45 protein-coding genes and 1 rRNA gene are annotated in these 47,298 nt (G+C 70.3%); 16 read left to right on the top strand and 30 right to left on the bottom strand.

What is annotated here, in order from left to right:
- Positions 1 to 85 (top strand): 5S ribosomal RNA (gene rrf / locus NW895_RS04690); the annotation flags it as partial.
- Between the two features lie 47 nt (positions 86 to 132).
- Here rrf and NW895_RS04685 read toward each other — a convergent pair.
- The 4 genes from NW895_RS04685 to NW895_RS04670 are packed head-to-tail and all read right to left on the bottom strand — an operon-like array spanning position 133 to position 3,782.
- Positions 133 to 804 (bottom strand): response regulator transcription factor, encoded by a 672-nt coding sequence (locus NW895_RS04685; protein WP_289933888.1) that lies wholly within the window; start codon positions 802 to 804, stop codon positions 133 to 135.
- On the bottom strand, positions 801 to 2,045 hold the full coding sequence (locus tag NW895_RS04680) for a histidine kinase (RefSeq protein ID WP_289933887.1): 1,245 nt from the start codon (positions 2,043 to 2,045) through the stop codon (positions 801 to 803). The genes NW895_RS04685 and NW895_RS04680 overlap by 4 nt, the downstream gene beginning before the upstream one ends.
- Before the next feature lie 37 nt (positions 2,046 to 2,082).
- Entirely contained in the window at positions 2,083 to 2,865 is a 783-nt protein-coding gene (locus NW895_RS04675; protein ID WP_289933885.1) for an ABC transporter permease, read from the bottom strand.
- Positions 2,862 to 3,782: an ABC transporter ATP-binding protein gene (locus NW895_RS04670; protein ID WP_289933883.1), complete on the bottom strand. Its 921-nt coding sequence runs from the start codon at positions 3,780 to 3,782 to the stop codon at positions 2,862 to 2,864. Before NW895_RS04670 ends, NW895_RS04675 begins: the two co-directional genes overlap by 4 nt.
- Before the next feature lie 94 nt (positions 3,783 to 3,876).
- Between NW895_RS04670 and NW895_RS04665 the strand changes: the two genes are divergently transcribed.
- A complete protein-coding gene (locus NW895_RS04665) occupies positions 3,877 to 4,416 on the top strand; it encodes a GNAT family N-acetyltransferase (RefSeq protein WP_289933882.1) in 540 nt (179 codons plus the stop codon).
- 3 nt (positions 4,417 to 4,419) lie between these two features.
- On the opposite strand, the gene NW895_RS04660 is transcribed toward NW895_RS04665, so the two are convergent.
- From NW895_RS04660 to NW895_RS04630, 7 genes are all read right to left on the bottom strand, one after another.
- Positions 4,420 to 5,883 (bottom strand): type IV secretory system conjugative DNA transfer family protein, encoded by a 1,464-nt coding sequence (locus tag NW895_RS04660; RefSeq protein WP_289933880.1) that lies wholly within the window; start codon positions 5,881 to 5,883, stop codon positions 4,420 to 4,422.
- Positions 5,884 to 5,892: 9 nt separating this feature from the next.
- A complete protein-coding gene (locus tag NW895_RS04655; RefSeq protein ID WP_289933879.1) occupies positions 5,893 to 7,302 on the bottom strand; it encodes an ATP-binding protein in 1,410 nt (469 codons plus the stop codon).
- Positions 7,303 to 7,315: 13 nt separating this feature from the next.
- A complete protein-coding gene (locus tag NW895_RS04650; protein ID WP_289933876.1) occupies positions 7,316 to 8,872 on the bottom strand; it encodes an SCO6880 family protein in 1,557 nt (518 codons plus the stop codon).
- The gene (locus NW895_RS04645; RefSeq protein ID WP_289933874.1) at positions 8,869 to 10,209 is read right to left on the bottom strand and encodes a hypothetical protein; all 1,341 of its coding nucleotides are present in this window, start codon (positions 10,207 to 10,209) and stop codon (positions 8,869 to 8,871) included. The genes NW895_RS04650 and NW895_RS04645 overlap by 4 nt, the downstream gene beginning before the upstream one ends.
- Entirely contained in the window at positions 10,199 to 11,032 is an 834-nt protein-coding gene (locus NW895_RS04640; protein WP_289933871.1) for a hypothetical protein, read from the bottom strand. Before NW895_RS04640 ends, NW895_RS04645 begins: the two co-directional genes overlap by 11 nt.
- 187 nt (positions 11,033 to 11,219) lie before the next feature.
- Positions 11,220 to 11,528, bottom strand: coding sequence for a hypothetical protein (locus NW895_RS04635; protein WP_266399602.1), 309 nt, complete (start codon positions 11,526 to 11,528; stop codon positions 11,220 to 11,222).
- Positions 11,529 to 11,973: 445 nt separating this feature from the next.
- Entirely contained in the window at positions 11,974 to 13,293 is a 1,320-nt protein-coding gene (locus tag NW895_RS04630; RefSeq protein WP_289933866.1) for a S53 family peptidase, read from the bottom strand.
- Between the two features lie 232 nt (positions 13,294 to 13,525).
- Here NW895_RS04630 and NW895_RS04625 point away from each other — a divergent pair, with 232 nt between their 5' ends.
- The 3 genes from NW895_RS04625 (at position 13,526) to NW895_RS04615 (ending at position 16,311) form a co-directional block, all read left to right on the top strand.
- Positions 13,526 to 14,278: a trypsin-like peptidase domain-containing protein gene (locus tag NW895_RS04625; protein ID WP_289933865.1), complete on the top strand. Its 753-nt coding sequence runs from the start codon at positions 13,526 to 13,528 to the stop codon at positions 14,276 to 14,278.
- 95 nt (positions 14,279 to 14,373) lie between these two features.
- Positions 14,374 to 15,381: a bifunctional lytic transglycosylase/C40 family peptidase gene (locus NW895_RS04620; RefSeq protein WP_289933863.1), complete on the top strand. Its 1,008-nt coding sequence runs from the start codon at positions 14,374 to 14,376 to the stop codon at positions 15,379 to 15,381.
- Positions 15,382 to 15,603: 222 nt separating this feature from the next.
- Positions 15,604 to 16,311: a phosphatase PAP2 family protein gene (locus NW895_RS04615; RefSeq protein ID WP_289933860.1), complete on the top strand. Its 708-nt coding sequence runs from the start codon at positions 15,604 to 15,606 to the stop codon at positions 16,309 to 16,311.
- A gap of 33 nt (positions 16,312 to 16,344) precedes the next feature.
- Here NW895_RS04615 and NW895_RS04610 read toward each other — a convergent pair whose 3' ends face one another.
- Positions 16,345 to 17,880 carry an FAD-binding oxidoreductase gene (locus NW895_RS04610; RefSeq protein WP_289933859.1) on the bottom strand — a complete coding sequence of 512 codons (1,536 nt, stop codon included), beginning with the start codon at positions 17,878 to 17,880 and terminating at the stop codon, positions 16,345 to 16,347.
- Positions 17,881 to 18,510: 630 nt separating this feature from the next.
- Between NW895_RS04610 and NW895_RS04605 the strand changes: the two genes are divergently transcribed.
- The gene (locus NW895_RS04605; RefSeq protein WP_289933858.1) at positions 18,511 to 19,353 is read left to right on the top strand and encodes a hypothetical protein; all 843 of its coding nucleotides are present in this window, start codon (positions 18,511 to 18,513) and stop codon (positions 19,351 to 19,353) included.
- A gap of 117 nt (positions 19,354 to 19,470) precedes the next feature.
- Entirely contained in the window at positions 19,471 to 19,641 is a 171-nt protein-coding gene (locus tag NW895_RS04600; protein ID WP_289933959.1) for a hypothetical protein, read from the top strand.
- Between the two features lie 23 nt (positions 19,642 to 19,664).
- Here NW895_RS04600 and NW895_RS04595 read toward each other — a convergent pair whose 3' ends face one another.
- Positions 19,665 to 20,033 carry a metal-sensitive transcriptional regulator gene (locus NW895_RS04595; protein ID WP_289933857.1) on the bottom strand — a complete coding sequence of 123 codons (369 nt, stop codon included), beginning with the start codon at positions 20,031 to 20,033 and terminating at the stop codon, positions 19,665 to 19,667.
- 238 nt (positions 20,034 to 20,271) lie between these two features.
- Between NW895_RS04595 and NW895_RS04590 the strand changes: the two genes are divergently transcribed.
- A complete protein-coding gene (locus NW895_RS04590; RefSeq protein WP_289933855.1) occupies positions 20,272 to 20,892 on the top strand; it encodes a DUF47 family protein in 621 nt (206 codons plus the stop codon).
- A gap of 9 nt (positions 20,893 to 20,901) precedes the next feature.
- Positions 20,902 to 21,900: an inorganic phosphate transporter gene (locus tag NW895_RS04585; protein ID WP_289933853.1), complete on the top strand. Its 999-nt coding sequence runs from the start codon at positions 20,902 to 20,904 to the stop codon at positions 21,898 to 21,900.
- Positions 21,901 to 22,819: 919 nt separating this feature from the next.
- Here the strand turns inward: NW895_RS04585 and pstB are convergent.
- The 12 genes from pstB to NW895_RS04525 form a co-directional block, all read right to left on the bottom strand.
- Positions 22,820 to 23,596, bottom strand: coding sequence for a phosphate ABC transporter ATP-binding protein PstB (pstB, locus tag NW895_RS04580; protein ID WP_289933851.1), 777 nt, complete (start codon positions 23,594 to 23,596; stop codon positions 22,820 to 22,822).
- Between the two features lie 44 nt (positions 23,597 to 23,640).
- Positions 23,641 to 24,702 carry a phosphate ABC transporter permease PstA gene (pstA, locus tag NW895_RS04575; protein ID WP_289933850.1) on the bottom strand — a complete coding sequence of 354 codons (1,062 nt, stop codon included), beginning with the start codon at positions 24,700 to 24,702 and terminating at the stop codon, positions 23,641 to 23,643.
- Complete coding sequence (pstC, locus tag NW895_RS04570) at positions 24,699 to 25,703, bottom strand: phosphate ABC transporter permease subunit PstC (protein ID WP_289933848.1); 1,005 nt, start codon at positions 25,701 to 25,703, stop codon at positions 24,699 to 24,701. Before pstC ends, pstA begins: the two co-directional genes overlap by 4 nt.
- A 125-nt stretch (positions 25,704 to 25,828) precedes the next feature.
- Positions 25,829 to 26,956 (bottom strand): phosphate ABC transporter substrate-binding protein PstS, encoded by a 1,128-nt coding sequence (gene pstS / locus NW895_RS04565; RefSeq protein WP_289933846.1) that lies wholly within the window; start codon positions 26,954 to 26,956, stop codon positions 25,829 to 25,831.
- 217 nt (positions 26,957 to 27,173) lie between these two features.
- Positions 27,174 to 27,596: an NUDIX hydrolase gene (locus NW895_RS04560; protein ID WP_289933842.1), complete on the bottom strand. Its 423-nt coding sequence runs from the start codon at positions 27,594 to 27,596 to the stop codon at positions 27,174 to 27,176.
- 32 nt (positions 27,597 to 27,628) lie between these two features.
- Positions 27,629 to 28,699 (bottom strand): CHAD domain-containing protein, encoded by a 1,071-nt coding sequence (locus NW895_RS04555; RefSeq protein WP_289933841.1) that lies wholly within the window; start codon positions 28,697 to 28,699, stop codon positions 27,629 to 27,631.
- Positions 28,680 to 31,046, bottom strand: a complete 2,367-nt coding sequence (locus NW895_RS04550) for an RNA degradosome polyphosphate kinase (protein WP_289933838.1) — start codon at positions 31,044 to 31,046, stop codon at positions 28,680 to 28,682. Before NW895_RS04550 ends, NW895_RS04555 begins: the two co-directional genes overlap by 20 nt.
- Before the next feature lie 106 nt (positions 31,047 to 31,152).
- Positions 31,153 to 32,010: a hypothetical protein gene (locus NW895_RS04545; protein ID WP_289933835.1), complete on the bottom strand. Its 858-nt coding sequence runs from the start codon at positions 32,008 to 32,010 to the stop codon at positions 31,153 to 31,155.
- Entirely contained in the window at positions 32,007 to 33,026 is a 1,020-nt protein-coding gene (locus NW895_RS04540; RefSeq protein WP_289933834.1) for an ABC transporter permease, read from the bottom strand. The genes NW895_RS04545 and NW895_RS04540 overlap by 4 nt, the downstream gene beginning before the upstream one ends.
- The gene (locus tag NW895_RS04535) at positions 33,023 to 33,904 is read right to left on the bottom strand and encodes an ABC transporter ATP-binding protein (protein ID WP_289933833.1); all 882 of its coding nucleotides are present in this window, start codon (positions 33,902 to 33,904) and stop codon (positions 33,023 to 33,025) included. Before NW895_RS04535 ends, NW895_RS04540 begins: the two co-directional genes overlap by 4 nt.
- Positions 33,901 to 34,293: a GntR family transcriptional regulator gene (locus tag NW895_RS04530; protein WP_289933832.1), complete on the bottom strand. Its 393-nt coding sequence runs from the start codon at positions 34,291 to 34,293 to the stop codon at positions 33,901 to 33,903. Before NW895_RS04530 ends, NW895_RS04535 begins: the two co-directional genes overlap by 4 nt.
- 150 nt (positions 34,294 to 34,443) lie before the next feature.
- Positions 34,444 to 34,659, bottom strand: a complete 216-nt coding sequence (locus NW895_RS04525; protein WP_289933831.1) for a hypothetical protein — start codon at positions 34,657 to 34,659, stop codon at positions 34,444 to 34,446.
- Positions 34,660 to 34,800: 141 nt separating this feature from the next.
- On the opposite strand from NW895_RS04525, the gene NW895_RS04520 reads away from it, so the two are divergent.
- Positions 34,801 to 35,391: a TetR family transcriptional regulator C-terminal domain-containing protein gene (locus NW895_RS04520; RefSeq protein ID WP_289933830.1), complete on the top strand. Its 591-nt coding sequence runs from the start codon at positions 34,801 to 34,803 to the stop codon at positions 35,389 to 35,391.
- 87 nt (positions 35,392 to 35,478) lie between these two features.
- Here NW895_RS04520 and NW895_RS04515 read toward each other — a convergent pair whose 3' ends face one another.
- The gene (locus tag NW895_RS04515) at positions 35,479 to 37,293 is read right to left on the bottom strand and encodes a bifunctional metallophosphatase/5'-nucleotidase (RefSeq protein WP_289933829.1); all 1,815 of its coding nucleotides are present in this window, start codon (positions 37,291 to 37,293) and stop codon (positions 35,479 to 35,481) included.
- A 171-nt stretch (positions 37,294 to 37,464) separates the two neighbouring features.
- On the opposite strand from NW895_RS04515, the gene mshD reads away from it, so the two are divergent.
- The gene (mshD, locus tag NW895_RS04510; RefSeq protein WP_289933826.1) at positions 37,465 to 38,391 is read left to right on the top strand and encodes a mycothiol synthase; all 927 of its coding nucleotides are present in this window, start codon (positions 37,465 to 37,467) and stop codon (positions 38,389 to 38,391) included.
- 74 nt (positions 38,392 to 38,465) lie between these two features.
- On the top strand, positions 38,466 to 39,686 hold the full coding sequence (locus NW895_RS04505; protein ID WP_289933825.1) for a DUF2993 domain-containing protein: 1,221 nt from the start codon (positions 38,466 to 38,468) through the stop codon (positions 39,684 to 39,686).
- Between the two features lie 38 nt (positions 39,687 to 39,724).
- On the opposite strand, the gene NW895_RS04500 is transcribed toward NW895_RS04505, so the two are convergent.
- The 3 genes from NW895_RS04500 to NW895_RS04490 form a co-directional block, all read right to left on the bottom strand.
- Positions 39,725 to 41,770 carry a pectinesterase family protein gene (locus tag NW895_RS04500; RefSeq protein ID WP_289933823.1) on the bottom strand — a complete coding sequence of 682 codons (2,046 nt, stop codon included), beginning with the start codon at positions 41,768 to 41,770 and terminating at the stop codon, positions 39,725 to 39,727.
- 82 nt (positions 41,771 to 41,852) lie between these two features.
- Entirely contained in the window at positions 41,853 to 42,722 is an 870-nt protein-coding gene (locus NW895_RS04495; RefSeq protein WP_289933822.1) for a hypothetical protein, read from the bottom strand.
- Between the two features lie 197 nt (positions 42,723 to 42,919).
- Entirely contained in the window at positions 42,920 to 43,660 is a 741-nt protein-coding gene (locus NW895_RS04490; RefSeq protein ID WP_289933821.1) for a helix-turn-helix domain-containing protein, read from the bottom strand.
- A gap of 222 nt (positions 43,661 to 43,882) precedes the next feature.
- On the opposite strand from NW895_RS04490, the gene NW895_RS04485 reads away from it, so the two are divergent.
- Both NW895_RS04485 and NW895_RS04480 read left to right on the top strand, forming a co-directional pair.
- A complete protein-coding gene (locus NW895_RS04485) occupies positions 43,883 to 44,554 on the top strand; it encodes a DUF4097 family beta strand repeat-containing protein (RefSeq protein WP_289933820.1) in 672 nt (223 codons plus the stop codon).
- 23 nt (positions 44,555 to 44,577) lie between these two features.
- Positions 44,578 to 45,690 carry a serine hydrolase domain-containing protein gene (locus NW895_RS04480; RefSeq protein ID WP_289933819.1) on the top strand — a complete coding sequence of 371 codons (1,113 nt, stop codon included), beginning with the start codon at positions 44,578 to 44,580 and terminating at the stop codon, positions 45,688 to 45,690.
- A gap of 60 nt (positions 45,691 to 45,750) precedes the next feature.
- Here the strand turns inward: NW895_RS04480 and NW895_RS04475 are convergent, their stop codons facing one another.
- On the bottom strand, positions 45,751 to 46,011 hold the full coding sequence (locus NW895_RS04475) for a hypothetical protein (RefSeq protein WP_289933818.1): 261 nt from the start codon (positions 46,009 to 46,011) through the stop codon (positions 45,751 to 45,753).
- 213 nt (positions 46,012 to 46,224) lie between these two features.
- Between NW895_RS04475 and NW895_RS04470 the strand changes: the two genes are divergently transcribed.
- Together NW895_RS04470 and NW895_RS04465 are read left to right on the top strand one after the other, a co-directional pair.
- Positions 46,225 to 47,049, top strand: coding sequence for a helix-turn-helix transcriptional regulator (locus NW895_RS04470; protein ID WP_289933817.1), 825 nt, complete (start codon positions 46,225 to 46,227; stop codon positions 47,047 to 47,049).
- Positions 47,046 to 47,243 (top strand): DUF397 domain-containing protein, encoded by a 198-nt coding sequence (locus tag NW895_RS04465; protein ID WP_289933816.1) that lies wholly within the window; start codon positions 47,046 to 47,048, stop codon positions 47,241 to 47,243. The genes NW895_RS04470 and NW895_RS04465 overlap by 4 nt, the downstream gene beginning before the upstream one ends.
- The last annotated feature ends 55 nt before the right edge of the window (positions 47,244 to 47,298 follow it).

Below are 47,298 nucleotides of genomic sequence, written 5' to 3'. Positions count from 1 at the left end.
TTACATTCCGAACCCGGAAGCTAAGCCTTACAGCGCCGATGGTACTGCAGGGGGGACCCTGTGGGAGAGTAGGACGCCGCCGAACAAATATTGAGAAAGGCCCACACCGTAAGGTGTGGGCCTTTCTGCTTTTCAGGACGGCTGTACCAGCTTCGTGTCGTACGCCAGGATCACCGCCTGGATGCGGTCACGGGAGCCGGTCTTGGCGAGGACGCGGCCCACGTGGGTTTTCACCGTCGATTCGGCCAGGTGGAGGCGGGTGGCTATCTCTGTGTTCGTCCAGCCCTTGCCGATGACCGTGAGGATTTCCCGTTCGCGGTCGGTGAGGGAGGCCAGGCGGGGGTCTTCCGGAACCGTCGCCTCGGTCGAGGCTCCGGTCGGCAGGTGGTGGACATACGCGTCGAGGAGACGGCGGGTGAGGCTGGGGGCCACCACCGCGTCGCCGGTCGCCACCGCGCGGATGCCGGCGAGGAGTTCCTCGGGCTGGGCGTCCTTGACCAGGAAACCGGAGGCGCCTGCGCGGAGGCCGGCGTAGGCGTACTCGTCGAGGTCGAAGGTGGTCATGATCAGGACCCTGGTGCGGTCGCCCGCGGCGGCGATGCGGCGGGTGGCCTCGATGCCGTCGAGGCCGGGCATGCGGACGTCCATCAGGACCACGTCCGGGTGGAGCTCGGTCGCCATACGGACGGCTTCGCTGCCGCCCGCCGCCTCGCCCAGGACCGTCATGTCGTCCTGGCTCTCCAGGAGCATCCGGAAGCCGAAGCGCTGGAGGGGCTGGTCATCGGCGATGAGGACGGTGGTCACTGCGGGGGTTCCTCCGGGAGGTGTAAACGGACGCGCCAGCCCTGCTCCGGGTGCGGGCGGGGACCTGCCTCAAGTGTGCCGCCGTACAGGGCGGTTCGTTCGCGCATTCCGGGGAGACCGCGGCCGTCGGACAGGGAAGCGGGCGGGGTGCCGTGGCCGGTGTCGGTGATCGTGAGGGTGACGGCGCCTCCGGGCTCGTGCGAGAGGTCTATCTCCGCGGTGGCGTCGGGGCCGGCGTGCTTCAGCGTGTTGGTGAGGGCTTCCTGGACGACTCGGTACACGGTGAGCTGGCGGCCCGGGGAGAGGGCGGGGCGACCGTGGACGGTGGTGCGGACGGGAAGGCCGGCGGAGCGGACGCCGTTGATGAGCTGGTCGAGGTCGGTGAGGGTGGGCTGAGGCGTCAGTTCGGCCTGGTTCTCGTTCTTCTCCTCGCGCAGGATGTCCAGGAGGCGGCGTAGTTCGCCCATGGCCTGGCGGCTGGTGGTGGCGATGGCGTCGAGGGCCTGCGCGGCGCGTTCGGGGGACTTGGTGGCCGCGTACCTGCCGCCGTCGGCCAGGCCCGTGATGACGGAGAGGTTGTGGCCGATGATGTCGTGCATCTCGCGGGCGATGCGGGCGCGTTCGGCGGCGGCGGCGAGCTGGGCCTGCTGGTCGCGTTCGATCTCCAGGCGGCGGGCGCGGTCTTCGAGGGCTTCGGTGTAGTTGCGGCGGGTGCGCACGGTGATGCCGATGAGTGCCGCGACGGCGAGGGACAGCACTCGCGAGCCGATCTGCTGGTCCCAGGTGCCCTCCCCGTAGCGGGCCACTGTCACGAGCACCGGGGCGACCACCAGGGCCGCCGCCCACCACAGCGTCCGCAGCGGCCGGCGCAGGGCTATGTGGAAGACGACGAGCAGCTGGAGCAGGGCAGCCTGGAGGGCGGCGCCCGTCCACGCGTTGACCAGGGCCACCGGTGCCATGGCGATGAGAGTGGCCCGGGGGTGGCTGCGCCGCCAGAGGAGGGGGACCGAGAAGCCGAGGCTCAGTGCGAGCAGGAGCCAGCCGGGGACGTCCACGTTGTGGGCGATGTTGCGCCAGCCGTCGCCGACGTAGTCGATCAGGGCGGCCGTCACCCAGAAACCGGTCAGGTGCAGGTCCCACAGGAGCGGGTGGCGCCGGTCGAGGGCGCGCACCCGCTTGGTGATGCGCTGGACGTGCTCGGTGAGGGGCTCGGCCGCCCGGTCTTCGGTCACGGGGTCCATCGTCCGGTCTTCGCGGGATGCTGAGAACACCGTGGTGTCATACGTCCCGTCGCCTCAGGGTCGCCGCGGCCAGCGCCAGCGTCGCCGCCGTCCACAGGAGCAGGGCCAGCAGGGCCGTGCCGGGTGACGCCTGGCCCGGCTGGGGCTGGGCGGTGGTGAGAGCCGTCAGGGCGTTGCCGGGGAAGTAGCGGACGGCGTCGTCGACGATGTCGTACGGGAGCATGGCCAGCACTTCCGGGAGGATCATCACGAGGCCGATGAACACGCCTACGGCGATGGGGATCGAGCGGGCGAGGGCGCCGATGGCGAGGGCTGTTACGGCGAGGAGGGTGAGGCCGGCCGCGTTGCCGGCGAGGGCGCGCAGGACGCCGGGGTCGCCTAGGGCGGCGGACTGGTCGGTGCCGTCCAGGAAGGACTGGGCCAGCGGGAAGGTGAGGAGGTTGGTCCACAGGCACAGGGCGAAGGAGACGGCGGCCAGCACTGCCGCCTTGGACCACAGGACGGGCAGGCGGCGGGGGACCGCTGTCATGGTGGCGCGGACCTGGCCTGTCGAGTACTCGCCGGCGGTGGCCAGGATGCCGAGGACGCCGAGGTTGACCGTGGCGAACTGGGTGCCGAGGAGGACGAACACGACCGTGTCCAGTTGCCCCTCGCCGCTGCCGTCGTAGGACGCGGCGAGGCCCAGGCCCATGGCGAGGGTCAGGACGCTCGTCGCGATGAGAGTGATCCAGGTGGAGCGCAGGGTCCAGAGCTTGTGCCATTCGGAGCGCAGGACGCGAGTGGGGGTGACGCGGTAGGGGACGGCCGTGGTGCTGGTCATGCTGCTGCTCCTTCGAGGGTCGCGGCGTACTCCACGGCGTCGTGGGTGAGGTCCATGAACGCCTGCTCCAGTGAGGTGGTGCGGGGGGTGAGTTCGAAGAGCGGGATGCCGTGGGCGGCGGCGGTGCGGCCGATGTGTTCGGCGTCGGTGCCGCGGATGTCGAGGGTTCCGGGGGTGTCGGAGGTGATGTCGATGCCGGGTGCGGAGAGCTGGCGTACGAGGGCGGTGGCCTCGGGGGTGACGACCCGGACCGTGCCCGCGCCGGACTGGCGTACGAAGTCGGTGACCGTGGTGTCGGCGAGGAGGCGGCCGCGGCCGATGATGACCAGGTGTTCGGCGGTCAGGGCCATCTCGCTCATGAGGTGGGAGGAGACGAAGACCGTGCGGCCCTCGGCGGCCAGGGACTTCAGGAGGTTGCGGATCCACAGCACGCCCTCGGGGTCGAGGCCGTTGACCGGCTCGTCGAGGATGAGGGTGGCCGGGTCGCCGAGGAGGGCGGCGGCGATGCCGAGGCGTTGGCCCATGCCGAGGGAGAAGCCCTTGACCCTGCGATGGGCGACCTCGGTCAGGCCGGTCAGCTCCAGGACGTGGTCGACGCGGCTGCGGGGAATGCCGTGGGTGTGGGCGAGGGCGCGCAGATGGTGGTGGGCGGTGCGGCCGGGGTGGACCGAGCGTGCCTCCAGGAGGGCGCCGACCTCGGTGAGGGGTGCGGGGTGGGCGGCGTAGGCGCGGCCGCCGACGGTCGCGTGGCCGCGGGTGGGGGCGTCGAGGCCGAGGATCATGCGCATGGTGGTGGACTTGCCGGCGCCGTTCGGGCCGAGGAAGCCGGTGACGGCGCCCGGGCGGACGGTGAAGGACAGGTCGGTGACGACGGTCTTGTCGCCGTAGCGTTTGGTGAGGTCCTGTGCCGTAATCATGCTTCGATGCTCGCGGCGGGCGGGGCGGCGGTCGTCGGACCGGCGGCAGTATTCGGGGTGAGGGGTGTCGTACCCGGGTACTACGGTGGCTCGTATGAGCTACGTGATCCGGTCCGTCCGTGCTGATGAGTGGGCCGCGGTGAAGGAGTTGCGGCTTGCGGCGCTGCGGGACCCGGTGGCGCATCTGGCCTTTGCCGAGACGTACGAGGAGGCCGCGCGCGAGCCGGATTCCTTCTGGCAGGAACGGGCGGCGGGGGCCGCCGAAGGCGCGGAGCGGGCCCAGCAGATCATCGCTCAGGGGCCGGACGGGCAGTGGGTGGGGACGGTGACCGTGCTGGTGGAGGAGCCCGGCACGACGGACTGGCTCGGGCTTCCGGTGGAGCGGAAGCAGGGGCACGTGGTGGGGGCGTTCGTCCGGCCCGAGGAGCGGGGCAGCGGGCTGACCGAGGTGCTGTTCGATGCCGCCCTGGAGTGGTCGTGGGGGCGTGGGCTGGAGCGGGTGCGGCTCATCGTGCACGAGGAGAACGGGCGGGCGCTGCGGTTCTACCGCCGGGTGGGCTTCGAACCGAGCGGGGTGACCGTGCCGGTGGGGGACTCCGGGGAGCGGGAGTTGGAGTTCGTGATCGAGCGGTGAGGGCTACACCGGCAGTTCGTCGTGCGGCCAGCGGGCGCGGCCCTGTTCGCGGGACCGGAGCAGGGCCAGGGTCGGCATGCCCCGGTCCGCTCCGGTGGCCAGCAGCTCCGGGAGCTGGGGAAGCGGAGCCACGGCGGCGATGTCGTCCAGGACGAGGGTGAGTGGTGGGTCGAGGCGACCGGAGGATGACCGTTCGGCCATGCGCCGGCCGCGCTCGACCACGCTTGAGACCAGGGCCGTCAGGAGGGGCATGGCGCCCGGATTCGTCCTGGGGTCCTCGATGGATTCCCCCACCACATAAAGCGTGCCCCCTTCGTGGACGAAGGAATCCAAGGTGAGGGCATCGGTTCGGTTGGGGGTGCAGGCCTCGCGGATGTTGACGGTGAAGAGGGAGGCCAGGGCCCGGCTGGTCAGCTCCTGCGCGATGTCCCGGCGTTCCGGGTGGCCGGTGAGGGCGCCTTCGAGTTCGCCTGCCGAGCCGGGGGCCGCCTTGGGGTTCGTACGGAGGGTGCGTACGGCGTCCTGGATCTGGGTGCCCTGGCACCAGCGGTGGACGTGGCGGATGGTGCGGCCGTCGATGGCTGCGGCGTGCAGGTAGCTGCGGAGCAGGGTTTCGGCGGTGTCGCCGACGGCTTGGTCGATCTTGGCGGTGGGGCGTACGGGGGTCAGGAGGGCGGCGGCTCTCGCTGCTGCCGTTTCTCTGTCCTCGCAGCCTGCCGTGGGGGACCAGTGGAGGCGGGCCGGGGTGTCGCAGAGGTGGGTGGGGTCGTAGAGGAGGGTCGGGCCGAGTTTGGCGCGGGCGTCCTTGGTGTCGGACCACAGGGTGGGGTTCGAGGTGACGACCAGGGCGGGGCCGTCCGCGTCGCGTACGGCCTGGGTTGCGGTTGCCCGGCGGTCTTCCCTCGTGGCCACGATGATCTTCTCCCACCCGGCCGGCCGGTCGCTGTCGGTGCCGCCGAACAGAGGGGCGGGAGGCTGGGGCTGTGGTGCCGTCGGCTGTGGGGGTGCGGGGAGTGGCTCGGTTCGTGGTGCCGGTACCTCGTGGTGGGCCGGGGCCGGTTCCGGGAGAGGCGCCGGTGTCGGTGCCGTCTGCTCCGTCCGCCGTCTCAGTCGTACGGCCCTCCAGCGCGCGACCGTTCCCATCACGAACACCGTGAGGACGAACAGGACCATCAGCTGGCCGATGAACAGTCCCCAGAACAGCCCGTACCCCGACAGTGAGTCCGTCGGGGCGTCCGGCCAGGCGCCCGTGATGTCGTGGGGCTTGGCCATGAGGTGGCGCATGGCCAGGGGGGTGTGGGTGAAGGTGACGCCGGCGGGCCAGGAGCCGTGGGAGAACCAGCCGGCGAGGCCGGTGGCCGTCCACACCAGCAGGGTCATGCCGAGGAGGAAGGCGAGTATGCCGATCAGGAGGCCGTCGGGGATGCCGCCGCCCTGTCTGTTCCGCTCGTGCTGGTCCGGTCTCACGCCGCCCCCTTACGCCACCGTCGACTCGGAGTCGCCGAGGTGCTGTTCCACGAAGGCCGCCGCCCGTTCCTCCGCCTCCAGTTCGGCGGCGCGCAGGGCGTCGTCGGGCAGGTCGGCGGAGGACTCGGTCATCGCGCGGTCGGTGAAGACCAGCGGGCGTTCCGTCTCCGTGACCAGGTGTTTGACGACCTGGACGTTGCCGTTGACGTCCCAGACGGCGATGCCGGGGGTGAGGGTCGGGATGATCTCCACGGCCCAGCGGGGCAGGCCGAGCACTTTGCCCGTCGCCCTCGCCTCGTCGGCTTTCTGGGCGTAGATCGTCCTCGTCGAGGCCATCTTCAGGATGGCCGCGGCCTCCTTCGCCGCCGCGCCGTCCACGACGTCGGACAGGTGGTGGACCACCGCCACGAAGGACAGACCGAGTCGGCGGCCGAACTTCAGCAGCCGCTGGAACAGCTGTGCGACGAACGGGCTGTTGATGATGTGCCAGGCCTCCTCGACGAGGAAGATGCGCTTCTTCCGGTCGGGGCGGATCCAGGTGTGCTCCAGCCACACGCCGACGATCGCCATCAGGATCGGCATGGCGATGGAGTTGCGGTCGATGTGCGAGAGGTCGAAGACGATCAGCGGGGCGTCGAGGTCGATGCCGACCGTGGTCGGGCCGTCGAACATGCCCCGCAGGTCACCGTCGACCAGCCGGTCCAGCACCAGCGCCACGTCCAGGCCCCACGCGCGTACGTCGTCCAGGTCGACGTTCATCGCCTCGGCCGACTCCGGTTCCGGGTGCCGTAGCTGCTCGACGATGTCGGACAGCACGGGCTGGCGGTCGACGATGGACTCGTTGACGTAGGCGTGCGCGACCTTCAGGGCGAAGCCGGAGCGCTCGTCGAGGCCGTGGCCCATGGCGACCTCGATGATGGTGCGGAGCAGCGCTAGCTGGCCGGTCGTGGTGATCGCCGGGTCGAGGGGGTTGAGCCGGATGCCGTGGTCCAGGGCGGCCATCGGGTCCAGCCGGATGGGAGTTATCCCCAGCTCCTGCGCGATCAGGTTCCATTCGCCGACGCCGTCCTCGCCCTGGGCGTCCAGGACGACGACCTGACGGTCGCGGAAGCGCAGCTGGCGCAGGACGTACGTCTTCTCCAGCGCCGACTTGCCGTTGCCGGACTCGCCGAGGACCAGCCAGTGGGGGGCGGGGAGCTGCTGGCCGTACAGCTGGAAGGGGTCGTAGATGTAGCCCTTTCCGGAGTAGACCTCGCGGCCGATGATGACGCCCGAGTCGCCGAGGCCGGGGGCGGCGGTCGGCAGGTAGACCGCCTGGGCCTGGCCCGTGGACGTGCGCACGGGGAGCCGGGTCGTCTCGACCTTCCCGAAGAGGAAGGACGTGAAGGCTTCGGTGAGGACGGACAGCGGATCCCGCATCAGGACTCAGCCCCTACCTTCGAATGCCGGTGGCGAACGGGAGAGTGTTCACGAAGGCGCGGTGGTGCTCGCGGTCGCACCACTCCAGTTTCAGATACGACTTTCCGGCCGAGGCCCTTATGGTCCGCTTGTCCCGGGCCAGGGCCTCCGGTGAGCGGGAGGAGACGGTGATGTACCCGACCAGGTTGACGCCCGCCGCGCCGCTGGCCAGGTCCTCGCCGCGCTGGTCGAGGCGGTTGTGGGCGGCGATGTCGCGGGGGTCGACGGTCCGGTTCATCTTGGCGGCGCGGGAGGCCTCGGCCTCGTCGTTGGTCTTCTCGGTCAGCATGCGTTCGATGGCTACCTCGGTGGGTTCGAGATCCATCGTCACGGCGACCGTTCGGATGACGTCCGGGGTGTGGACGAGGAGAGGCGCGAGGAAGTTCACGCCCACCGGGGTCATCGGCCACTCCTTGACCCAGGCGGTGGCGTGGCACCAGGGGGCGCGGGTGGAGGACTCCCGGGTCTTGGCCTGGAGGTAGGTGGGCTCCATGGCGTCCAGCTCGGCCGGCCAGGCATTACGTTTCGTCATCGCCTGGATGTGGTCGATCGGGTGGTCCGGGTCGTACATGGAGTGGATGAGCGAGGCGAGCCGGCCCTGGCCCAGCGGCTGGCGTACGCGGATGTCCGCCTCCTGGAGGCGGGAGCAGATGTCGGTGAGCTCACGGGCCATGACGACGGCGAGACCGGCGTCCCGGTCGACCTTGCCGCCGTGGGGCCGGGCCGCGCGGGCCATGGCGTGGGCCTCGGCGGCCAGCTCGCGCGTGTAGTGCATGCAGGCGACGAGGTAGGCGCGGTGCTGCTCGCTGCTGGTCGACACCATGGACAGCAGCTGGTCGTACGACTGCTGCAGCCAGGGCAGCGCCTTGTCGTCCCCGCGGACGGCGACGTCCTTGGCGTGGGCGTCCGGGTCGGCGGGGAGGGTGCGGGCGAGCATCTGAAGGCGCGTCACGAAGCCGTCGCCGTTCGCCACGTGCTTGAGCAGGGTGCCGAACCGGTCGACGAGGGCTTCCTGGTCCTCGGAGTCGCGCAGGCCGACGCCGGGGCCCTCGATCTCGATGGCGGCGGTGACGGTCTTGCGGTCGGCGTGCAGCAGGACGGCGATCTCGTCGGGCCCGAAGGGGGCGGACAGCCAGGTGATGCGGCCGATGCCGGGCGGGGGGCCGACCTCGACCTCACGGCCGTCGAGCCGGGTCCCGGCCTCCATGGCGGTGGAGCGGTAGGTGGCGCCCTGCTTCAGGGTCCGCTTGTAGCTGCGGTTGATCTCGAACCACTTGTAGAAGGTGCGGCGCTTGTACGGCACGTAGACCGCGGCGAGTGCGAGCATCGGGAAGCCCGTCAGCAGCACGATGCGCAGGGACAGGACGGGGACGAGGAGTCCGCACATCATGCCGAGGAACGCGCCCGCGATGATCAGCGCGATCTCGCCGGTTTCACGGTTCCGGCCGATGATCGCGTTCGGCCGGGCGCGGCCGATCAGATATGTACGGCGGGGCGTGACCGGATGGGACACGTGGGACTCGGTCGTCAACGCCCTTCACCTCCCGTGCGGTTGGTACTGCTGTTGCGGGTGTTGCTGGCGTGGGGGGTGTTCACCGGGCTGCTCGAACGGGGTGCGGGTGCGGCGGACGGGACGGATCCGCCGCCGCCGTTCGGGGTGCGCGTGCTGTGCGCGGCGACGCCACCGGAGGCGGGGTTGGTCGGGCGCGGGGCGGACGAGGAGGTGCCGCCGCCGTCGCCCTGGTGGGCGCGGGAGCTGTGGGTCTTGATGCCCTGGGCGACGAGGGTCGCGGGGGAGCTGATCACGGCGGCGGCCTTGCCTTCGGCGCCCTGCATGAGGCGGTTGTTGCGGGAGCCGGCGATCTCGTCGCCGAAGCCGGGGACGAAGCGGTAGATCATCGCGGACGCGAAGATGGCGAGCAGGATGATGGCGAGGCCGGAGACGACCGCGGAGAAGGCGTCGGGGCCGTCGTCGGCGGACAGGGCGCCGGCGAGGCCGAGCACGATGACGATGACGGGCTTGACCAGGATCACGGCGATCATGATCCCCGCCCAGCGGCGGACGTGGCCCCACAGGTTCTTGTCGACCAGGCCGGCGTAGACGACGGTGCCGAGCAGGGCGCCGACGTAGAGCAGGGCGGCCCTGATGACGAGCTCCAGCCACAGCACGCCTGCGGCGAGGATGCTGACCAGGGAGACGACGATCAGCATGATGGGGCCGCCGCCGATGTCCTCGCCCTTGTCGAGGGCGGCGGAGAAGGTGCCGAAGAAGGCGTCGGTCTGGTCGCCGGTGGCCTTGGCGAGGACCTCGGTGACGCCGTCGGTGGCCGACACGACCGTGTACAGGATCAGCGGCGTGAAGGCCGAGGCCAGGACGGTGAGCCAGAGGAACCCGATGGCTTCGGACAGGGCGGTGGTGAGGGGGACCCCTCGGACGGCCCGCTTGGCGACGGCCAGCAGCCAGAGGAGGAGGGTGAGGATCGTCGACGCCGCGAAGACCACGGCGTACTGCTGCAGGAACTTCGGGTTCGTGAAGTCGACGTTCGCGGTGTCCTTGACGGCCCCGCTGAGCTTGTCGACGGTCCAGGAGGCGGCGTCGGCGCAGCCCTTGGCCAGGGAGGAGAGGGGGTCGAGGGTGGAGGTGGGGTCGAGGGAGGTGGTGCCTGAGGAGCCGCCGGAGCTGCCGCCTTGGCCGCGTTCGCAGTAGTCCTTGGCGGGGCCGCGGATGAGGTCGCAGGGATCACTGCTGTCCGTCGGCGTGGGCGTTGGGGTGGGGGCGGCGAAGGCGCGGGTGGCCAGCAGCACTGTGGTGGCCTGCATGGCGGCGACAGTGGCCGTTACCTTGAGGAAGCGGCGGTTAGCGCGCATAGGTGAACCCTCCGTACTCCTCGACAGCCTTCGTCATGTCGTCGGCGGTGGAGGCCCTCTGGTCGCGCCCGACCGGCACCGGCCCGTCCTTCTGCTGGAAGTCGGTGACCTTCCAGTCGTTGTTGGTCCACTTCAACTCGTACGTGGTGGTGTACCAGCTCTCGGTCACCGGATTGGTCGAGCCCTCTCCGGACAGGCCGAAGAGCGACGTGTACCAGACCTCGACGGTGGCGCTGTCCGCACTGGAGGCCGTGGCCTTGGTGCCCACCGGAATCACCCGGGAGACGAAGGTCTGGCCGGCTGGTGCCTTGCCGTCCTTGGTGAGACCGATGTTGCTCAGGAACTTCTCGCTCGCGTAGGCGCTGTCCAGATCTGCCTGGCGGGCGGCGGCGGCATCGGGGGCGTAGACGGTGTTGACGATCTCGTGCCGTCTGGCCTTGTCGAACATCTCGGCCGACCCGAGTGCGACCGCATAATTGGCCGCCGCACTCTCCGCCCCCTGCTGATCATGCGCGAACCCCGACGCGATCCCGCCCGACTTCGCCTGGACCGGTCGCTCCCCCGAGGGGGCCGTCGCGGCTGTGTCCGGCTTGTCGGTGCTGCCCCCCGCGGATGCGGAATCGTCTCCTCCACGGTTCGCGAAGGCGATCGCGGCGATGAGGAGGACCACCACGCCGACCACCGTGACCAGGCTCCGCGACGACGACCGGCCGGCCCGGCGCGCGCCGCCGTACACGTCGCCGTGCCCCTCGGGCAGCCGCGTCCGTGTCTGACCCGTGCCGCCGTAACCGCCGGAGGCCTCGTGCTCGTCCCCGAGACTCATGCCGCGTACGCCCCCTCGACGTCGTGCGGAAACACCTCGTACCGAATGCCGTAGCAGTACGACGGTAGCCGTGCTGGTTCCCGCGCGGGCGCGGTGTGGTGACTCGACATCAGGGAAACGCAACCTCAGCCGGTGGGCACGACGGGCGGGTGGGACGGAAGCGGGCCGGGCGTGCCGGTGGGGCCGCCTACACGGCCATGCCGTACACGATGGTGAAGAGCGTGCCGAGCGAGCCGATGATGAAGACGCCCGTCAGGCCCGCGATGATGAGGCCCTTGCCCTGTTCCGCGCTGAAGGTGTCCCGCAGGGCCGTCGCGCCGATGCGCTGCTTGGCGGCGCCCCAGATGGCGATGGCGAGGCAGAGGAGGATGGCGACCGCCATCACCACCTCGATCATCACCTTGGCTTCGTTGCCCAGGCTGCCGAAGGGGCCCCAGTCCGGAGCGATCCCGCCGATGATGGTGTTGATATCTCCCTTGTCGGCCGCAAAGAGCATCTAAGTCACCGCCCCTGGTTGGGTAGTTCCACACCCTCTGCGGTCGTGCAGAGGTCAGGCCTCATTGTCGCCGACAATGCCGCTGTCGTATGTCGACTTGGCGTCATTGATTGGCGGGTTTCGTACGAACACTTTGCCACCGGTCCGCGCCGGCCGCTCGCCGGGGGCGTGAGGGTGTGGACGAAGGACCGTATGGTCACTCTGTGTATCACGGCAGGTCATGCCGGGCAATGAGGCCGGAGCGGAACCTGTCGTGTGGTTCCGTCGTTGGGTCTTTTCACTACCTATGAGTGTTTTTGACGGTCAGTCGGGTGAACGGTTCGCGTCGGTGTTCCCCGGGTGAAGGCTACCGGGCGTGGCGAACGGGCCGCGGCGGGGTGCCGCGGCCCGTGGGTGAGGGGGAGATGACGCGGAGTCAGGGTGTCAACCCATCAGATTCGGCCGTTCAGCCGGTGAAGGCGCCGACTCCCTCCGGGGTGCCCAGGCCGGTCGGGCCGTCGTAGCCGGATCGGGCGGTGCAGAAGTAGCTGGTGGTGCAGGTGCCGTTGCTGCCGGAGGTCACGTCGTTCAGCGCCGAGGTGTTCGCGTAGGGGAACGCGGCCGGATAGGAGCCGCTGGACGGGGTGCCGGCGAGGGCGTACACGGCGGCGATGATGGGTGCGGAGGCGCTGGTGCCGCCGAAGGTGTACCAGCCGGCGGTGACGCCGTAGGAGTCGTAGACCGAGACGCCGGTCGCCGGGTCGGCGACGGCCGAGACGTCGGCGATCATGCGCTTGGAGCAGCCGGTGTCGGTCTGCCAGGAGGGCTTGGTGTCGTAGGCCGAGCAGCCGGAGCCGGTGCCTTCGGTGCTGCTGGTGTTCCAGACGGTCTCGGTCCAGCCGCGGGTGGTGGAGGAGGGGGACAGGGCCGTGCCGCCGACGGAGGTGACGTACCGGGAGGCGGCCGGGTACTCGGCGCCGTAGCCGGAGTCGCCGGCGCTGACGGTGATGGCGACGCCCGGGTGGTTGAAGTACGAGGAGTCGTACGAGGTGTCGGCGGAGGACTCCGAGCCGCCGTAGCTGTTGGAGACGAACGTGGCGCCGAGGGCGACGGCCCTGTTCACGGCCGTTCCGAGGTTGCCCATCGTCGCGGACTTGGCCTCGACCAGCAGGATGTGGCACTGCGGGCAGACGGCGCTGGCCATGTCGAGGTCGAGGGAGATCTCCTCGGCCCAGCCGCTGTCGGCGGGGGGCAGGGCGGTCGTGGAGCCCGTCTGGCTGACCTTCTTGAAGCAGCCGTTGGAGGTCGTGCAGGAGGGCAGGCCGTAGTACGAGCGGTACTTCGCGAGGTCGGCCTCGGCGTTCGGGTCGTCGTAGGCGTCGACGATCGCGAGGGTCTCGCCGGAGCCCCTGGAGGCGGCGGCGGAGGTCAGGCCGTAGGCGCTCTGGAGGTCGCTCGGGCCGTAGCCGGAGGGGGTGGAGGCGTCGGCGGCCTTCGGGGTGATGCCGTCGACCGCGGCCTCGTGCTTCTGGAAGGCCGTCAGGCCGCCGGTGACGCGGAGGGAGTGGCAGGCCAGCTCGCCCTTCTTCTTGGGCGTGGCGCAGGGGGTGGCCGTCCAGGTGACCTTGGAGGAGGTGGCTTTTACGGTGGTGGCTTCCGGGGTGGCGCTCGCGTGGGCCGCGGTTCCGAAGCCGGCGAGGAGGAGCGCGGCGGTGGTGGTGGCGGCCGAGGTGATGCGGCGCCATCTGCGGCGGGTGGAGGGGGAATCCGGGGGTGTCGTACGCAAGGTGAAGCCTCCTGCTGGTGGTGGACAGAGGCCTGCGGGTGGGGGTCCACCGGTGCGGTTCCCGGTGGGGGCGGCGGCCCGCGACGACCATCCCTTGTTGCGTACGTGACAACAAGATGGGTTGTGGATTCCTGACTTCCGCCTTACTGAGCCTTTGGCCCGAGGTGGCGCGGGTTTGGGGTCAGCCATGCAGCTGACGTTTTTCTCACCTTCCTGGGTCACAGTGGCCCCGATGACGCACACCCGCCGCCCCACCGCCCTGTCCGTCGCCACCGTCCTCCTCGCCTTCACCTCCGCCTCCTTCGCGGCCGCCGACGACGGCTCGGGCCCCTTGGGCGTCCCGACGACGGCGGCGGCGACCGCGCGGACCGCGCGGATCGGTGCCCTCTTCCCCGCCGACCGGAGCACGCGCCTCGCCGGTGGGCACTTCTGCACCGCGTCCGTGGTGCACGGCCCGTACCACAACCTCGTCGTCACCGCGGCGCACTGCCTGGACGAGGCCGGGGACCTGGTGTTCGTGCCCGGCTACCGCGACGGCCGGGCGCCGTACGGGGTGTGGAGGGTCGAACGGCGGTTCCTGCCCCAGGGGTGGGCCAAGGGGCAGGACGAGGACAGTGACGTGGCGTTCGCGGTCGTCGAGCCACGGAGTGGGAAGGGGGTCGAGGACGTCGTGGGCGGCAACCGGTTCACCGCCGGTACGGCGACGGGGGCCACGGCCGTCACCGTCACCGGGTATCCCGACTCCCGCGAGACGCCCGTCAGCTGCACCAACAGGCCGACCGCGCACAGCTCCACCCAGCAGCGCATCGACTGCCCGGGACTCAGCGGGGGCACCAGCGGCAGTCCGTGGGTGAACGGGGACGGGCAGGTCGTCGGGGTCCTCGGCGGACACGACCAAGGGGGCACCACCCCGGACGTCTCCTACAGCGTCGTCCTCGGCGCGGAGGCCGCGGACCTGTACCGCGAGGCGGCCGCCGATCCCTGACCTTGCTCCTGTGCTCCCCTCGTGCATGCTCCCCGCGACGGGACACCGCCTCTACACTGACGTTCGGTTACGTACTCCCGGACGGTGAGGGGCGGTTGACGGTGCGTAAGGCATGGATCGCGGTGACCGTTGCCATCGGCTCCGCGCTCGCCTTCGTGATGCTCCTCGTCGTCGGCGTCTACGTCGTCGCCGGAAACCTCGTCAACAGCGTGGGCGGAGCGGGCAAGGCGCTCGCCAAGGGCTCGGTGCCCGCCGCGTACCAGGACCTCGTGCAGAAGTGGGGCAACCTGTGCCCCGCCATCAACCCGGCGCTGCTCGCCGCCCAGCTCTACCAGGAGAGCGGGTTCAACCCCGACGCCAAGAGCCCGGCGGCGGCCCAGGGGATAGCGCAGTTCATCCCCGGCACCTGGGCCACGCACGGCATCGACGGCGACGGGGACGGCGACCGTGACGTGTGGGACCCGAAGGACGCGATCCCGTCGGCGGCGTCGTACGACTGCAAACTCGCCTCGTACGTGAAGGACGTACCCGGGAATCTGACCGAAAACATGCTCGCCTCCTACAACGCGGGGGCCTACGCGGTGATCAAGTACGGGGGCGTGCCGCCGTACAAGGAGACGCAGAACTACGTCAAGACGATCACCACGCTGGAGGAGAGCTTCGCCGCGCCCGTCGGCCGGGTCGACCCCTCCGAGCAGGCCGCAGGCGCCATCGCCTACGCGCAGAAGAAGCTCGGCACGCCCTACCTCTGGGGCGGCACCGGCACCGCTGAACAGGGCGGACGTTTCGACTGCTCGGGACTGACCCAGGCCGCGTACGCGAGCGTCGGCATCAAGCTGCCGCGTGTCGCCAACGACCAGTACAACGCGGGACCGCACCCCGCGCGGGACGAGCTGCTCCCGGGCGATCTGGTGTTCTTCTCGGACGACCTGACCAACTCCCGTGCCATCCGGCATGTCGGGATTTATGTCGGCGGCGGGTACATGATCGACGCACCCCGTACGGGCGCGGTGATCCGGTTCGACCCGATCGACACCCCCGACTACTTCGGGGCCACCCGGGTCACCGAAGATGGCGCGAAAGCACTCCCCACCACGGTGTGAACCGAACGTGAACCCACCCCCTGAGCTGCGGAGATGAGTCTCTCTTCGATAACGTCTGGGTGATCATTCGGTGGAGTGTGGAACGTATCAACGGGGACCGTGCGTTCCTGTTGGCGTAGCCGAGCGGCGCGCACAGCGGAAGCGGATCTACAAACCACGGGGGTGGCAGGAGCGGCGTACGCAAGGGTGCGCCGGGACAGACGACGAAGGGGCCGCAGCACCATGGCTGGACTCGCCGGATCCGGGTCGAACCCCGACGTCGACCTGCTCTACGACATCAATGGCCTGGCCAAGGACGCACCGCACTGGCTCGACCGGGTCATGGAGTACGTCGGTGAGTACGGTCTGCTGCTCGCCATGGTGCTGCTGGTGCTGTGGTGCTGGTGGTCCGTGCGCAAGCGGGGCGGGGAGGACGCCGCCTCGTCCGTGGCCGCGCTGGTGTGGGCGCCGCTCGCGGCGGGGATCGCGGTGCTGGTCAACGTGCCGATACGCGGGTTCGTCGAGCGGCCCCGGCCCTTCCTGGACCACGAGGGGCTGGACGTCCTGGTCTCCGGCAAGACCGACTACTCCTTCGTGAGCGACCACGCGACGATCACCATGGCGATGGGCGTCGCGCTCTTCGTCGCCAACCGGAAGTTCGGGATCGCCGGGATCCTGCTGGCGCTGCTTGAGGGTTTCTGCCGGGTCTACATGGGCGTGCACTACCCGACGGACGTCGTGGGCGGGTTCGCGCTCGGTACGGCGGTGGCGCTGCTGCTGTCGCCGCTCGCCATGGCCCTGCTGACGCCGGTGGCGAAGGCCGTCGAGCGGTCGCCGCGGGCGGGATGGCTGGTCAGGGGGCGGGGAAGAGCGTACGCGGGACAGGACGCCGTGATTCCGGGGGCGCGGAAGGAGACGGCGGGGGCTGAGGAGCGGGACCTGGCCGCGTAGGGCTCCGCCAGGACTCCGCCTGGGCACCGCCGCTCACAGGGCCTGGGGGTAGGTGAAGAACCTGCCCGGGTCGTACTGATTCTTCAGCTTGGCCAGGCGGGTCGCCGCGTCCCCGTAGTAGGCCTTGCGCCAGTCCGTCAGGGTCGGGTCCGTGTAGTTCTGGTAGGCGGCGCCCGAGGCGTGGGGGCGCATGGCCTTGTGGGCGGACGTCAGCCAGGACTGGGCCGTGGCGCCGCTCGTGCCCGCCCGCCAGGAGGCGATGTACTGGGCCAGCATGCGGGAACGGCGGTGCACGAAGGCCGTGGCCGTCGGGGAGACCCGGTTGACCGCGCCGCCCAGGGCCGTGAGCTGGACGCTGCCCGAGCCGCCGCGCACCGAGCGGATCTGGGACAGCAGGGTGCTGATGCCCGCAGCCGAGAGCGAGCGGTCGAAGAAGTCCGACCGTGCCGCGTACGTCTCACGGCCCAGCGCGCCCTGCGGGGAGCGGCCCGGGGTGGAGCCGGGCAGATGGCACTGGGCGTCCGTCGCGAAGGAGGAGCAGCCGGCGTAGACCTCCATCGACTCCTCGTACGAGCGGCGGCGCAGCGAGACGTTGCTCGCCGGGGCGCCGACGCGGTCGGCGAGGCGGTCGACGGCGTTCTGCAGTTCGCCGTAGGTGCCGAGGGAGAAGGCGGCGACGGAGACCGTAGGGGTGGTGCCGGTGTGGGCCGCCAGGTGCAGCGCCGACCAGATCTCGTCGGGCTGGGCCGGTCCCCACTCCTGCCAGGCCTTCACGACCGCGGCGGCCCTCGCCCACGGCCAGGTGAGGTACGCGGAGACGCCCTGCGGTGCGGGGTGGGTCCGGAACCGCAGCTCGGTCACGACGCCGAAGTTGCCGTTGCCGGCGCCGCGCAGGGCCCAGAAGAGGTCCTTGTTCTCACGGGCGTCGGCGGTCAGCTGCTTGCCGTCCGCCGTGATCAGGGTGGCCTGGGTGAGGCTGTCGCAGGTCAGGCCGTAGGCGCGGGAGACGACGCCGTGGCCGCCGCCGAGGGTGAGTCCGGAGACGCCGACGGTGGGGCAGGAGCCGGCGGGGATGGTCACGCCCTTCGCGGCGAGGGCGCGGTAGACGTCGATGAGCTTGGCGCCGGCTCCGACGACCGCGGTGCCGCCGCTGGTGCGTACGCGGTTGAGCTTGGAGACGTCGATGATCAGGCGGCCGGTGCCGGATGACCAGCCGGCGTAGGAGTGGCCGCCGTTGCGGATCGCCACGCGGATGTGGTGGGCGCGGGCGTACGAGAGGGCGGTGCGGATGTCGTCCGGGTGGGCGACGTAGGCGACGGCGGCGGGCTTGAGCGAGTCGAAGCGGGTGTTGTAGAGCTGCCGGGCCGCGGGCCAGGCCGCGTCGCCGGGGCGTATGAGGGGGCCGTCGAGGTCGCGGGCGAGGGCCGTCCAGTTGGCGGAGGCGGTGGCGCCGGTGGCTTGGAACGGCGTGTGGGAGGTGGACGTGGCGGTGTCGTTGCCGTTGCAGGCGGATGCCGCGGTTGCGGCCAGTGCGGCCGCTCCGCCTGCGATGAATGTACGCCGGTCCATGTGCGCCTCCCGTGTCTTCGTGGAACGAGACGGGGTGGTGGGCGTCGGGGTTCCACCATCGTGCACGGGGTTGGGGTGGGCGGCGGGGTGGTGTGCGCGGGATCACGCCGTTGGGGGGGCGGCCGGGGGTGGGTCACGTGGTCCGGCGTCGGTGACGTGCCGGCGTTGCGGTGGCCGGGGGGTGGGCCGCGCAGCCCGGCGCGACGGGGTGCCTCCCCCAAGCTCTCCGAGCAGGGGGGACCCCCAGCGCCCACCCGTGCCGCCCAGCGGCACGATTGCCCGCAGCTACGCCGGTCGGCGCTGCGCGCACCCCCCGCAGGGCGTCCACCGCCGCTCAGCCCCCGGTATGGGACTCCGCGTCCGCTCGGGCCAGGCTTCTCGCTCTTCGGGCCGGGCCGCGCCAGCCGCAGGTGCAGCGGGCCAGGCAGAAGCGGCCCTGTTCGATTGTCGACGTGCGGTGTTCCGGAAGGTCCCGGGAACGGTCTGGTCCGTCCTGCTGCGCCACGGCGACAACGTTAGCGAGGACAGGTAAAGGGTGCGTATGAGAACGCGTGACGGGGTCAGCTACCCGTCGTTAACCGGAACAACAGGGGGCCCGAAACAAACGTAGCGGCTGGGGGTAGGCAGGCGATGGCGAGGCAGCGGCGGCACAGGCGGGCGGGCGGAACGATCGTCGTGGCCGGGGTCGTGGTCTGTGTCTGTGTCGGTGGCAGCGGCTGTTCCAGCAGAGGCGCGGCCGCCGAGGACTCCCGCGCGGGGCGTCCCGTCCAGGTGCTGCACCAGGCCGCCGACCGCCTGGTGGACGCCGGGAGCTCCAAGGCCAGTACGTCGATGGAGATGGCCACCGGAGGAACGCGGGTGACCATCCGCGGCGAGGGGGTCTACGACTACCGGGACCGGCTCGGACGGCTGAAGGTGCTGCTGCCGCAGGACCCCGCGGGGACCCGCGCGCAACGGCCCATCACCGAACTCCTCGCCCCCGGTGCCCTCTTCATGAAGAACCGGGGCGCCGGCGTGCCCGCCGACAAGTGGGTCCGGGTGGACACGGCGACCCTGTCCGACGGGAACCTGGTGACCGGCGGGGCCACCGACCCGTTCGCCGCCGCCGAGGTCCTGCGCGGGACGCGGAACGCGACGTACGTGGGACGGACCGAGCTCGCGGGGACCGAGGTGCGGCACTACCGGGGAACCGCCGATCTCGCCCAGGCCGCGAAGGACGCCTCGGCCGCCAACCGGAAGCCGCTGGAGGCGGCGGCGAAAGGGTTCGCCACCGCCGAGGTGCCGTTCGACGCCTACCTCGACGACCAGGGGCGCATCCGCAAGGTCCGGCACCGGTTCAGCTTTGTCAACGGACAGCAGGCGGGCACCGTGGCGGTGGCCTCGACGACGCTCCTGTACGACTTCGGCGCCCCGGTGCACGTACGGTTGCCGGACGACGACGACATCTACGCGGGCAAGATCGCCGAGGGATGAGCGACGGGAGTGCGCACGCATGACGGGCGTCAAGAACTAGCCCGTCCGTGCCATGCGCGGTGTGTATGCCGCTCCCTACTCTAGGAAGTCGGTGACGGCAGAGATGAGGTGATGCACGTGGCTCCGGTCGGCGGTACGGCAGTTCAGGACCACGTGGCCCTCGCCGAGATCGAGCTGTGCGGAGAGCTGATCATCGCGGCCTCGGCCGCCCGTGAGCGGCTCAGCCTGGAGAGCATCGACGAGGTGCTGAAGGTGGCCGAGGAGCGAGAACGCGCCACGGGCCGGTGATGAGCTTCACCGGCCGGTGAGCGTCATGTACGCAGCAGGCGGCCGATGGCCTTCGTCGCCTCCTCCACCTTCGCGTCGATCTCGGCACCGCCCTTGCGGGCCGCGTCCGCGACGCAGTGGCGCAGATGCTCCTCCAGCAGCTGCAGGGCGAAGGACTGCAGCGCCTTGGTCGAGGCGGAGACCTGGGTCAGTATGTCGATGCAGTAGACGTCCTCGTCGACCATGCGCTGCAGACCGCGGATCTGGCCCTCGATGCGGCGCAGGCGCTTGAGGTGCTCGTCCTTCTGCTTGTGGTACCCGTGCACGCCGCGGTCGTGGTCGGTCACCACGTCCGTGCCGTCCGTCTCCACGGCGGCGGAGGGCGCCCCGGCACCGGCCTCTGTGGTCGTCATCGCGTCCTCCTGGTGAACAGTCAGCCGACATATACCCCTAGTGGGTATATCGTACCGAACTTTGTTGGGTATACGGGTCTTGGCCGATGTCTTGCGCACTGGCCGAACCTGTACGTCGGGCTGCCCCCGTGCTCATCATCTTGACTGATGGGTGACACTGGGGACGGCCCGTTAGCCGTGGCCGGATGATGTGCCTAGCATCAGCCTGACCGAAACCGAAGGACCCCGAGGACCCCACGTGCGCTTTCGTCTGACCCCCAGGGAGACGAGCTTCTACGACATGTTCGCCGCATCCGCGGACAACATCGTCACGGGCTCGAAGCTCCTCATGGAACTGCTCGGGGCGGACTCTTCCGCCCGGGCCGAGATCGCAGAGCGTATGCGGGCCGCGGAACACGCAGGTGACGACGCCACGCACGCGATCTTCCACCAGTTGAACTCCTCGTTCATCACGCCGTTCGACCGCGAGGACATCTACGCCCTCGCGTCGTCCCTCGACGACATCATGGACTTCATGGAGGAGGCCGTCGACCTGGTCGTCCTCTACAACGTCGAGGAACTGCCCAAGGGCGTCGAGCAGCAGATCGAGGTGCTGGCGCGGGCGGCGGAGCTGACGGCCGAGGCGATGCCGAACCTCCGCACGATGGACAACCTCACCGAGTACTGGATCGAGGTCAACCGGCTGGAGAACCAGGCCGACCAGATACACCGCAAGCTGCTCGCGCACCTCTTCAACGGCAAGTACGACGCCATAGAGGTCCTCAAGCTCAAGCAGATCGTGGATGTGCTGGAGGAGGCGGCGGACGCGTTCGAACACGTGGCGAACACGGTGGAGACCATCGCCGTCAAGGAGTCCTGAGGCCCGTCCATGGACACCTTCGCTCTGGTCGTGACCATTCTGGTCGCGCTCTTCTTCACGTACACCAACGGCTTCCACGATTCGGCGAACGCGATCGCGACGTCCGTGTCGACGCGGGCGCTGACGCCGCGCGCGGCGCTGGCGATGGCCGCGGTGATGAATCTCGCCGGCGCGTTCCTGGGTTCCGGGGTCGCCAAGACCGTCAGTGAGGGGCTGATCCAGACACCCGAGGGCTCGAAGGGGATGGGGATCCTCTTCGCGGCGCTCGTGGGTGCGATCACCTGGAACCTCATCACCTGGTACTTCGGCCTTCCGTCCTCCTCCTCGCACGCGCTGTTCGGCGGCATGGTGGGGGCGGCGCTGGCCGGGGGGACGACGGTGTACTGGCACGGGGTGCTGGACAAGATCGTCATTCCGATGTTCGTCTCGCCGGTGGTGGGCCTGGTGGCCGGCTACCTGGTGATGACCGTGATCCTGTGGATCTTCCGGCGGGCCAATCCGCACAAGGCCAAGCGGGGCTTCCGCATAGCGCAGACCGTGTCGGCGGCCGGGATGGCCCTCGGGCACGGTCTGCAGGACGCGCAGAAGACGATGGGCATCGTGGTGATGGCTCTGGTCATCGCCGACGTCGAGGACTACGGCGATCCGATTCCGGTGTGGGTGAAGATCGCCTGTGCGGTGATGCTGTCGCTGGGGACGTACGCCGGTGGGTGGCGGATCATGCGGACGCTGGGGCGGAAGATCATCGAGCTGGACCCGCCGCAGGGGTTCGCGGCCGAGACGACCGGGGCTTCGATCATGTTCACGACGGCGTTCCTGTTCAAGGCGCCGATCTCGACGACGCATGTCATCACCTCGGCGATCATGGGAGTCGGGGCGACGAAGCGGGTGAACGCCGTGCGCTGGGGAGTTGCGAAGAACATCATCCTCGGCTGGTTCATCACGATGCCGATGGCGGCGTTCGTGGCCGCGTGTGCGTTCGGGGTCGTGAACCTGGCGTTCCTGTAGGCACCGAGGGCTGTTTCGCCCCCGCCGCCCCTACCCTTCCCGTCCCCGGGGGCTGCGCCCCCAGACCCCCGCTCGCACCTGGCCGACGTGAGCGCCATTACATGCCGGTCACGGTAGCCACTGGGTCCGGGGCGTTCGGCCTCCCCGCCCCCTACCCTTCCCGTCCCCGGGGGCTGCGCCCCAGGCCCCCGCTCGCACCTGGCCGGCGTCAGCGCGTACCGCCACGGACCCGCACCCGCCCACGGCGTGAAGGGGACGTGTCGGGGGGTGTCCGCCCGCAGCGGCCGGCGTCCGTCGCCGTTACGTCACCGGTTCGCGGCAACCGCCGGACCGAGGACGGACACCCCCCGGCGCGGCCCCGCCCCACCCACCGGACCCAAGGCGCTACGCGCACCCCCACGAGCCGCCACCGCTACGGCGCACGCGGGCCCATCTCGCTTGGGGGTCGCCGCAGGCCTGGCGCACGTGCCCCCACCTCGTCGACGGGGGCGCCGCAGGCATGGGACACGCGCCGCCACCTGGTCCACGGGGACCACCGCAGGAAGCCCCAAGCAGCCCACCTCGCCCGCAGCGACCGCCCCAGGCACGGGACACGCGCTCCCACCTCATCCACGGGGACCACCGCAGGCATGGCACACGCGGCCCCCCCCGCCCGCAGCACCGCCGTAGGCATGCCGCACGCGGCCCCCCGCAGCGGGGACCGACACAGGCACGGCGTGTGCGCCTCCACGGATGCCCGCCCCCTCAGCCGTCCAGCCCCCACCGGCACAGCAGCCGCAAGCACCCCCCACCCCCACCCGCCCAACCGTCGGAGACAACGGCACGGGCCCGCCCCCCAGGAGTCGGGGGGGCGGGCCCTTCTGCGTCCTCGCGGTGGCACCGCCATGCAGCACCGCGAGGCGTTTGGCGGGGGCTCGGCTCAGCCGAAGCGGCCCGAGATGTAGTCCTCGGTCGCCTGGACCGACGGGTTGGAGAAGATGCGCTCCGTGTCGTCGATCTCGATCAGCTTGCCGGGCTGGCCGACCGCGGCGAGGTTGAAGAACGCCGTGCGGTCGGAGACACGCGCCGCCTGCTGCATGTTGTGCGTCACTATGACGATCGTGAAGCGTTCCTTCAGCTCACCGATCAGGTCCTCGATCGCCAGCGTGGAGATGGGGTCCAACGCCGAGCAGGGCTCGTCCATCAGGAGGACCTTCGGCTCGACGGCGATGGCGCGCGCGATGCACAGCCGCTGCTGCTGACCACCGGAGAGGCCCGAGCCGGGCTTCTGCAGGCGGTCCTTGACCTCGTTCCAGAGGTTCGCGCCCCTGAGCGACTTCTCCACGATGTCGCTCAGCTCCGACTTCTTGTAGCTGCCGTTCAGCCGCAGCCCCGCCGCCACGTTGTCGAAGATCGACATCGTGGGGAACGGGTTCGGGCGCTGGAAGACCATGCCGATCTCACGGCGGACCGACACCGGGTCGACCCCCGCGCCGTACAGGTCCTCGTCGTCCAGCATCACCTTGCCCTCGACACGCCCGCCGGCCGTCACCTCGTGCATGCGGTTCAGCGTGCGCAGGAACGTCGACTTGCCGCAGCCGGAGGGGCCGATGAACGCCGTCACCGAGCGGGGCTCGACGGTCATCGAGATGTCCTCGATCGCCTTGTGGGAGCCGTAGTAGGCGGTGAGCCCGCTTACGTCGATTCGCTTGGCCATGTCTACTTCACTTCCAGACAGTCAGATCAGTCGCTGTGGCCGCGTCAGCGACCGGTCTTCGGGGCCTTCCAGCGGGCGATGCCGCGGGCCACCAGGTTGAGGATCATCACGAAGGCGATCAGGGTGAGCGAGGCCGCCCAGGCACGGTCGTACGCCGCACCGGAACCCGCGCTGTTCGCGTACTGCTGGTAGATGTACAGCGGCAGCGAGGACTGCGCGCCCTCGAACGGGTTGGCGTTGATGAACGGGTTGCCGAAGACGAGCAGCAGCACGGGGGCGGTCTCGCCGGCGATACGGGCGATGGCCAGCATGATGCCCGTCGTGATGCCGCCGATCGAGGTCGGCAGGACCACCTTCAGGATGGTGCGCCACTTGGGGACACCCAGCGCCAGGGAGGCTTCGCGCAGCTCGTTCGGGACGAGCTTGAGCATCTCCTCCGTGGAGCGCACGACCACCGGCATCATCAGGATCGCCAGGGCGAGGGAGCCGGCGAAGCCGAAGGGCTGCAGGTCGAACATCAGCATGAGGCTGAGGATGAACAGACCCGCGACGATCGACGGGATACCGGTCATGACGTCGACGAAGAAGGTGACGGACCGGGCGAGGTTGCCGCGCCCGTACTCCACCAGGTAGATCGCGGTGAGCACGCCGATCGGCGCGGCGATCACCGTGGCGAGACCGACCTGCTCCAGGCTGCCGAGGATGGCGTGGTAGATGCCGCCGCCCGGCTCGGTGTCGGCGACGACGCCCATGGAGTGGGTGAGGAAGTAGACGTCGAGGACCTTCACGCCGCGCTGCACGGTCTCCCACACCAGCGAGGCCAGCGGCACCACGGCGAGCAGGAAGGCGACCCAGACGAGGGAGGTCGCGATACGGTCCTTGGCCTGGCGCTTGCCCTCGACGCTCGCGGCGATGACGTACGTACCGAAGACGTAGAGGAGCCCGGCGATCAGGCCCCACTGGACGCGGCTGTCCAGGCCGGCGGCGACGCCGATGCCGATCGCGACGGCGACGGACCCGGCCGCGATGGCCCACGGCGACCACTTGGGCAGACGGGCGCCGCGCAGGGTGCTGGGGCCCTTCGGGGTGACGGTTGCGGTGCTCATGCGTTGGCCCCCGAGTACTCCTTGCGGCGGGCGATGATCGCGCGGGCCGCGCCGTTGACCAGCAGGGTGATGACGAACAGGACCAGGCCGGAGGCGATCAGCGCGTCACGGCCGAACTCGGTGGCCTCGCTGAACTTGCTCGCGATGTTCTGGGCGAAGGTGCCGCCGCCCGGGTCGAGCAGGCTGGCCTGGATGTCGAAGGTCGGGGAGAGCACGGTGGCGACGGCCATCGTCTCGCCGAGCGCGCGGCCGAGACCGAGCATCGAGGCGGAGATCACGCCGGAGCGGCCGAAGGGCAGCACCGCCATGCGGATCACTTCCCAGCGGGTGGCGCCGAGGGCGAGGGCCGCCTCCTCGTGCATCTGCGGGACCTGGCGGAACACCTCACGGCTCACGTTGGTGATGATCGGCAGGATCATGATCGCGAGCAGGACGCCGACGGTCAGCATGGAGCGGGGTGCGCCGCCCTGCCAGGAGAAGATGCCGGTCCAGCCGAAGTAGTCGTTCAGCCAGCCGAACAGGCCGTTCATCTCCGGTACGAGGACCAGGGCGCCCCACAGGCCGTAGACGATGGACGGCACGGCGGCGAGCAGGTCGATGACGTACGCGATGGGGCCCCTGAGCCTGCGCGGGGCGTAGTGCGTGAGGAACAGCGCGATCGCGACGGCGATCGGGACCGCGATGACCATGGCGATGATCGAGGAGACCACCGTGCCGAAGGCGAGTACGGCGATGCCGAACTTCGGCGGGACCTGCCCGGTGCTCCACTCGAAGGTGGTCAGGAAGTTGCCGTCGTCCTTGCTGATGGCGAGGGAGGCTCGGTAGGTGAGGAAGACCGCGATCGCGGCCATGATCACCAGCAGCAGAATGCCGGACCCGCGGGAGAGCCCGAGGAAGATGCGGTCTCCGGGCCGGGTGGCGCCGCGGGCCGCGCGCTTGTGCTCGGTCGGTGACGGCTGCGGGGCGGGGGGAGGTGCGTCGGTTATCTGTTTCGTATCCATCGGGTTCTCCGGTCTGCGGAACCGCACTCGCTGTGCGGCTCTGGAGCCGTACGCGGTACGGCTCCTGGCGGCGGTGCACCGGACGGTGCGGCCCGGTCCCTGGAGGGGATCGGGCCGCACTCGGGTCAGCTCAGGCCCTCGATGGTGGTGCGGACCTTGGCGATGATCTCGTCGGGGATGGGGGCGTAGTCGTTCTCCGTGAGGATCTTCTGGCCGTCCTCGCTGGCGATGTAGCGCAGGAAGGCCTTGGTGGCGGGCAGGGAGTCCGCCTTGTTGCCCTTGTCGCAGACGATCTCGTAGGTGACCAGGACCATCGGGTAGGCGCCCTCGGCCTTGGTCCCGTAGTTCAGCTCCAGCGCGAGGTCCTTGCCGGTGCCGACGACCTTGGCCTCGGAGATGGCCTTGGTGGCGTTGTCGATGGTGGCCTTGACCGGCGAAGCGGCGCCCGTGTCGAGGTCGACGGTCTTGATGCCGTCCTTGGCGTAGGACAGCTCGAAGTAGCCGATCGCGCCGGAGGTTTGCTTCACCTGCTGGGCGACGCCGGAGGAGCCGGACGCGGACTGGCCGCCCTTGGCCTGCCAGGCCTTGCCGCCCTCGTACGGGAAGTCCTTCTTCGCCGTGGCGATCAGGTACTTGGTGAAGTTGTCCGTGGTGCCGGACTCGTCGGAGCGGTGGAACGCCTGGATCTTCAGGTCGGGGAGCTTGGCGTCCGGGTTCAGCTTCTGGATCGCCGGGTCGTTCCACTTGGTGATCTTGCTGTCGAAGATCTTGGCGAGGGTGGAGGCGTCCAGGACGAGGTTGTCCACACCCGGGACGTTGTAACCGACGGCGATCGGGCCGCCGACCATCGGCAGGTCGATGCCCTGGCCGCCCTTGCAGACCGACTTGGAGGCGGTGACCTCTTCGGGCTTCAGCGCGGAGTCCGAACCGGCGAAGGCGACCTGGCCCTGCGTGAAGGCGGTGACGCCGGCGCCGGAGCCGCCGCCCTTGTAGTTGATCTGGACGCCGGAGCAGGCGGCGGTGAACTGCTTGACCCAGGCGTCGATCGCGTTCTTCTGCGCGGAGGAGCCGTCGGCGAGCAGCTGGCCCTTGGCGTCGTCGCACTTGATGTTGCCGGCCGCCTGGGTGCCCGAGGAGGCGTTCCCGCTGCCGCCGCCGGTGTCGTCGGAGCCGCACGCCGTGAGGGCCAGGGCGCCGGAGACGGCGAGAGCACCGAGAGCGAGGGCCCGCCGGTTCATGCGCTGAAGCTTCACTTGAGTTCCTTCCAGGAGCCGCCGTCCTGATCGGCGGCGTGCGAAGTCTGGGTTATGCGGACGCGTACGCACGGTTCGCCCCGCATCTCGTAAGGCCGAAATTAGGCAGATCAGGTGAAGGCGCCGATTGGCCTAAATGAACGAGGGGTGAACCCCTGTGGACGGTGCGGTGAGGTAACGGAACGCTTACGTCGAGGACACGGAGTGATTCCGACGACTATGTCAGGTGGAGGGTGGCCCGTAGGGCGTCGATGAGGGCCGCGTCCCTCTCGTGGGTGAGGCGGTCACGGGCGACCTCGGGATCAAGCCACAGGACGCGGTCCACTTCGGCCGTTGGCGTGAACGCGCAGGAGACGGCCTCGGCCGCCCAGTAACGGACCCGTTTGGGGCGGCCGCTCGCCATGTAGTGCTGGGTGGGCAGTTCGGCGCCCGGCACGGCGGTGCAGCCGGTTTCCTCGGCCACCTCGCGCAGGGCGCCTGCCCGCGGATCCTCGCCGCGCTTCACCTTGCCCTTCGGCCAGGACCAGTCGTCGTACTTCGGCCGGTGGACGAGGCAGACCTCCGGCTCGCCGGTCACGGGCGAGCGGCGCCACAGGACGCAGCCGGCCGCCTGGACCGTGGTGTCCTTCGGGGAGTTCACCCGTGCTCACCGCCTTCTTCGATGCGGGGCGTCTACGACGTGGTGACGGCTTCCTTCTGCCAGCAGCGCTGGAACGCGTACCGGGCCGCCTCCACCTCGTGCCGCTGGTCGGCGTGGAGCACGCCGAGCGCGTAGGCCGTCGCGGGGGCGATGCGCGGTGTACGGGCGGCCTGGGCGGCCGCGGCCGCGGCCTCGGAGGCGTCGCGGTGCCGGTCGAGGGCCTCGCCGGCGGCCGGGAGACGGACGTCCACGGCCGCGCTGTCGCCGAGGACGACCTCGCGGGCGTAGCGGTGCAGGCGCAGCAGCAGGCGGACCTGGTGCCAGGGGGCGTCCTGCGGGTGCGGGGCGGGGTCGGGGGAGAGGCCGTGGATCAGCGCCTCCGCGTTGTACGGGCTGCCCGCGGTGACCAGGGGCAGAGCGGCGACCGCGTCCGTGAGCCGTTCCTCCGCTGCCGCGGCGAGGGGGCGGAGGTCGGCGTCGGCCGCGGCAGGGGTGAGGGGGACCTCGCTGGCCAGTAAGGCGACCTTGTCCGCGATGGCGTGGAAGCGGCTGCTGCCCAGTGCCTGCAGGGCGGTGGAGTGGGCTCGGGTGCGGGCGAGGGTGAGCTGGCGGTCGAGCAGGGCGCCCGCTTTGGCGGCGCCGACGGTGAGGTTGCCGCGTTCCGGGGTGGCCGGGTGGGTGCCCGCGGCCGTGCCTGGTGAGCGGCCGTCGGTCGCGCCCGTCGGCTGACGGGGGAACACCGGTGCACCCGACAACCTGTGCAGCGCCTGCAGCAGCCGCTCCAGCCGGGCCGCGCACGCGTGCTCCATCGCCAACGTGCCCGACACCCAGGCCAGTTCGGGCCGCATTCCCTCGGCCCAGTCGGCGTCCAGCAAGGGCTGGAAGGTGTGCAGGCTGCCGCTGATGCGGCGGGCGGAGCGGCGCAGCGCGCGGGCCGCGTCGACGGCCCCCTCGGCGCCGTTCCCCGCGGTACCGCTCTCCCGGTGCGAGCGGAGTGCGCGGAGGAACTCCGTGGCCTGCGCCCGCAGGTAGTCGGCGAGGGCGTCAGCCGTGGGGGCGGGCGCGGCCGTGGGGTCCGTCGGGTCAAGGTGCTGCGTTGCCACGCCGGCGCCTCCGGGCGTCTATGAGCATTTCCTGGACGTTGCGCAGGGGATGACCGTCCGCGTCGGTCGCGTGCCGGGTCCACTCGCCGTCCGGGCCGAGGTGCCAGGAGGCGGTGGAGTCGGACATGCCGGTCTCCAGCAGGCGGTTCAGGGCCGCCCGGTGGGCCGGGTCGGTGACCCGGACGAGTGCCTCTATGCGGCGGTCGAGGTTGCGGTGCATCATGTCGGCGCTGCCGATCCACACCTCGGGCTCGCCGCCGTTGCCGAAGGCGAAGACCCGGGAGTGCTCCAGGAAGCGGCCGAGCACGGACCGGACGCGGATGTTCTCCGACAGGCCCTCGACACCGGGGCGCACGGCGCAGATGCCGCGTACCCAGACGTCCACCGGCACGCCCGCCTGGGACGCGCGGTACAGGGCGTCGATGATCGCCTCGTCCACCATCGAGTTGACCTTGATCCGGACGTAGGCGGGACGCCCGGCACGGTGGTGCTGGGCCTCCTTGTTGATCCGGGCGACCAGGCCGTCGCGCAGGGACTTGGGGGCGACCAGCAGACGCCGGTAGGTCTCGCGGCGCGAGTAGCCGGAGAGCCGGTTGAAGAGGTCCGACAGGTCGGCGCCGACCTGCGGGTCGGCCGTGAGCAGGCCGAGGTCCTCGTAGAGGCGGGCCGTCTTCGGGTGGTAGTTGCCGGTGCCGACGTGGCTGTAGCGGCGGAGCGTTTCGCCTTCCTGCCGGACGACGAGCGACAGCTTGCAGTGGGTCTTCAGGCCGACGAGGCCGTAGACGACGTGGCAGCCGGCCTCCTCCAGCTTGCGCGCCCACTTGATGTTGGCGTGCTCGTCGAAGCGGGCCTTGATCTCGACCAGGACGAGGACCTGCTTGCCGGACTCGGCGGCGTCGATGAGGGCGTCGACGATCGGCGAGTCGCCGGAGGTCCGGTACAGCGTCTGCTTGATGGCGAGGACGTCCGGGTCGCCGGCCGCCTGCTCCAGGAAGGCCTGCACCGACGTCGAGAACGAGTCGTACGGGTGGTGCAGCAGGACGTCCCGCTCGCGCAGCGCGGCGAAGATGTCGGGGGCGGAGGCCGACTCGACCTCGGCGAGGTCGCGGTGGGTGCCGGCGATGAACTTCTGGTACTTCAGCTCGGGCCGGTCGAGGGAGGCGATGCGGAAGAGGCCGGTGAGGTCCAGGGGGCCGGGCAGCGGGTACACCTCGGCCTCGCTGATCTTCAGCTCCCGTACGAGGAGGTCCAGCACCTCGCGGTCGATGGACTCCTCGACCTCCAGGCGCACCGGCGGCCCGAACCGGCGCCGCATGAGCTCCTTCTCCAGGGCCTGGAGCAGGTTCTCGGCGTCGTCCTCCTCGACCTCCAGGTCCTCGTTGCGGGTGAGGCGGAAGGCGTGGTGCTCCAGGACCTCCATGCCCGGGAACAGCTCTTCCAGGTGGGCGGCGATGACGTCCTCGATGGGGACGAACCGGCCCGGGGAGGCCTCCAGGAAGCGGGACAGCAGCGGCGGCACCTTGACGCGGGCGAAGTGCCGGTGGCCGGTGACGGGGTTGCGGACGACGACCGCGAGGTTGAGCGAGAGACCCGAGATGTACGGGAAGGGGTGCGCGGGGTCGACGGCCAGCGGGGTCAGCACCGGGAAGATCTGGTGCCGGAACAGGGTGAACAGGCGGGCCTGTTCCTTCTCCGCCAGTTCGTTCCAGCGGACCAGGTGGATGCCCTCCTCCGCGAGGGCGGGGGCGACGTCCTCGTGGAAGCAGGCGGCGTGCCGTGCCATGAGCTCGCGGGAGCGGGCCCAGATCATCTCCAGGACCTCGCGCGGCTGCAGCCCGGAGGCGGAGCGGGTGGCGACGCCGGTGGCGATACGGCGCTTCAGGCCGGCCACCCGGACCATGAAGAACTCGTCGAGGTTGCTGGCGAAGATCGCCAGGAAGTTCGCCCGCTCCAGCAGGGGCGTGTTCGGGTCCTCGGCGAGTTCGAGGACCCGCTCGTTGAACGCGAGCCAGCTGCGTTCCCGGTCGAGGAAACGACCCTGCGGCAGCTGTACACCGTCTGCCTGCGACTCTTCGTACGCGTCGAGATCGGCGTCGATATCGGGTTCGAGGTCGGAGACGGCGGCCGCCACGGTGTGCGGGCGGTGGGCGGCTATGGAACCGACGGACGGCTGCGCGTGCTGGACCGGTGCCTGGGTGTCTTGCTGGCTCATAAACCCATTCTTCCGCGCACGGGGCGTTACAGGCGCGTCGGAAAGGGCGGGCGGGAGCGCAGCGGCAACACGGAGGTCCCCGTTTCCCGAGGTTCCCTCGGGGGGAGGCGAAGGCTCTGGCACGGCGGGCTTCATTCGCCGAGCGTCGCAAGCCCGTCTGAACCAGTGGTTACGGCGACATGGCGTGTGGGATAGCGGGGGGCGGATCACGGGCGTCCACGGCCGCGATCCGCCCCGTGTGTCAGGCGGTGCGGCGGCGCAGCAGCGTGAAGGCGGCGACGGTGGCCGCCGCGGTGACGGCGAGGACGATGCCGGTCTCCACGAGGTGCAGCGGCCAGAAGTGGGACGGCGGGTGGTAGGTGGCGTAGTGGCCGCCGGTGCCGGTCCTGCCCCATCCGACCTGCCAGGCGCTGTTGGGCAGCTCGAACTCCGCCGCCGAGGTGTGCGTCACCGTCGGCCACAGGAAGCGGCGGCACAGCGTCAGGGTGAGATGGAGCGCGCCCATCGCGGCCAGCGACACCGCCAGGGCGGGCAGCGTCCGGCGCAGCACGAGCGCGGTGAGCGCGCCGACCGCGAGGGCGCACAGGGCGTACGCCACCGTGGCCGGGCCGCGCGCCACGAAGATCTCGCCGAAGGCCCAGTCGTCGCCGTACCTCAGTTCGCGGTGGGGTGCCCACGCCCAGCGGAACGCCGACACCAGGGCGCTGTCCCCGACGGTGAGCACCAGCGCGGGCACGGCGAGCTTGGTGGCCAGCCAGCGGTGGGGGGTGACGCCCTGGCTCCAGGCCAGGTGGGCGGTGCCGGACTCCAGCTCGCGGGCGATCAGGGCGCTGCCGGCGAAGGCGGCGACGGCGAGGAAGCCGTAGCAGACGAGCAGGGCGGCGTAGCCGACGCGTTCGCCGTGGGCCCAGCCGAGGTAGGGGATGTTGCACGGGTCGTCGAGAGCGCAGGTCGCCTTGAGGTGCTGGATGTGGGCCGCGTCGACCTCGGTCAGCCAGACGAGCCAGCCGAGCACGGCCGCGACGAAGACACCCCAGCAGATCAGCGAGGTGCGGTGCAGGCGCAGGACCGTGCGCGGCAGGGCCATGGCCGTGCTCATACGGCGGCCCCCTCGCGGCCCTGCGCGGCCGTGCGGCGGCGCAGCAGGTGGAACGCGGCCACGGCCAGCAGGACGGCCACGGCGATGAGGACGCCGGTCCCCACCAGCTGGAGCGGCCAGTAGTGGGACCGGGGGTGGTAGTCGCGGTAGTGGCCGACGGCGTCGAGCCTGACATACAGGTCGCCCAGGTCGCCCAGGTCGCCGCACTCCGCGGTGCTGCCGCACGACGGCCGGGACACGTGGGCCCCGGTGGAGGTCACCAGGCCCTCGTCGACGGTGATGCCCGGGCCGGAGAAGACGCCGTCCCTCAGTGCGGTGACGCGGGTGACCGACGGCCACAGATGCGGCAGTGCCGACAGGACGGCCGTCCACAGCCCGGCCACGGCGACGACGGCGGCGGCCAGTGCGGCGAGGGTGCGGGCCAGTAGCAGGCCCGCCAGGGCGCCGGCCAGGAGACCGGTCAGGGCCAGGGCGACGGTGACGGGACCTCCCGCGTAGAAGGTGGGGACGTCGGACCAGCCCTTGTGGGTGTCGATACGGCCCTCGCCCGCCGCCCACGCCAGGTGGTGCAGCAGGACCAGCACAGCGGTGCCGGCGGTGACCAGCGCGGCCGGGACGGTGAGCCCGGCGGCCAGCCAGCGCGCCGGGGAGACGCCCTGCGTCCATGCCAGCCGGGCCGTGCCGGTCTCCAGTTCACGGCCGGTGAGCGCGGCGCCCGCCCAGGCGGCGGCCAGGAAGGGGACGGCGAGGACGGCGATGGTCGTGTACGTGTAGACGTCCTTGTAGAGCAGGATCGCGTCCTGGTCGTACAGGCAGGGGCCGTTGAACGCACAGGAGTTGTACTGCTGCCAGGCATCCGCCGCGGCGTCGGTGAGCGGGTCCCGCAGCCACAGCAGCGCGGCGCCGGTGGCGAGCACGAGGCCGGTCCAGGCGTACAGGGCCGGGCGGTGCAGCCGCAGCAGCCAGCGGACCTGGCGGGGCGCGGCGGTGGGCGCGAGGACGGTCGGTGCGGTCACGCGACGGCCTCCGCGAGCGCGGTGGAGGCGGGGGCCTCGGGGTTGCGCAGATAGGAGAGGACGAGCTCCTCCAGGGTCGGCGTGCCGGTGCGCCAGTCGCCGGGCAGCGGGGCGGCCGGGCGGAGCAGTGCGCTGAGCTGGCGGCCGGTGGTGCGGGACTCGACGACGGTGTGCGGGGCGAGGGAGGCCTCGGCCGGTGCGGACACGCGGGTGTGGGCGGCCAGCAGGTCGTCGATCTCGCCGGACAGCCGGATCCGGCCGCCGCCGACGAGCAGCAGATGGTCGCAGGAGCCCTCCAGTTCGGCGACCACGTGCGAGGACATCACGATCGTGGTGCCGTGCTCGGCGGCCTGCCCCATCAGGGTGCCCATCAGTTCGTGCCGGGCCAGCGGGTCGAGGTCCGCCATCGGCTCGTCGAGCAGCAGCAGTTCCGGCCGCTTGGCCAGGGCCAGGGCGAGCGCCACGCGGGTGCGCTGGCCGCCGGAGAGGGAGCGGACCTTCGCCCTGGGGTTCAGGTCGCCGCCGGCCACGATCCGCTCGGCGGTGGAGGCGTCCCAGCGGCCGGGGTTGAGGTCGGCGCCCATGCGCAGGGTCTCGGCGACGGTGAGCTGCGGGTACAGCGGCTTGTCCTGGCCGGTGTAGCCCACGCGGGCGCGGGCCCGGGCCGGGTGCGTGCCGAGGACGGTGACCGTGCCCTCGGTGGGGGCGAGCAGTCCGGCCGCGAGGGCGAGCAGGGTGGACTTGCCCGCGCCGTTCGGGCCGACGACCGCGCAGACGCGGCCGGCGGGCAGCCGGAAGGTGCAGTCGCGCAGCGCCCAGTCCCCGTGCCGCCGGAATCGTTTGCCCACTGCGGCCGCCTCCATGGCGGTGTCGGTCATGACGGTTCTCCCCCCGGGAAGTGCTTCTCCAGTACGGCTGTGAAGAGTGCGGCCACGTCCTCCCGCTCCAGCCCGGCCCCGGCAGCCCGCCGCGCCCACGCGTCCAGCTCGGTGCGCAGCGGGGAGTCGTCGGCCGGTGCGGTGCCCAGGGACCGTCGTACGAAGGTCCCGAGCCCGCGCCGCGCCTCGACCAGCCCCTCGCGTTCCAGTTCGCGGTAGGCCTTCAGGACGGTGTTGGGGTTGATGGCGGTGGCCTCGACGACCTCACGGGCCGTCGGCAGCCGGTCGCCCGGCTCCAGCAGGCCCAGGCGCAGGGCCTGTTTGGTCTGCTGGACGATCTGGACGTAGGTGGCCACGCCGCTGTGCCGGTCGATGCGGTACTCGACCACTCGCGCTACCACCCTTTCACTAATTGAGTAGTGAAAGGGTGGTGGATAATGATCCGGAAAGTCAAGGCCGGTTCCCGGGGAGACCGGTTCTCGGGGAACGCGCACCTTCAGCGCGCCGTGCATGGCTCCGGTGACCTTGACCAGGGCACATCACCTCTTCGCCGCCTTCCCCGCACCACGGGCCCAGCTCGCGACAATCGCGCCGATCACGACGGCGAGTGCATGGACGGTGATGCCGGCTGCGAATCCGCCCGGTAACCAGCCGAGCAGGCCGGCGTTGTCGTGGTCGATGAGCTGGCGGATCGCTCCCTGCGCTCCCAGGGCGAGAAGAACCACGCCGAGGCCTTGAAAGATGTCGTACTTCATGTGATGCCTTCCGGATCCCAGAACGTCGTCGCAGCGCAGAGGCGCGCGCCGGACGGTTACAGTGCGCTTGCACTGTAAAGGGCCGAGAGGACCGTTCGCAATGCAAGTGCATGGTGAACGCGGGAGAGGGAGGCGGCGGCCGTGCCGAAGATCGTGGATCAGGAGGAGCGCAGGAGGCGGCTGGTCGAAGCCGTCTGGGCGCTGGCCGTCCGGGGTGGCATCGAGCAGGTGACGCTGCGCAAGGTGGCCGACGAGGCGGGCGTCTCCATGGGGCACGTGCAGCACTACTACTCGTCGATGCAGGCCCTGATCCGCGACGCGCTCGACCGGGCCGTCCGAGCCGTGAACACGAACATCGAGAACGCGGTCGGGGCGGCCGGCGCGACGAGCCCGGAAGCGGTGCTCCGCGCATGCCTCCACGCCTTGATCAGCCCTGACGAGGAGAGCACGCGGCTCATGCGGTTCTCCCTGGCGGCGGCGGGGCGGGCCGTCTCCGACCCGACGACGGCCAGTGTCCTGGCTCCGGGCGACGACGAACTGCTCTCCTTCACCGCCGGACTCATCGCCGCGGCCCGCCAGGAGCGAGGCGGCGAGCCGCGCGGCGACGACCGCATCGACGCGGACATCTGCTGGTCACTCGCCACAAGTCTGGGAGTGGACGTCGCCCTTGGGTATCGCTCACCGGAGGCCGCCGCCCGCGTGCTCGACCATCACATCGACCAGATCCTGTGACCGTGCCGGAAGTATCCGGAATGCCGAACGGGGCCGGGCACGTTCGGCCCGGCCCCGTGGGTGCTGTGCGGGACTTTCGAAACGCCCCTAACGCACGACCGTGATCCGGTCCGCCTTCGGCGGGGCGATCGGGGTCGTGGGCGACGAGTTGGCCGTCAGGTACTTCTCCAGCGCCGTCAGGTCGTCGCTGCCCACCAGGTCGTTCGTGCCCTGGGCCAGCGTCGGGAAGCCGTCGCCGCCGCCCGCGAGGAAGCTGTTCGTCGCGACGCGGTAGGTGGCCGACGGGTCGATCGCGGCACCGTTCAGCCGGATGGAGTCGGTGACCACACGGTCGGCGCCCGTCTTCGTCAGGTCCAGCGTGTACGTCAGACCCGACGAGACCTGAAGGATCTTCGGCGCGGCGGCGTTGGAGCCGCTCACCTGCTCCTTGAGCACCTGGATCAGCTGGGCGCCCGTGAAGTCCTGGAGGTTGACCGTGTTGGCGAACGGCTGGACCGTGAAGCCCTCGGCGAAGGTCACGACACCGTCGCCCTCACTGCCCTTGGCCGCGTACGTCAGCCCGGCCCGGACACCGCCCGGGTTCATCAGCGCCAGGTCCGTCCGAGGGTCGAGCTCCTTGCCGTGGGCGAGTTGCGCGTCGGCGATCAGGTCGCCCATCGGGGACTCGGTGCCGGTGTTGGGGATGTCGGCCGAGATGTAGCCGATGGCGCGGTTGCCGATGGGGGCGGCGAGGGTGTTCCACTTGCCGATCAGCTCGGTCATGTCGGGCGCCTTGGGGACGTCCCGGGTGACCACGTGGTTCGCCGACTTCACCGCCGTACGGGCGATGTCACCCGTCCAGCGGTCGTACGTCAGCGTGGTGTCCGTGTACAGGCGGCCGAAGGACGCGGCCGAGGTGACCATGCGGGGCTTGCCCGACGGGTCGGGGATCGTGCAGACGTACGCGGCGTGGGTGTGGCCCGTCACCAGCGCGTCCACCTGCGGCGTGATGTTCTTGGCGATGTCGGCGATCGGGCCGGAGATGCCGTCGCCCGCGCCCGGCGCGTCGCAGTCGTAGTTGTACGCCGTCGAGGCCGGGAAGCCGCCCTCGTGGATGAGGGCGACGATCGACTTCACGCCCTGCTTCTGCAGCACCTTGGCGTACTTGTTGATCGTCTCGACCTCGTCCTTGAAGACCAGGCCCTTGACCCCGTCCGCGGAGACGATGTCCGGGGTGCCCTCCAGGGTGACGCCGATGAAGCCGACCTTGACGTCCTTCTTCTTCCACACCCAGTAGGGCTTGAGGATCGGCTTCTTCGTCTTCTCGTCGAGGACGTTGGCGGCCAGGTACGGGAAGTCGGCGCCCTGGAACTCCGTGTCCGTGTAGCAGCCGTCCGTCGGGTGGCAGCCGCCGTTCTGCAGGCGGGACAGCTCCCTGGCGCCCTCGTCGAACTCGTGGTTGCCGACGGAGGTGACGTCGAGGTCGAGCTCGTTCAGCGCCTCGATGGTCGGCTCGTCGTGGAAGAGACCGGAGATCAGCGGCGAGGCGCCGACCATGTCACCGCCGGCCGCGGTGATGGAGTACTTCTCGCCCTCGCGCGCCTTGCGCAGGTGCGTGGCGAGGTACTCCACACCGCCCGCGTCGATCGTCTTCGTCGTGCCGTCGGGCTGGAGCTCGGTGACCCGGCCGGAGGAACCGGACGGCGGCTCCAGGTTGCCGTGCAGGTCGTTGAAGGACAGCAGTTGGACGTCCTGGTAGCGGCCCGGGAAGTGGCCGCCCGGCTGGTGGCTCTCGCCGGCCGACGCCGGCAGGGCAGCCGCCGCGGTGAGCGCGCCGACGGCGGTGGCACCGGCGGCGAGAGCGAGGAGACGGTTCGTACGGCGTCTGCGACGCTGCTGGTCCGTCGGTGAAGTGGCTGGCATACGCCCCCCTGGGGATCTGCTGGATCTGCCGGGCCCGCCGGGTCGGTTCAGGCGGTGGCCCATCCGGCGCAGCCTAGGGTCAACGCGCGTAGCGCAACAGAGGTTTCGTGGTTACATCCTGGTTGCTTCTTTGCCGCCACTTTGCGGGACCGGCCCCTTACCCTCATACCCATGACCAGCGACGACAGCGTACGGCCCGGCCGCTCCCGTTCGATCGAGACCCATTCCGCTCTCTCTCCGGAGCAGACCGAGGCCGTCCTCGGACTGCTCGCCGAGGCCGCCCGGACCGACGGGCAGCAGGCGGTGTCCGAACAGGGGCGGTTGCAGTTGCGCGGCGGCGAGCGCGAGGGCGTCTCCCATCTGCTGCTCACCGTGGACGGCGAACTCGTCGGCTACGCCCAGCTGGAGGACACCGACCCGGTGGAACCGCCGGCCGCCGAGCTGGTCGTGCACCCCTCGCACCGAGGTCAGGGCCACGGCCGGGCACTCGGCTCGGCGCTGCTCGCCGCGTCCGGCAAGCGGCTGCGGGTGTGGGCGCACGGCGGGCACTCCGCCGCCCGGCACCTCGCGCAGGTCCTCGGCCTCACCCTGTTCCGCGAACTGCGCCAGATGCGGCGGCCGTTGAGCGGCTTCGAGCTGCCCGAGCCGGTCCTGCCCCAGGGCGTGACGGTACGGACCTTCGTGCCCGGGCAGGACGACGCGGCCTGGCTCGCCGTGAACGCCGCCGCCTTCGCCCACCATCCCGAGCAGGGCGCCCTCACCCAGCGGGACCTCGACGACCGCAAGGCCGAACCGTGGTTCGACCCGGCGGGCTTCTTCCTCGCCTTCCGGGGCGGGGAACTGATCGGCTTTCACTGGACCAAGGTCCATGCCGAGGAGCAGCTCGGGGAGGTGTACGTGCTCGGCATCAGCCCGGACGCCCAGGGCGGGGGCCTCGGCAAGGCCCTGACGGCGATCGGCCTGCGGCATCTGGCGGCGCAGGGTCTGCCCACGGCGATGCTGTACGTCGACGCCGACAACACGGCGGCGGTGTCGGTGTACGAGCGGCTGGGGTTCGTCACGCACGAGGCGGACCTGATGTACCGGACGGAGACGTGACCTGTCCGTGACATGCGTCGCAGACCTCCGGTTGAGGTTGCGAGAGGGGCCCGTACGCATGATCGGATAGATCGATGCGTACCCCCCACCACACCGTGACGCATCCCGATACGGACGCCTGTGTCGCCCCCGATGGTGACGCCCTCGATGGTGTCACCCCCGACGGTGACGCCTCCGACGGCGTCGCCTCCGAGAGCGGGGACGAGGAGCCCTGGGCCCCGCCCAACCACCGCCGGGGCGGCCGGCGGCGTCGGCGTGGCCGGTTCGCGGGGCTGCCGCTCGCGTTGAAGGCGGTGGTGGGGCTCGCCGTCCTCGCCGTACTCCTCACCCTCGCCGACCGCTGGGCCGTGCTGTACGCCGAGCAGCGGGCGGCGGAGACGCTCAAGGACCGGATGAAGCTGACGGCCGCCCCCGAGGTGCAGATCGACGGCTTCCCCTTCCTCACCCAGGTCGTCGACGAGCGGCTGGAGTCGGTGCGGGTGACCGTGCCGGACGTGGCGGCCGACCGGGTGTCGCTGGCGAAGGTGTCGGCGACGGCCCGTGACGTACGGCTGGACACCGACGGACCGACCGCCGTACGCGGCGTGCGCGTGCCCGAGATGAGCGGGGACGTCCTGCTCTCCTTCGACGACCTGAACCGTGAACTGGGCGCCTCCCAGGTGACGTTCACCGGTGAGGGGCGTGACCGCATCCGGGCGCGGGGCAGGCTGCCGGTCGCCGGGCAGGATCTGCGGCTGCGCGCCGAGGCCCGCATCACGCGGGACGGCGACCGGGGCATCGCCACCGAGATCGGCGGAATGCGCCTGGACATCGGGGACGTGGCGACGTACCGCCCCGGCAGCGGCCCCTCGGAGGGCCTGCACCTCACGCCCGAGTCCGCCCGGCGGGTCGCGCGCGGCACCCGTGAGGCGCGGGCGCTGCTGGCGGTGCCCGAGCTGGTCCGGCGGCTCGGCGTGCCCGACGCCACGGTCCAGGCGGCCCTGCGCGACGACTCCGAGCTCGCCGCGCTCACCGGCTCCCCCGGCTTCGTCCGTCAGGCCATGCGGCTCAACCTCTTCGACCTGGCCGCCGGCAACCCCGAACTCCTCTCCCGCCTGGGCCTGTCCCCGGACCTCCTCGACGCCCTGTCCCGCCTGACCCGCCCGGTCCTCAGCGACCGGCTGTCCCTCGGCTTCCAGCTCCCGGAGCCGCCACAGGGCGAACTGCGCCTGCGGGACGTACGCGTGGAACGGGACGGCATCCGGGTGACGGTGTCGGGGGAGGGGCTGAGCGTCGGGAGCTCCGGCCGCGGCTGAGCCTGCCCCCGTCCCCGCTCATCGACGCTCAGGAACGGTCAGGAAGCCGTAGGCGTCCAGCCCGCCAGCCAGTCCGCGACCTCCTGGCCGGCCGCCTGGGCGTCGGTCAGGTGAGGCCGGTTGCTGCTGGCCGCACCGGCGCCCGCGCCGGTGTTCTTGTACTCGGCGAAGCGGTCGTCCTTCCAGGAGAAGCCGCTCATGTCGGTCCACGGGGTGGACTTGATCGCGCTGCTCAGGTTGGTGTTGCGGACCGTGGTCTGCGGGTCGAGGGAGGCGTCGCCGCCGGCGTGCCAGGGGCGGCCTAGGTAGAAGCCGGCGGCCGACACGTCGCCGTTCACCGTCGAGTTGGCGATCAGGATGCCCTTGCGGCCCGCGGCGGTGCTGGGGGCGGTGACGTAGCCGGCCGAGGTGCCGTCCCAGCGCTTCTTGAGGGTGATGACGGACTTGTCGATCACGGCGGTGGCGCGGCCGAAGATGAAGTCGACGTTGCCGATGACGTAGGAGTTGGACATGTAGACCCGGCCCAGCTTGTCCTTGGACGCGGTGTCCACCAGCAGCGTGTCCTGGTCGCCGCTGACGATGATCCCGTCGAGGAAGATGCGGTCGGCGGCGGTGCGCAGGGCGACCGCCTGATGGCCGTTCAGGCTCTGGTTCGCCTTCTCGTCGAAGTCGTTGGAGATGGTCAGGTTGCGGGCCTGGAAGTCGTCGGCCTCGACGGCGACGGTGGCGCTGCCGCCGGTGCCGTACGTGCCGCCACCGGGCTTGGGGGTACCGGCCGCGTTGTTGTAGACGATCACCGTGTCCTTGCGGCTGCCGCCGGTGCCCTGGATGGTGACGTGCGGCTTGTTCGCCGGGACCTTGACGAGTTCGCGGTACGTCCCCGGCTTCACGGAGATGACGACGCGGGAGGGGTTGTTCGCCGGTACGGCGTTCACGGCGGCCTGCACGGTCCGGTACTGGCCCGAGCCGTCCTGGGCGACGGTCAGCGTCGTCGCCGCCGCTGCCTTGGTGGTGGCCGCCGTCGTACCGATCGAACCACGCGGCCCCACGCCGGCCTTGAGCAGCGACGGCACGTCCGCCGCCTTGTCGAGGGTGTACGGGTAGTACGCCTTCGGGTCGAAGGCCGTCCCGCCGCTCTCGTTGCGCCCGCTGGTGCCGGAGAAGACGTTGCCGCGCTGGACGACGGTCGCCGTGCTGTCCTTGATGACCGGGTTCTTCATGCCCTGGAAGTAGGAGTTCTCCAGGACCATTGTCGTCGCGCCGCGCGAGTAGTTGCCGTACGACGAGGCGATGCCGGTGCCCGGGGCGTCCTCCAGGAAGTTGTTGTAGAGGTGCGCGTGGGCGGCGTTGTCGGTGGACGGGTTGCGCTGCTCGGTCTCGCGGATCCAGTTGTGGTGGATCGTGATGTCGGTCTTGACGTTCTCGGTCCAGCCGATCCCGAAGGCCTTGTTGTCATTGCTCAGCTTGTTCCAGGACACGGTCACGTACGTGCTGTCCTTGCGGACGTCGATCAGCCCGTCGGCCATGTGGCGCAGATCGTTGTGATCGATCCAGACATGGTGCGCGCCGTCCATCTGGATGGCGTCGAAGTCGTGGTCCTTGTCGTTCCAGACGCCTTGGTACGTGTCCCGGATCGTCAGATTCCGGATGATCACGTTGTGCACTCCGGACCCGAGGAAGAAGCCACCGCCGACGATCTGCCCGGAGGTCCCGGAACCGACGATGGTCTTGTCCGACTGGACCTTGATCTCCTTGCCGACGGGGCCGATGTCGATGGTCCCGGCGACGACGATGACGTACGGCTCGGCGGCGGTGGCGTACTTCTCCAGGTCGGCCTGCGTCTTCACGGTCACGATCTGGCCGTTCCGGCCGCCGTACGTCCCGTTCTGCCCGAGGGCGTTGACGGAGGCGAAGCCGTCGGCGGTGGCCGACGCCCAGGCCGGTACGGCGGCGGAGGCGGGCTGCGCGTCGCCGAGGATCGTGCCGTAGGCCATGGTCGCTGCGGCGGTCAGCGCCAGCGGGACGCCGGCCGCCAGTGCGGTCCTGCTTCTGCGGTGACGAGCCTTGCTGCGTTGCTCACTCATACGGCGTTCCGTTCCGTGCGGGGGGAAATGATCCGCCGATCGGTCGCCGCCCCGCACGGAAAGGTTGCCGCCTCGAACGGCCTTACTTGGCGCAGGACTTGGGGTCCAGCGCCTCCTGCCACTTGTCCTCACGGCCGTCGGGCTGGCCGTTGGGCAGGAGCTTGTCGGAGACGCCGTCGATGTAGTAGCCGTACGAGTAGATCGTCTTCCAGCTCGCGTCCCGGCCGCGCCAGGTGTGTGCGGTGACGTCGCCGTCGCCCTTGTTCCACTGGTAGTCCTCGACGTGGAACACCGGGTTGACGCGGACCACCCGCTGGTACGGCGTCCAGGTCGTGGCGACCTGGGTGCACGGCGGGATGGACTTCTCGCTGCGGCGTTCGAAGGACGAGGTCTTCTCCCAGCCCCACTCGTAGCTGAAGCTGCCGCCCGCGGTGCCGGAGAAGATGCTCTTGGCGAGGGAGAGACTGATGTTCGCGCCCACGCTCTTCTTGGCGAACGTCTTGGTGCTGTAACCGCTGACGAAGGTGACCTTGTCCTCGGTGGTGCCGTGGTTGCCCGTCCACTCGGAGGTACGGACCGGCTCGCCCTTGATGGACCAGGTCGACGCCTGGGCGTAACCGCACCAGCCGCGGAAGATCTCCCAGTCGCCGGCGGGCCGCCACAGCCCGAAGACGTCCCGCAGGTACTCGTCCTGGGTCTTGAACTCCCCGGTGCGGACGTTGAGGGCACCGTAGACGCCGGTCAGGCTGGTTTCCTGGCTGCACAGCCGGTCCAGCATCGCGTCGGTGTCCCCGGGATCCACACCCCGGATGTTCGTCGCGCCGCCCGGCCCCGCGGCCTGCGCGGAACCGGCGCCGGTCAGTACGCCGGTGAAGGCGAGGGTGGCGGAGGCGGTGAGCAGGGCGGTGCGTTTGACGGCTGATGTGAGATTCGACTTGCGAATGAGACGCATGGGGGTGGCTCACTCCTGAACGTGGTTCTCCGGTGCCATGGATGCCGTTGCATCGGTCGTGCACCTGTCTGACAGGTGCAGAACATGGCAGAGAACTCACGGGAGTTGGGGCGTACCAGTGAGTACGACAGGACTTTGACAGCTTCCTGGGGGTGGCTGTCCGGCTTTGCGGAGTTTGCGGATGCGGGGTGTAGGGCTCAGGTAGTGCCGTCCGAGGGCGTCTCGGGTCCGGGCTTCGAGTGGAGGATCTCGCGGGCCTGGTCCGCGGCGCGGGCGATGCTCTCGGAGACGAAGTCGACGAAGCGGGCGATGTTCTCCAGGCGTTCGGCTGCCGGGGTGCCGGGGCCGAGGATGCCCACGCCCTGCCGGGCGACCTCGCTGAGGTGGGCGGTGGCTCGGGCGCTGGCCATCGTGGACTGGTACATGACGTCGTCGTCGACGACGTAGCGTTCGCGGCGGCGTTCGTCGCGTTCCCGCCGGATGAGGCCCTGGCTTTCGAGGAAGGCGATCGCCTTGGAGACGGATGCGGGGCTGATCCGGAGACGCCCGGCGAGTTCGGCGGCGGTGAGACAGCCGGAGTCGGTGGTGTAGAGGCAGGCCAGCACCCGGGCTGTCATCTTGGGCAGGCCCGACTGCATGAAGACGGTGGTGAACGTCTCCTCGTACTCGCGCACGGCTTCGGCGTCGCGTCCGTCGGCCTGCGGCGGCGTGCCGGGGTCCCGGGGCGCGGCCTTTCTGCGACGCCGGGCGCGGTGTTCGGTGGCGCGGTGGGCGAGGTCGGCGCGGTAGGCGGTGGGGCCGCCGTTGCGCATCACCTCACGGGTGATCGTCGAGGTGGGGCGGTCGAGACGCCTGGCGATCTCCGCGTAGGCGAGGCCGTCGGCCAGTCCCAGCGCGATCTGCTGGCGTTCCTGCGCGGTGAGCCTGCCTCCCGGCATCGCGGTCTCCTTCGTGGTCCGTGGTCTCTGCAGCATAGCGTTCACCCCGCCTTCATTGCAACGATGCGACGGGGGCTATTGCGTTAGATTTACAGCCTGTTGCAACGATTTCCTGCCATTGAGCTGCGCAAATGCCAACTGCAAGCAACGATGTCGTTGCCGCGCATGTGAAGGCAACGTAGCGTTTTCATCGTCGGAAACAACGGACCGAAGGAGCGCACGATGCAGAAGTTCGACACCCCCAGCCCGGTGACCGCCGTCCTCGACATACCTGCCGGACGCCTCCGGTTCATCGCCGCCGACCGGGCCGACACCACGGTCGAGATCCTGCCCGCGGACGCCTCGAAGAGCCGCGACGTGAAGGCCGCGGAGCAGACCGAGGTCACCTACGGGGACGGCGTCCTGCGGATCGTGACCCCGCCGGCGAAGAACCAGATCCTCGGCGCTTCCGGGTCCATCGAGGTGACCGTCCAACTGCCCGCCGGCTCCCGCGTCGAGGCGAAGGCGGCGAGCGCCGAGTTCCGGGGCGTGGGACGGCTCGGCGACGTCACCGTCGACGGCGCGCACGGCTCGGTCAAGCTCGACGAGACCGCGAGCGCCCGCCTCACCCTCCAGGCCGGCGACATCTCGGTCGGCCGCCTGGGCGGCCCCGCGGAGATCAGCACCCAGAAGGGCGACATCGACATCACCGCGGCCGTGCGCGGCACGGTCACCCTGCGCACCGAGTACGGCGGGATCTCGGTCGGCGCCGCCCACGGAGTCTCCGCCTCCCTGGACGCGGGCACCACCTATGGCCGCGTCCACAACGCGCTCAGGAACACCGACGGAGCCGCCGCCGACCTGACCATCCACGCGACCACCGCCCACGGCGACATCAACGCCCGCAGCCTGTAAGAGCTTTGAAGGAGTACACCGCCATGTCCATCACCCTTACCGACCAGGACCGTCCGGAGCTGCAGACGACCATCGAGGAGATGGTCGAGTCCGGTTTCACCGGAGTGACGATGCGCGTGCACGACGAGCGGGGCGAGTGGGTCGGCAGCGCCGGGGTGCGCAAGCTGGGCGAGACCGCGAAGCCACCGGGGAACGGGCACGTCCGGATAGGCAGCAACACCAAGACCTTCACCGCGACCGTGGTGCTGCAACTCGTGGCCGAGGGCGCCATCGGGCTGGACGCCCCGGTGACCGGCTACCTGCCCGAGTTCGCGCTGGACCCGAGGATCACGGTGCGGATGCTGCTGCAGCACACCAGCGGGGTGTTCAACTTCACCGGCGACTACAACGACGACGGGACGTTCGTGCCGGGGATCCCCGCCACGACCGCGGGCCGGGAGTGGGTGGACAACCGGTTCAAGACCTACCGGCCGGAAGAGCTGGTACGGCTGGCGTTGTCCCAGCCGGCGCGGTTCGAGCCGGGCACGGACTGGAGCTACGCCAACACCAACTACGTGCTGGCCAGGCTGCTGATCGAGAAGGTCACCGGCCACTCGCTCGCCGAGGAGATGCAGCGGCTGATCCTGGGGCCGCTCGGGCTGTCGGACACCGTGGTGCCGGACACCAGTCCGGAGATCCCCGAGCCGCACACCCACGCCTACTACCGGTACGAGGACGCCGGCCGGCCGAAGACGGTCGACGTGACCCGCCAGAACCCCTCCTGGATCTCCACCGGCGGAGACATGATCTCGACCACCCGGGACCTCCACACGTTCATCTCCGCGCTGATGGGCGGCAAGCTCCTGCCGGCCCCGCTGCTGGCCGAGATGTGCAAGCCGCATCCCAAGGCCGGCTACGGCCTGGGGGTGTTCGTACAGGGCACGGGCGAGAACGGCGGCACCGTCATCACCCACAACGGCGGCATGGCGGGCCACGCGGCACTGATGTACAGCACGCCCGACGGCAGCAAGACCCTGACCGCCGCGCTCAACTATGTCGACGACGCCGCACTGTCCATGGCAGGGCCGTTCCAGAAGGCGACGCAAAGACTCGTCGAGGAGGTGTTCGGCGGCGGGCAGGCCGAACGCGCTCGGTAGACAGGGCTCCCCCGCCCGAGGCGGCGTACTCCGACACCTCGTCGGAGTACGCCGCCTCTTTCATGTGCGGTCGGCTCGGCTGACGGCGATGCGCAGGGCATCCCCCAGGGACTCCACGGTTCGCGTCAGCGCGAAGCGCACCGCGCGCTCGCCTGCCTTGGGGTCGGCGAGTACGGTCTTGGCGCCTGCGAGTACCTGTTCCGCGGAGGCCAGTTGGGCCTCCTCGACGTCGTCGGCGAGCCGGGAGAGCAGGCTGTGCGGGTCGTCGGTGCTGAGGTAGCAGGGTTTGCCGTCGGCGCCGGTCCAGGGGAGCAGCCTCATGCGGTCACCTCCAGCCCGTGCTCGAGCAGGACTGTCTCACAGGGTTCGGCGAGACGCAGGCGCAGGCGCAGAGGCATGGCGGTGCCCTTCAGGGGGTGAGCAGGGTGGTTGACGAGCGGTGATTACCGTTCGTGCCTTGATGGTCACTGATCGCGCGTACGCTGCGGAAGAGGTTCGGTGTTGTCTGGCGCGCAGGCAACGGGGAGGGGTGACGTGGGCGAGAAGGTTGACGCTCAGCCGGTTTCCGGGCGAGCGATGCTCGGGCAGACGCTCAAGGTGCTGCGGGAGAAGGCCGGGAAGTCACTGGGGCAGTTGGCCGACGAGACCGGATACGAGAAGAGCTATCTGAGCCGGCTGGAGTCGGGGGAGCGGCTGTCCAAGGTGACGGTCATGGAGGACCTGGACGGGTACTACGGCACCGGTGACCTGCTCTTGAGCCACTGGAAGGCGGCTCGGCTGGACGCGTTCAAGGACCAGTACAAGGAGTACATGGCGTTGGAGGCGACGGCTCGGATCATGTGGGTCTTCTCGCTGGGGATTCCAGGACTTCTCCAGATCGAGGACTTCGCCCGGGAGGTGTTGTCCGGGGCTCAGACAACGGCCGGCGGTGACGACGCCGTCGAGGAACAGGTGGCGGCACGGCTCGGGCGGCAGTATCTGCTGCGGCAGAAGCCGGAGCCTGAAGTCCGCATCATCGTGGACGAGTTCGCGTTCCGACGTCCCGCTGCCCGGGGCAAGACCTGGCAGGACCAGCTGATTCATCTTGAGACCGCCGCGTTGTGGCCCAACGTGGCGCTCCAGGTACTGCCGTTCTCGGCGGGAGCGCACCATCATATGAACGGATCGCTGACGCTGCTCTGGCAGAGGGATGGAAGCACTGTTGCCTACACGGAAGGCAACAGCAGCGGCCGGCTGATCGAGGATCCGGACGCGGTTCTTCGGGAGCGATCGTCCTACGATCGGCTTCGCGACCTGGCGTTGTCCCCGCCCGACTCGCTCGCCTTCATCAGGGACGTACTGGAGGAGTACAGATCATGACGAACACCTCCGACCTCACCACCGCTGTGTGGCGCAAGTCGAGCTACAGCGACGGGGGAGCCAACAATTGCGTCGAGGTCGCCGATGGCTATTCGGGCGTAGTCCCCGTCCGCGACAGCAAGGTCCCCCACGGCCCGGTGCTGGTGTTCGGGTCGGCCCCCTGGGCGTCGTTCCTGTCGCAGCTCAAGGCATGAACCGTGAACGCCGACAGGGCGGCGCACGCCGACACCGCGTCGGGGTACGCCGCCC

The organism is Streptomyces sp. S.PNR 29 (genome assembly GCF_030386795.1).
GTDB lineage: Bacteria > Actinomycetota > Actinomycetes > Streptomycetales > Streptomycetaceae > Streptomyces.
The sequence above is the reverse complement of the archived record's forward strand: the minus strand, read 5'-3'. Positions and strand labels throughout refer to the sequence as shown.

Bases quoted from the DNA above. Each gene is read 5' to 3' on its own strand.
- NW895_RS04680 (WP_289933887.1), bottom strand. From the start codon at position 2,045: ATGGACCCCGTGACCGAAGACCGGGCGGCCGAGCCCCTCACCGAGCAC.
- NW895_RS04675 (WP_289933885.1), bottom strand. From the start codon at position 2,865: ATGACCAGCACCACGGCCGTCCCCTACCGCGTCACCCCCACTCGCGTC.
- NW895_RS04670 (WP_289933883.1), bottom strand. From the start codon at position 3,782: ATGATTACGGCACAGGACCTCACCAAACGCTACGGCGACAAGACCGTC.
- NW895_RS04665 (WP_289933882.1), top strand. From the start codon at position 3,877: ATGAGCTACGTGATCCGGTCCGTCCGTGCTGATGAGTGGGCCGCGGTG.
- NW895_RS04655 (WP_289933879.1), bottom strand. From the start codon at position 7,302: ATGCGGGATCCGCTGTCCGTCCTCACCGAAGCCTTCACGTCCTTCCTC.
- NW895_RS04645 (WP_289933874.1), bottom strand. From the start codon at position 10,209: ATGCGCGCTAACCGCCGCTTCCTCAAGGTAACGGCCACTGTCGCCGCC.
- NW895_RS04640 (WP_289933871.1), bottom strand. From the start codon at position 11,032: ATGAGTCTCGGGGACGAGCACGAGGCCTCCGGCGGTTACGGCGGCACG.
- NW895_RS04635 (WP_266399602.1), bottom strand. From the start codon at position 11,528: ATGCTCTTTGCGGCCGACAAGGGAGATATCAACACCATCATCGGCGGG.
- NW895_RS04625 (WP_289933865.1), top strand. From the start codon at position 13,526: ATGACGCACACCCGCCGCCCCACCGCCCTGTCCGTCGCCACCGTCCTC.
- NW895_RS04615 (WP_289933860.1), top strand. From the start codon at position 15,604: ATGGCTGGACTCGCCGGATCCGGGTCGAACCCCGACGTCGACCTGCTC.
- NW895_RS04610 (WP_289933859.1), bottom strand. From the start codon at position 17,880: ATGGACCGGCGTACATTCATCGCAGGCGGAGCGGCCGCACTGGCCGCA.
- NW895_RS04605 (WP_289933858.1), top strand. From the start codon at position 18,511: ATGGCGAGGCAGCGGCGGCACAGGCGGGCGGGCGGAACGATCGTCGTG.
- NW895_RS04595 (WP_289933857.1), bottom strand. From the start codon at position 20,033: ATGACGACCACAGAGGCCGGTGCCGGGGCGCCCTCCGCCGCCGTGGAG.
- NW895_RS04585 (WP_289933853.1), top strand. From the start codon at position 20,902: ATGGACACCTTCGCTCTGGTCGTGACCATTCTGGTCGCGCTCTTCTTC.
- pstB (WP_289933851.1), bottom strand. From the start codon at position 23,596: ATGGCCAAGCGAATCGACGTAAGCGGGCTCACCGCCTACTACGGCTCC.
- pstA (WP_289933850.1), bottom strand. From the start codon at position 24,702: ATGAGCACCGCAACCGTCACCCCGAAGGGCCCCAGCACCCTGCGCGGC.
- pstC (WP_289933848.1), bottom strand. From the start codon at position 25,703: ATGGATACGAAACAGATAACCGACGCACCTCCCCCCGCCCCGCAGCCG.
- NW895_RS04550 (WP_289933838.1), bottom strand. From the start codon at position 31,046: ATGAAGCCCGCCGTGCCAGAGCCTTCGCCTCCCCCCGAGGGAACCTCG.
- NW895_RS04545 (WP_289933835.1), bottom strand. From the start codon at position 32,010: ATGAGCACGGCCATGGCCCTGCCGCGCACGGTCCTGCGCCTGCACCGC.
- NW895_RS04535 (WP_289933833.1), bottom strand. From the start codon at position 33,904: ATGACCGACACCGCCATGGAGGCGGCCGCAGTGGGCAAACGATTCCGG.
- NW895_RS04525 (WP_289933831.1), bottom strand. From the start codon at position 34,659: ATGAAGTACGACATCTTTCAAGGCCTCGGCGTGGTTCTTCTCGCCCTG.
- NW895_RS04515 (WP_289933829.1), bottom strand. From the start codon at position 37,293: ATGCCAGCCACTTCACCGACGGACCAGCAGCGTCGCAGACGCCGTACG.
- mshD (WP_289933826.1), top strand. From the start codon at position 37,465: ATGACCAGCGACGACAGCGTACGGCCCGGCCGCTCCCGTTCGATCGAG.
- NW895_RS04505 (WP_289933825.1), top strand. From the start codon at position 38,466: ATGCGTACCCCCCACCACACCGTGACGCATCCCGATACGGACGCCTGT.
- NW895_RS04500 (WP_289933823.1), bottom strand. From the start codon at position 41,770: ATGAGTGAGCAACGCAGCAAGGCTCGTCACCGCAGAAGCAGGACCGCA.
- NW895_RS04495 (WP_289933822.1), bottom strand. From the start codon at position 42,722: ATGCGTCTCATTCGCAAGTCGAATCTCACATCAGCCGTCAAACGCACC.
- NW895_RS04490 (WP_289933821.1), bottom strand. From the start codon at position 43,660: ATGCCGGGAGGCAGGCTCACCGCGCAGGAACGCCAGCAGATCGCGCTG.
- NW895_RS04485 (WP_289933820.1), top strand. From the start codon at position 43,883: ATGCAGAAGTTCGACACCCCCAGCCCGGTGACCGCCGTCCTCGACATA.
- NW895_RS04480 (WP_289933819.1), top strand. From the start codon at position 44,578: ATGTCCATCACCCTTACCGACCAGGACCGTCCGGAGCTGCAGACGACC.
- NW895_RS04475 (WP_289933818.1), bottom strand. From the start codon at position 46,011: ATGAGGCTGCTCCCCTGGACCGGCGCCGACGGCAAACCCTGCTACCTC.
- NW895_RS04465 (WP_289933816.1), top strand. From the start codon at position 47,046: ATGACGAACACCTCCGACCTCACCACCGCTGTGTGGCGCAAGTCGAGC.